General features: G+C 35.8%; 58 protein-coding genes and 1 pseudogene (1 of these 59 running past the window's edge). 20 read left to right on the forward strand and 39 right to left on the reverse strand.

The genetic code is table 11. From position 1 onward, the window contains the following. The 7 genes from AC1DS7_RS14085 to AC1DS7_RS14115 form a co-directional block, all read right to left on the reverse strand. The coding region (locus AC1DS7_RS14085) for a transposase (RefSeq protein ID WP_476999096.1) at positions 1-174 on the reverse strand (174 nt) is incomplete at its 3' end. Positions 175-275: 101 nt separating this feature from the next. After that, positions 276-704 (reverse strand): peroxide-responsive transcriptional repressor PerR, encoded by a 429-nt coding sequence (gene perR / locus AC1DS7_RS14090; RefSeq protein WP_000237831.1) that lies wholly within the window; start codon positions 702-704, stop codon positions 276-278. A gap of 301 nt (positions 705-1,005) precedes the next feature. After that, positions 1,006-1,461, reverse strand: coding sequence for a thioredoxin-dependent thiol peroxidase (gene bcp, locus AC1DS7_RS14095; protein WP_002029647.1), 456 nt, complete (start codon positions 1,459-1,461; stop codon positions 1,006-1,008). 44 nt (positions 1,462-1,505) lie between these two features. Beyond that, entirely contained in the window at positions 1,506-1,910 is a 405-nt protein-coding gene (locus AC1DS7_RS14100) for a potassium channel family protein (protein ID WP_002125072.1), read from the reverse strand. Between the two features lie 72 nt (positions 1,911-1,982). Further along, positions 1,983-2,768: an ABC transporter permease gene (locus AC1DS7_RS14105; protein ID WP_002125070.1), complete on the reverse strand. Its 786-nt coding sequence runs from the start codon at positions 2,766-2,768 to the stop codon at positions 1,983-1,985. 4 nt (positions 2,769-2,772) lie between these two features. Continuing rightward, a complete protein-coding gene (locus tag AC1DS7_RS14110; protein WP_002140292.1) occupies positions 2,773-3,564 on the reverse strand; it encodes an ABC transporter permease in 792 nt (263 codons plus the stop codon). Continuing rightward, a complete protein-coding gene (locus tag AC1DS7_RS14115; protein ID WP_002010347.1) occupies positions 3,557-4,570 on the reverse strand; it encodes an ABC transporter ATP-binding protein in 1,014 nt (337 codons plus the stop codon). The genes AC1DS7_RS14110 and AC1DS7_RS14115 overlap by 8 nt, the downstream gene beginning before the upstream one ends. Positions 4,571-4,697: 127 nt before the next feature. Between AC1DS7_RS14115 and hemL the strand changes: the two genes are divergently transcribed. The 3 genes from hemL to AC1DS7_RS14130 all read left to right on the forward strand — a co-directional run bounded on the left by hemL (position 4,698) and on the right by AC1DS7_RS14130 (position 12,145). Further along, positions 4,698-5,996 carry a glutamate-1-semialdehyde-2,1-aminomutase gene (hemL, locus tag AC1DS7_RS14120; protein ID WP_149190129.1) on the forward strand — a complete coding sequence of 433 codons (1,299 nt, stop codon included), beginning with the start codon at positions 4,698-4,700 and terminating at the stop codon, positions 5,994-5,996. A gap of 202 nt (positions 5,997-6,198) precedes the next feature. Then, positions 6,199-10,635, forward strand: coding sequence for a glutamate synthase-related protein (locus AC1DS7_RS14125; protein WP_476999063.1), 4,437 nt, complete (start codon positions 6,199-6,201; stop codon positions 10,633-10,635). A gap of 421 nt (positions 10,636-11,056) precedes the next feature. After that, the gene (locus AC1DS7_RS14130) at positions 11,057-12,145 is read left to right on the forward strand and encodes an aromatic acid exporter family protein (RefSeq protein WP_002063696.1); all 1,089 of its coding nucleotides are present in this window, start codon (positions 11,057-11,059) and stop codon (positions 12,143-12,145) included. A 13-nt stretch (positions 12,146-12,158) separates the two neighbouring features. Here AC1DS7_RS14130 and AC1DS7_RS14135 read toward each other — a convergent pair whose 3' ends face one another. The 4 genes from AC1DS7_RS14135 to AC1DS7_RS14150 all read right to left on the reverse strand — a co-directional run bounded on the left by AC1DS7_RS14135 (position 12,159) and on the right by AC1DS7_RS14150 (position 15,548). Continuing rightward, on the reverse strand, positions 12,159-13,919 hold the full coding sequence (locus tag AC1DS7_RS14135) for an ABC transporter ATP-binding protein (RefSeq protein ID WP_002091119.1): 1,761 nt from the start codon (positions 13,917-13,919) through the stop codon (positions 12,159-12,161). 54 nt (positions 13,920-13,973) lie between these two features. After that, positions 13,974-14,504, reverse strand: a complete 531-nt coding sequence (gene ntdP, locus AC1DS7_RS14140) for a nucleoside tri-diphosphate phosphatase (protein ID WP_000506630.1) — start codon at positions 14,502-14,504, stop codon at positions 13,974-13,976. A gap of 320 nt (positions 14,505-14,824) precedes the next feature. After that, a complete protein-coding gene (locus AC1DS7_RS14145) occupies positions 14,825-15,079 on the reverse strand; it encodes a YgaB family protein (protein ID WP_002010338.1) in 255 nt (84 codons plus the stop codon). A 187-nt stretch (positions 15,080-15,266) separates the two neighbouring features. Beyond that, positions 15,267-15,548, reverse strand: coding sequence for a gamma-type small acid-soluble spore protein (locus AC1DS7_RS14150; protein WP_002125062.1), 282 nt, complete (start codon positions 15,546-15,548; stop codon positions 15,267-15,269). A gap of 125 nt (positions 15,549-15,673) precedes the next feature. Between AC1DS7_RS14150 and AC1DS7_RS14155 the strand changes: the two genes are divergently transcribed. Then, positions 15,674-15,850, forward strand: coding sequence for a hypothetical protein (locus AC1DS7_RS14155; RefSeq protein ID WP_002091123.1), 177 nt, complete (start codon positions 15,674-15,676; stop codon positions 15,848-15,850). A gap of 240 nt (positions 15,851-16,090) precedes the next feature. On the opposite strand, the gene mutY is transcribed toward AC1DS7_RS14155, so the two are convergent. Further along, the gene (gene mutY, locus AC1DS7_RS14160) at positions 16,091-17,188 is read right to left on the reverse strand and encodes an A/G-specific adenine glycosylase (RefSeq protein ID WP_002091125.1); all 1,098 of its coding nucleotides are present in this window, start codon (positions 17,186-17,188) and stop codon (positions 16,091-16,093) included. Positions 17,189-17,337: 149 nt separating this feature from the next. On the opposite strand from mutY, the gene AC1DS7_RS14165 reads away from it, so the two are divergent. Next, complete coding sequence (locus tag AC1DS7_RS14165) at positions 17,338-18,318, forward strand: metal-dependent hydrolase (RefSeq protein WP_016103274.1); 981 nt, start codon at positions 17,338-17,340, stop codon at positions 18,316-18,318. Positions 18,319-18,342: 24 nt separating this feature from the next. On the opposite strand, the gene AC1DS7_RS14170 is transcribed toward AC1DS7_RS14165, so the two are convergent. Further along, positions 18,343-18,609 carry a YfhJ family protein gene (locus AC1DS7_RS14170; RefSeq protein ID WP_002010328.1) on the reverse strand — a complete coding sequence of 89 codons (267 nt, stop codon included), beginning with the start codon at positions 18,607-18,609 and terminating at the stop codon, positions 18,343-18,345. A 122-nt stretch (positions 18,610-18,731) separates the two neighbouring features. Here AC1DS7_RS14170 and AC1DS7_RS14175 point away from each other — a divergent pair, with 122 nt between their 5' ends. Then, positions 18,732-18,890, forward strand: a complete 159-nt coding sequence (locus AC1DS7_RS14175) for a small, acid-soluble spore protein K (protein ID WP_002010326.1) — start codon at positions 18,732-18,734, stop codon at positions 18,888-18,890. Positions 18,891-18,922: 32 nt separating this feature from the next. After that, a complete protein-coding gene (locus AC1DS7_RS14180) occupies positions 18,923-19,075 on the forward strand; it encodes a YpzG family protein (protein WP_002010325.1) in 153 nt (50 codons plus the stop codon). A gap of 64 nt (positions 19,076-19,139) precedes the next feature. On the opposite strand, the gene AC1DS7_RS14185 is transcribed toward AC1DS7_RS14180, so the two are convergent. Beyond that, positions 19,140-19,457, reverse strand: a complete 318-nt coding sequence (locus AC1DS7_RS14185; RefSeq protein ID WP_002010323.1) for a YfhH family protein — start codon at positions 19,455-19,457, stop codon at positions 19,140-19,142. Between the two features lie 9 nt (positions 19,458-19,466). Then, positions 19,467-20,279, reverse strand: a complete 813-nt coding sequence (gene recX, locus AC1DS7_RS14190; protein WP_002029629.1) for a recombination regulator RecX — start codon at positions 20,277-20,279, stop codon at positions 19,467-19,469. A gap of 81 nt (positions 20,280-20,360) precedes the next feature. Here recX and AC1DS7_RS14195 point away from each other — a divergent pair, with 81 nt between their 5' ends. The 4 genes from AC1DS7_RS14195 (at position 20,361) to AC1DS7_RS14210 (ending at position 23,572) form a co-directional block, all read left to right on the forward strand. Then, a complete protein-coding gene (locus AC1DS7_RS14195; RefSeq protein ID WP_476999064.1) occupies positions 20,361-21,266 on the forward strand; it encodes a TIGR01777 family oxidoreductase in 906 nt (301 codons plus the stop codon). 147 nt (positions 21,267-21,413) lie between these two features. Beyond that, positions 21,414-22,544, forward strand: coding sequence for an amidohydrolase (locus AC1DS7_RS14200; RefSeq protein ID WP_002010318.1), 1,131 nt, complete (start codon positions 21,414-21,416; stop codon positions 22,542-22,544). 240 nt (positions 22,545-22,784) lie between these two features. Continuing rightward, the gene (locus AC1DS7_RS14205) at positions 22,785-23,342 is read left to right on the forward strand and encodes a GNAT family N-acetyltransferase (protein ID WP_002091129.1); all 558 of its coding nucleotides are present in this window, start codon (positions 22,785-22,787) and stop codon (positions 23,340-23,342) included. 110 nt (positions 23,343-23,452) lie between these two features. Beyond that, positions 23,453-23,572, forward strand: coding sequence for a YfhE family protein (locus tag AC1DS7_RS14210; protein ID WP_002029627.1), 120 nt, complete (start codon positions 23,453-23,455; stop codon positions 23,570-23,572). Positions 23,573-24,022: 450 nt separating this feature from the next. Here AC1DS7_RS14210 and AC1DS7_RS14215 read toward each other — a convergent pair whose 3' ends face one another. From AC1DS7_RS14215 to nagE, 12 genes and pseudogenes are all read right to left on the reverse strand, one after another. After that, a complete protein-coding gene (locus AC1DS7_RS14215) occupies positions 24,023-25,189 on the reverse strand; it encodes a diglucosyl diacylglycerol synthase (RefSeq protein WP_002139554.1) in 1,167 nt (388 codons plus the stop codon). 411 nt (positions 25,190-25,600) lie between these two features. Then, positions 25,601-26,332 (reverse strand): pyruvate formate-lyase-activating protein, encoded by a 732-nt coding sequence (gene pflA, locus AC1DS7_RS14220; protein ID WP_002010313.1) that lies wholly within the window; start codon positions 26,330-26,332, stop codon positions 25,601-25,603. 69 nt (positions 26,333-26,401) lie between these two features. Further along, positions 26,402-28,651, reverse strand: a complete 2,250-nt coding sequence (pflB, locus tag AC1DS7_RS14225) for a formate C-acetyltransferase (protein ID WP_061674651.1) — start codon at positions 28,649-28,651, stop codon at positions 26,402-26,404. 152 nt (positions 28,652-28,803) lie between these two features. Further along, positions 28,804-29,023: pseudogene (locus tag AC1DS7_RS14230) on the reverse strand (hypothetical protein). Continuing rightward, a complete protein-coding gene (locus AC1DS7_RS14235; RefSeq protein WP_476999097.1) occupies positions 28,995-30,539 on the reverse strand; it encodes a glycosyltransferase family 2 protein in 1,545 nt (514 codons plus the stop codon). Before AC1DS7_RS14235 ends, AC1DS7_RS14230 begins: the two are co-directional and overlap by 29 nt. Further along, positions 30,532-31,497 carry an NAD-dependent epimerase/dehydratase family protein gene (locus AC1DS7_RS14240; protein ID WP_002140285.1) on the reverse strand — a complete coding sequence of 322 codons (966 nt, stop codon included), beginning with the start codon at positions 31,495-31,497 and terminating at the stop codon, positions 30,532-30,534. Before AC1DS7_RS14240 ends, AC1DS7_RS14235 begins: the two co-directional genes overlap by 8 nt. Further along, positions 31,494-32,738, reverse strand: coding sequence for a nucleotide sugar dehydrogenase (locus tag AC1DS7_RS14245; protein WP_215588707.1), 1,245 nt, complete (start codon positions 32,736-32,738; stop codon positions 31,494-31,496). Before AC1DS7_RS14245 ends, AC1DS7_RS14240 begins: the two co-directional genes overlap by 4 nt. Then, positions 32,728-34,275, reverse strand: coding sequence for a glycosyltransferase family 2 protein (locus AC1DS7_RS14250; RefSeq protein ID WP_476999065.1), 1,548 nt, complete (start codon positions 34,273-34,275; stop codon positions 32,728-32,730). The genes AC1DS7_RS14245 and AC1DS7_RS14250 overlap by 11 nt, the downstream gene beginning before the upstream one ends. A 13-nt stretch (positions 34,276-34,288) precedes the next feature. Next, on the reverse strand, positions 34,289-34,483 hold the full coding sequence (locus tag AC1DS7_RS14255) for an LSm family protein (RefSeq protein WP_002029614.1): 195 nt from the start codon (positions 34,481-34,483) through the stop codon (positions 34,289-34,291). Between the two features lie 16 nt (positions 34,484-34,499). After that, positions 34,500-34,901, reverse strand: a complete 402-nt coding sequence (locus AC1DS7_RS14260) for an LSm family protein (protein WP_002125041.1) — start codon at positions 34,899-34,901, stop codon at positions 34,500-34,502. A gap of 340 nt (positions 34,902-35,241) precedes the next feature. Next, positions 35,242-36,492 carry a serine hydrolase domain-containing protein gene (locus AC1DS7_RS14265; protein ID WP_002140279.1) on the reverse strand — a complete coding sequence of 417 codons (1,251 nt, stop codon included), beginning with the start codon at positions 36,490-36,492 and terminating at the stop codon, positions 35,242-35,244. A gap of 264 nt (positions 36,493-36,756) precedes the next feature. Next, on the reverse strand, positions 36,757-38,259 hold the full coding sequence (nagE, locus tag AC1DS7_RS14270; protein WP_003187209.1) for an N-acetylglucosamine-specific PTS transporter subunit IIBC: 1,503 nt from the start codon (positions 38,257-38,259) through the stop codon (positions 36,757-36,759). 324 nt (positions 38,260-38,583) lie between these two features. Between nagE and glsA the strand changes: the two genes are divergently transcribed. Further along, complete coding sequence (gene glsA / locus AC1DS7_RS14275) at positions 38,584-39,513, forward strand: glutaminase A (protein WP_002029606.1); 930 nt, start codon at positions 38,584-38,586, stop codon at positions 39,511-39,513. 172 nt (positions 39,514-39,685) lie between these two features. Then, entirely contained in the window at positions 39,686-40,030 is a 345-nt protein-coding gene (locus AC1DS7_RS14280) for a DUF3969 family protein (protein ID WP_016103267.1), read from the forward strand. A 162-nt stretch (positions 40,031-40,192) separates the two neighbouring features. Here the strand turns inward: AC1DS7_RS14280 and ytaF are convergent, their stop codons facing one another. After that, the gene (gene ytaF / locus AC1DS7_RS14285) at positions 40,193-40,804 is read right to left on the reverse strand and encodes a sporulation membrane protein YtaF (RefSeq protein WP_002029603.1); all 612 of its coding nucleotides are present in this window, start codon (positions 40,802-40,804) and stop codon (positions 40,193-40,195) included. 137 nt (positions 40,805-40,941) lie between these two features. Between ytaF and AC1DS7_RS14290 the strand changes: the two genes are divergently transcribed. Further along, positions 40,942-41,595: a helix-turn-helix domain-containing protein gene (locus AC1DS7_RS14290; RefSeq protein ID WP_002029602.1), complete on the forward strand. Its 654-nt coding sequence runs from the start codon at positions 40,942-40,944 to the stop codon at positions 41,593-41,595. Between the two features lie 97 nt (positions 41,596-41,692). On the opposite strand, the gene AC1DS7_RS14295 is transcribed toward AC1DS7_RS14290, so the two are convergent. From AC1DS7_RS14295 to AC1DS7_RS14305, 3 genes are all read right to left on the reverse strand, one after another. Continuing rightward, positions 41,693-43,015, reverse strand: coding sequence for an acetylornithine deacetylase (locus tag AC1DS7_RS14295; protein ID WP_476999066.1), 1,323 nt, complete (start codon positions 43,013-43,015; stop codon positions 41,693-41,695). Positions 43,016-43,062: 47 nt separating this feature from the next. Beyond that, positions 43,063-44,484: an amino acid permease gene (locus AC1DS7_RS14300; protein WP_476999067.1), complete on the reverse strand. Its 1,422-nt coding sequence runs from the start codon at positions 44,482-44,484 to the stop codon at positions 43,063-43,065. A gap of 105 nt (positions 44,485-44,589) precedes the next feature. Further along, the gene (locus tag AC1DS7_RS14305) at positions 44,590-44,844 is read right to left on the reverse strand and encodes a biotin/lipoyl attachment domain-containing protein (protein ID WP_002010281.1); all 255 of its coding nucleotides are present in this window, start codon (positions 44,842-44,844) and stop codon (positions 44,590-44,592) included. A gap of 301 nt (positions 44,845-45,145) precedes the next feature. Between AC1DS7_RS14305 and AC1DS7_RS14310 the strand changes: the two genes are divergently transcribed. Beyond that, a complete protein-coding gene (locus AC1DS7_RS14310; RefSeq protein ID WP_476999068.1) occupies positions 45,146-46,549 on the forward strand; it encodes a sigma-54 interaction domain-containing protein in 1,404 nt (467 codons plus the stop codon). A gap of 81 nt (positions 46,550-46,630) precedes the next feature. Next, positions 46,631-46,828: a hypothetical protein gene (locus AC1DS7_RS14315; RefSeq protein ID WP_002140273.1), complete on the forward strand. Its 198-nt coding sequence runs from the start codon at positions 46,631-46,633 to the stop codon at positions 46,826-46,828. Positions 46,829-46,879: 51 nt separating this feature from the next. Here the strand turns inward: AC1DS7_RS14315 and truA are convergent, their stop codons facing one another. From truA to AC1DS7_RS14345, 6 genes are all read right to left on the reverse strand, one after another. Continuing rightward, positions 46,880-47,617 (reverse strand): tRNA pseudouridine(38-40) synthase TruA, encoded by a 738-nt coding sequence (gene truA / locus AC1DS7_RS14320; RefSeq protein WP_002125027.1) that lies wholly within the window; start codon positions 47,615-47,617, stop codon positions 46,880-46,882. 83 nt (positions 47,618-47,700) lie between these two features. Beyond that, positions 47,701-49,080 (reverse strand): 23S rRNA (uracil(1939)-C(5))-methyltransferase RlmD, encoded by a 1,380-nt coding sequence (gene rlmD / locus AC1DS7_RS14325; protein WP_476999069.1) that lies wholly within the window; start codon positions 49,078-49,080, stop codon positions 47,701-47,703. A gap of 10 nt (positions 49,081-49,090) precedes the next feature. Further along, the gene (locus AC1DS7_RS14330) at positions 49,091-49,954 is read right to left on the reverse strand and encodes a DNA-3-methyladenine glycosylase family protein (RefSeq protein WP_002140272.1); all 864 of its coding nucleotides are present in this window, start codon (positions 49,952-49,954) and stop codon (positions 49,091-49,093) included. A gap of 59 nt (positions 49,955-50,013) precedes the next feature. Next, positions 50,014-50,796 (reverse strand): delta-lactam-biosynthetic de-N-acetylase, encoded by a 783-nt coding sequence (gene pdaA, locus AC1DS7_RS14335; RefSeq protein ID WP_002029593.1) that lies wholly within the window; start codon positions 50,794-50,796, stop codon positions 50,014-50,016. 126 nt (positions 50,797-50,922) lie between these two features. Next, positions 50,923-52,446, reverse strand: a complete 1,524-nt coding sequence (gene fumA / locus AC1DS7_RS14340; RefSeq protein ID WP_201309457.1) for a class I fumarate hydratase — start codon at positions 52,444-52,446, stop codon at positions 50,923-50,925. A 206-nt stretch (positions 52,447-52,652) separates the two neighbouring features. Then, positions 52,653-52,835: an SE1561 family protein gene (locus tag AC1DS7_RS14345; RefSeq protein ID WP_002010264.1), complete on the reverse strand. Its 183-nt coding sequence runs from the start codon at positions 52,833-52,835 to the stop codon at positions 52,653-52,655. Between the two features lie 213 nt (positions 52,836-53,048). Here AC1DS7_RS14345 and yfkAB point away from each other — a divergent pair, with 213 nt between their 5' ends. After that, complete coding sequence (gene yfkAB / locus AC1DS7_RS14350; RefSeq protein WP_002125019.1) at positions 53,049-54,176, forward strand: radical SAM/CxCxxxxC motif protein YfkAB; 1,128 nt, start codon at positions 53,049-53,051, stop codon at positions 54,174-54,176. A gap of 192 nt (positions 54,177-54,368) precedes the next feature. Here yfkAB and AC1DS7_RS14355 read toward each other — a convergent pair whose 3' ends face one another. Together AC1DS7_RS14355 and cax are read right to left on the reverse strand one after the other, a co-directional pair. Beyond that, complete coding sequence (locus tag AC1DS7_RS14355; RefSeq protein ID WP_002125017.1) at positions 54,369-55,166, reverse strand: YfkD famly protein; 798 nt, start codon at positions 55,164-55,166, stop codon at positions 54,369-54,371. Between the two features lie 81 nt (positions 55,167-55,247). After that, the gene (gene cax / locus AC1DS7_RS14360) at positions 55,248-56,303 is read right to left on the reverse strand and encodes a calcium/proton exchanger (protein WP_012260267.1); all 1,056 of its coding nucleotides are present in this window, start codon (positions 56,301-56,303) and stop codon (positions 55,248-55,250) included. 179 nt (positions 56,304-56,482) lie between these two features. Here cax and AC1DS7_RS14365 point away from each other — a divergent pair, with 179 nt between their 5' ends. The 3 genes from AC1DS7_RS14365 to AC1DS7_RS14375 all read left to right on the forward strand — a co-directional run. After that, the gene (locus tag AC1DS7_RS14365) at positions 56,483-56,899 is read left to right on the forward strand and encodes a pyridoxamine 5'-phosphate oxidase family protein (protein ID WP_476999070.1); all 417 of its coding nucleotides are present in this window, start codon (positions 56,483-56,485) and stop codon (positions 56,897-56,899) included. Between the two features lie 156 nt (positions 56,900-57,055). Next, on the forward strand, positions 57,056-57,202 hold the full coding sequence (locus AC1DS7_RS14370) for a BH0509 family protein (RefSeq protein ID WP_000817786.1): 147 nt from the start codon (positions 57,056-57,058) through the stop codon (positions 57,200-57,202). Positions 57,203-57,309: 107 nt separating this feature from the next. Next, positions 57,310-57,671, forward strand: partial view of an EamA family transporter gene (locus tag AC1DS7_RS14375; RefSeq protein WP_002029573.1) — the 5' portion only. Its footprint extends 67 nt past the window's final position; only the first 362 of its 429 coding nucleotides appear in the window; its start codon is at positions 57,310-57,312; its stop codon lies off the right edge, out of view.

Below are 57,671 nucleotides of genomic sequence, written 5' to 3' on the forward strand. Positions count from 1 at the left end.
TTCTTCTAGTCCTTTGATTCCTTCAGCTTCAAAGTGTTTCACCCAACGACTTACAACCGAGTGATGAATACCTAATTCTTTCGCAATGGTTTTATAGCTCATGCCTTCTTTTAAGTATAAATCTATAGCTTGTTTCTTAAATTCTACATCGTAAGTGACTCTAATTTTTCCCATGAAAAAATCCCCTCCATAGTAAACAGGTTAATGTGCTTTCTTTTTCCTGTCTACTATAAGGGGATCATATCAATTAAGTCACTCTCTTTCTTTATTATATATTACGCCTTATGACACTCTGGACAAACGCCATAAATTTCTAAGCGATGACTATTAATAACGAAGCCTGTCGTTTTTGCAGCTTCCTCTTCAAGCTGTTCCAATCCTCCATAAGGAAAATCAACAATCTTACCACATTTTTCGCAAATCACATGATAATGTTGACTTGTAACATAATCAAATCTACTTGAAGCATCCCCATAAGTTAATTCCTTTACAAGTCCAACTTCTTTAAACACACGTAAGTTATTATAGACAGTTGCAACACTCATATTTGGAAACTTACCTTCTAATGCTTTATAAATGTCATCCGCTGTTGGGTGCGTCATAGATTCCACAAGGTACTCTAAAATAGCATGACGCTGTGGAGTAATGCGTACACCCGTATTTTTCAGCATTTCTAGCGCTTCTTTTAATTCTTCTTTGACCACCGTCATGCACCCCGATTCTATACGGATTATTATTTTATAATTCTTATAAAGAGTGTACTCTTTTTCTTATAAATCGTCAATATTTCTACTATAAGTATGTGGTTTATTTTCGTATATAGCCTTATTCTTATGTATCTTCCCCCATTCCCTATACATTTACATAGAAAAAAGTGCGACATAATCGCACTTGGAATACTATCATCTGAGGAGGTATGCCCTACACTTTCACTTTATGTATCGCAAGAAAATATGTATAGACGCATGCCTTACATATGTATTTTTTCTCCTCATTAATATAGATTTATTTTATATAAGAAAGAACATCCTCAATATGCCCTTTCACTTTCACTTTACGCCACTCATTTACAAGCTCACCGTCTTTATTAATAAGGAATGTAGAACGCTCAATTCCCATGTACTCTTTTCCGAAGTTCTTTTTCAGCTTCCAAACATCGTACAATTCTGCTACTTTATGATCTTCGTCTACTAAAAGTACAAATGGAAGCTCATGCTTCTCAATGAATTTCATATGTCTATTTGCTGAATCTGGACTTACACCAAGTATAACCGTATCCTTCTCTTGAAATAATCCATATGCATCACGAAAATCACATGCTTCAGTTGTACATCCCGGAGTCATATCTTTCGGATAAAAATATAGGACTACATTTTTACCGCGAAAGTCAGCTAAGCGAATTTGTTCTCCGTTACTTCCTTCTAATGTAAATTCTGGTGCCATTTCTCCTACTGTAATCATTGTTATCACTCCTTCTCTTTTCTTTTACTATATCAAATGCGACCTTATTTTTCATTGTCTATTACAGATCTCATCACAAAGGCAAACGGTAATGTATATCCAATTAGCGCTTCTCCAATTGCAATCCATCTTCCGATTCCAATCGGAGCTATATCACCATATCCAACGGACAATAAAGTAACCGCGCTAAAATATAAACATATTTCAACGAGCTGAAAGGAATGAGCACTTAACCTATCCCCATCTTCTTTCAAAACTGCAAAACCCATTTCCTCTAGCACAACATAACTTAATCCAAACGCAATCAGTACCGTTGTATAAATCAAAAACAACGTAGCTAAATTGTACAGCGAAAAGAAACGATTGGAATTTGAATATGAACTCCATAATAATTGGACACTTCTCAAAATAGCGATTGCTGCAATTAATAGAATAAATCCCCATAACATGTCCTCCACCTCGTTTTATATGTATGAGGACTGTAGCTGATTTATCCCTTAGAAACGAACAAGCTTCTATAATTAATTTCCTGCACCACGATATCGTTTAACCCCTTGATTCCAGAGGGTAATTGCAATAGTAAAACAGATAACACCAACAATTGGAGTTGCGAAAGCATAGCTATTCCACTCTGTTTTTCTTAAAAAGTATGCTGCTGGATATACCCCAACAAATGCAAACGGTAAAACAAACGTTAAAACAAAGCGAATAACACGGTTATAAATATCAACAGGGTAGCGTCCATAATTCCCTATGTTATACATAAGCGGCATAATGGAACTTTTCGCATCCGACCAAAAGCCAAAACTTGCAAGCGTAACAAATATCCCTCCGTACACAAGTGCCCCTCCCCCTACCATGAGTAGGAATAAGAAGAAATCATACCAGTAAAAAGATAATTGCAGCTCCATTGCTGCATAACCCATCACAATAATCCCCGTAATAGCTCCAATTAAAGATTCAAGTTCCATTCTTTCTAATATAATTTGAAATAAACTATGAATCGGTCTCGTTAATATACGGTCCATTTCTCCTTTAATAATGTAACGATCATTAAAGTCCCATATATTAAAGAAAGCTGAAAAAATGGCAAACGGTACTAAAAAGAACCCATAAATAAAGATTACTTCTTCTCGGCTCCACCCTTTTAGTGCTTGGGTATGCCCAAACACAACGAGAATGAAGATTAAATTAACAGCTTGTAGTGATAAATCTGAAAGTAATCCGACGATAAAATCGCCACGATACTCCAATTTTGTTTTTATATATTGACTTGCATATTGCAAAAATAATTTTATATATATCATCTCGTCATCCCCCTTGTACGATTAGACGTTTTCTCGCCGTTTTCCACATCAGTACAATTGGAATAATAAGTATAATTGCCCAAATCACTTGAAATAATAAAGCTTCATATAACTTATTTCCTTGTATACCTTCAGAGAAAATCATACTCGGAATATAACTAATTGCTTGAAACGGTAAAAACACCATTGCTTTTTGGGCCCATAACGGATAAAAACTAATCGGTAATAATAAACCAGAAAATAAATCGATAACAACACGTTTCGCATACATAATTCCACTATTATTAAATAAGAAGAATGTAAGCATTCCTGTCATTAAGTTTATTTGTGTATTAATGATAAAACTAAATATTAAAGATAAGAAGAAATATAACCACGTTTGAAAATTTGTTGTAATTTGTAATGAAAATAATAACGTAACAATAACCATACCCGGAATTGAAAAGAAAGCAAAACGAAATATCCCTTCTCCAAGCCCTTGCATAACTTTCATACCTAAATAGTTATATGGACGAATTAGCTCTACCGCCACACGTCCTTCTTGAATTTCCATCGCAATTTCTCTATCTATATTATTGAAATAAAAAGCGCGTGCCATCCATGCGATCGCAATATACGTAGTCATTTGCGAAATAGATAAACTTTCAATATTCTCTTTCCCGCTATAAATTGCTTGCCATAAAAAATAATACGCACCAATGTTAATCGTATAAATTAAAATCCCGCTGTAATAATTTGTACGATAAGCAAGCATCATTAAAAAACGAATCCGAATCATTTCAATATACTTACCCATGCATAATACCTTCTTCATAAATGTTACGAATAATTTCCTCTGTAGACACTTCGTTAATTTTCAAATCTTTAATTTGAAAGGCTTGTACTACTTTAGAAATCAACATAGAAATGATAACTTCTTCATTCGGTATTTTTGCAACCCATGCGTTTTCTTCTTTCGCTTTTAACCAAACAACATGGCTATCTGGCATAACCATTGATAACTCCTGGTATGAAACTGGGGCAACAAACTGAAAATGTATTTCCTTCTCTACTCCCCACTGCGTACGAAGATTATCTAAAGATCCGTCATACATAATATTCCCTTCATCAAGCATGATGACGCGTTCACATAAAGCTTCAATATCAGTAATATCATGTGTCGTTAATAAAATTGTTGTTTTATAACGTTCATTCATCTCTTTTAAGAATTCTCGTATTTTCAATTTCACAAGAACATCTAGTCCAATTGTTGGCTCATCTAAAAATAATAACGGCGGATTATGAATTAACGCCGCTGCCAATTCACAACGCATTCTTTGACCAAGAGATAATTTCCGTACCGGTTTATCTAACAAAGGACCGATATCTAACGTTTCAATAACATGTTCCATATGTTCCTTATACTGAGCGTCTGATACACCGTACACTTTCTTCAATAAACGAAATGATTCTTGTACAGCAATATCCCACCAAAGCTGGGAACGCTGACCAAACACAACGCCGATTGTTCTTACAAATTCTTCTCTCTGTTTGTGTGGATTCATTCCATTCACCGTAATTTGTCCTGATGTCGGAGTCAAAATCCCTGTAAGCATTTTAATCGTCGTTGATTTACCAGCACCATTCTCACCAATATAACCAACCATTTCACCTTGCTTTACAGTAAAAGAAACATCATTTACTGCTGGTACTATTTTATAATTACGATTTAATAAATCGCGAAATGCACCCTTTAATCCCGGACGACTTGAATAGGCTGTAAATTCTTTACGTAACCCTTGTACCTCAATTACCGATTTCATAATCGGACCCCCTTCCTAAATGTCACAACGAATAGTTTACCCAACTGCTCCTTCTATCACAAACAATACGTCTTTTCAAAAAACATGTTAGAATAATACATAGATTTTTGTAAGGAGATGAATTGTAGTGAATTTCACAAAATCAGAAGCGTTACATAAAGAAGCTTTAGAACATATCGTTGGTGGTGTTAATAGTCCTTCCCGTTCTTTTAAAGCAGTTGGAGGCGGTTCTCCTGTTGCAATGGAACGCGGAAAAGGTGCTTATTTCTGGGATGTAGATGGAAATAAATATATCGACTATTTAGCAGCGTATGGCCCTATTATTACTGGGCATGCTCACCCACACGTGACAGAAGCAATTAAAACAGCGGCTGAAAACGGCGTACTATACGGTACTCCAACAGCATTAGAAGTAAAATTCGCAAAAATGTTAAAAGAAGCAATTCCCGCTTTAGATAAAGTCCGCTTCGTGAACTCTGGTACAGAATCCGTTATGACAACCATTCGTGTTGCTCGTGCTTACACTGGCCGCACAAAAATTATGAAATTCGCTGGTTGTTACCACGGTCATTCCGATTTAGTACTTGTAGCAGCCGGCTCGGGTCCTTCTACTCTTGGAATTCCTGATTCAGCGGGCGTGCCACAAAGTATCGCTCAAGAAGTTATTACTGTTCCATTTAATAATGTAGAAACTTTAAAAGAAGCGTTAGATAAATGGGGACATGAAGTAGCAGCTATCCTTGTAGAGCCAATCGTTGGAAACTTCGGTATTGTTGAGCCAAAACCTGGCTTCCTTGAAAAAGTTAATGAACTTGTTCACGAAGCTGGTGCACTAGTAATTTATGATGAAGTTATTACTGCTTTCCGCTTTATGTATGGCGGCGCTCAAGACTTACTTGGCGTAACCCCAGATTTAACAGCACTTGGTAAAGTTATCGGCGGCGGACTTCCAATTGGTGCTTACGGTGGTAAGAAAGAAATTATGGAACAAGTTGCACCGCTCGGCCCTGCATACCAAGCTGGTACAATGGCTGGGAACCCTGCTTCTATGGCATCAGGGATTGCCTGTCTAGAAGTACTTCAACAAGAAGGCGTATACGAGAAATTAGATGCACTTGGCGCAATGCTTGAAAAAGGAATTTTAGATCAAGCTACAAAACATAACATCGATATTACAGTAAACCGTCTAAAGGGTGCATTAACTGTATACTTCACAACAAATACAATTGAAGATTACGATGCAGCCAAAAATACAGATGGTGAAATGTTCGGTAGATTCTTCAAGCTGATGCTTCAAGAAGGTATTAATTTAGCACCTTCTAAATATGAAGCATGGTTCTTAACGACAGAACATACAAAAGAAGATATTGAATATACAATTGAAGCTGTTGGCAGAGCATTTTCTACCCTAGCGAACAATAAATAATCTCTTCATTACAAAAGGAAGAAAGAAAGCCCATCTTTCTTTTTTCCTTTTTTCTATTTCATAAATCCCTCATTAATAGTATAATTATTCATAATTATCTGTTTTATATTCTTTTATATCCTTACTATCCATGTATACAAGGCAGTTCACGCCTTAAATAGTAAGATTATTCAAAATTCATTTCCAGAGGGGGGATTGACGGATGCTCAACAAAAAAAATAAATGGACACCGTCTTTATTTCGGAATTATAAAAATGCAGAACACGATGCGTGTGGAATCGTTTCCGTTATGGAAAAACGAAGAATTCCTACAAAAGAAAACATCGATTTTTGTATACAATCGCTAGTCAAAATGAATCATAGAGCTGGTTTCATTAATGGCGAAGGAGATGGTATCGGAATTCATATCGACATGCCAAAAGCACTTTGGAATGAAAAACTGAAAAGTAGCGGATATAATCCAACGATTGTGGATCATCCCCACTTTATCGTTGGACATTTTTTTCTAAACAAAAAAGAAAACATTGCTGAGTTAAAAGATTACATTCGTACGCAACTAAACAATGAAAGCTTTACAATTGTTCTCGAAAATGATGATGTAATAAACTCAGATGCACTCGGTCCTCTTGGTAAACAAGAAGAACCTTTATTTTGGCAAATTGCCCTTATCGCCGAAAGTGAAGTTAAAAATATTGAACAAACATTATTTTCTGTAACAATAAAAATCGAAGAAAATGAAGCAATTCATGTTGCCTCATTAAGTCATGAACATGTTGTATATAAAGTTCTCGGTGCTGGCGATACACTCGTTGCTTATTACAATGATTTACAACACCCACTTATCGCTTCAACTATGACACTAGGACATAATCGCTATTCTACTAATACGTTATCTAATTTTTTTCGTGTACAACCATTTAGCATTCTCGGGCATAATGGCGAAATTAACACGATTGCAAAATTACGCGATCAAGCTGAAATGATTAATGTACCACTTACTGCCGGGGGCAGTGATTCCCAAGATTTAAACCGCACCTTAGAAACCCTTCTCGTTCAGTATAACTACAGTTTATTTGAAGCAATGGATATATTATTTCCACCAATTATTAATGAAATAAAACTTTACGAAACAAACTTACAAAACTTATACACTTATATACGTGAGGCTTGGGGGCATTTCGCACAAGGTCCAGCTGGTATTATTTCACGTTATAAAGATGAAGCTGTTTTCAGTGTCGATTCCCTTGGATTACGCCCAGTTTGGAAAGTAGAGACAGAGAGCTCCTATATTTTCTCTTCTGAACCTGGAGTTGTATCACCAACTGAATATGTAGCAGAGCCGAAACCACTCGCTCCTGGAGAAAAAGTTGGATTAAAATGGAATCAACAAGATGAGCTCGTTCTCTATGAATACGACAATTATCAAATTGAAGTATATAACCGTTTTAAGAAACGAATCGATGTTACCAATTATCATGTAAACTTATCTATCCCTGAAACGAAAGAAACTGAGGGATTATGTGATTCGGTTCAAGTTGAAACGAATCAATACGTCGCTTTTGGCTGGGATCGAGAACATATTCAGCTCCTTGAACAAATGGCGACAAAAGGCGTCGAACCAATTCGGTCACTTGGGCATGACTCACCACTTGCCGCACTTGATACAGATAGACGAAATATTGCTGATTTCATTAAGGAAAGTGTAGCCGTTGTTACAAATCCAGCAATCGATCGCGATCGAGAAGTTGAACACTTCTCCACACGTACTGTACTCGGAGAGCGTCCGGGTTTATTAGATAACTCTAAACAACCATTTGTAATCGAGATGCTTTCACCCATTATTTTAGAAGGGCATTTAGCTCAATCTATCGCGGCAGACTTACACACGATTACGTACGAACAACTTATACAGCTATTCATTACTCATAGCTCTGTCTCTACAATTTCTATTACATTTAGTCCATCAGAAACTCTACAAATCGCATTAAATCGAATTAGTTCCGAAGCGATAGCAGCCGTTAAAAATGGTGCTTCCCTACTATTATTAGATGATGCTAAATCTCATCAAAATGAACTGTTATGGATTGACCCACATTTAGTTACTGCTAAAGTACATCAAGCATTAACTGAAAATAAATTACGCCGGAAATGCTCTCTCGTTATACGTTCCGGTGCCCTTCGCTCCTTACACGATATCGTCACGCTATACGGATTAGGGGCAGATGGTATTAATCCATATTTATTGTTCGCAACGGTAAATGATGAAACAAAAGTACCAATTACTAATTTGTATACCGCACTTAATAAAGGACTAGAGAAAGTAATTTCAACGATTGGAATTCATGAATTACGCGGTTACGGTCGCCTCTTCTCCTCTATTGGATTACATGAGGAAATCGCAAATATATTACAAATTACAAACTTCTGCGGTTCAAATAATTTAGCTTTTTCACTTGAATCACTTGCTGAAGATGCAAAAATTCGAGCTGAGGATTTTAACAATCCAAAAGTTAGAATGCGAAAATCATTTCATATATTCCCGCGGATTTGGAAAGCAATTGGTGATGTTGCAAAAGGAAACTCTTATGATGATTACCGCGACAAGTTAAGTGAATTAGAAGAAAACACTCCCATCGCAATTAGGCACCTTGTTCAAACAAAACAAGCACAGCATGTAGTTCCGACTGAAGAAGTGTCCATCGGCATTCACAATCATGATTTACCATTTATTATTAGTTCTATGTCATTTGGTTCTCAAAATGAAATTGCCTTTCGCGCGTATGCAGAAGCTGCCGATCAGCTAAATATGATTAGTTTGAACGGTGAAGGCGGCGAAATTAAAGATATGATTGGTAAGTACCCACATACCCGCGGACAACAAGTTGCATCTGGCCGATTTGGAGTAAACGCTGAACTACTAAATTCATCAAATTTAATTGAAATTAAAATAGGTCAAGGAGCAAAGCCTGGTGAAGGTGGACATTTGCCTGGTTCAAAAGTGACTGCCAAAATTGCGGAAGCACGTAATGCTACAATTGGTTCAGATTTAATTTCACCTTCTAACAACCATGATATTTATTCAATTGAAGACTTGGCTCAAATGATTACAGAAATTAAAACGGCTAATCATCTTGCAAAAGTAGCTGTAAAAGTTCCTGTCGTTCCTAACATCGGAACAATTGCTGTCGGTATCGCAAAAGCTGGCGCTGACTTTATTAACATTAGTGGATTTGATGGCGGAACAGGTGCTGCGCGTATTCACGCATTGCAACATGTTGGTCTTCCTGTAGAGATTGGTGTTAAAGCTGCTCACAATGCGTTACTAGAAGCAAATATGAGACATAAAGTAGAGATTTGGGCAGATGGCGGTATTCGAAGTGTAAATGACGCCTTAAAAATCATGCTCCTCGGAGCAAACCGGATCGGATTTGGCACATTATCAATGATTGCAATTGGCTGTACAACTTGCCGTGGTTGTCATCTTGATACGTGCCACGTCGGAATTGCAACACAAATTGAATCTGAAGCTCAAGCGAAAGAACATGGACTGCGCCGTTTCGTTCCACGTGAATTAGAAAGCGCAGTTACAGGGCTATTAAGCTTATTCACTACTTTCGGTACAGAATTGAAACGTTTAACAGGGCAGCTCGGTTACACAAACTTACAAGATATTATCGGACGATCGGATTTATTAGAACAAACTCGAGGCAAGGACTTATTAGACTTACGTAATTTAATACAAACGATAGAAGATTCATCTGTGAAAATAACGGCATCTGTACAAGAAAAACAATTTGAAACAACAAATTCTCTCCAGTCAAAAGAATTAGTAAGCGTCGGCGTAGAGCAACGCGTAATGGGCGGTCTAGAATCCTGTTATCGTATTCGTAGCAAATTATATGAAAACACTCATCTTGAACCACTTACATTAAAGTATACAAACGGATCTGTTCCTGGAAACGGATTAGGCGCGTACAATAGCGAGAACTTATTTATACACGTAAATGGTGGCGCGCAAGATGGAATTGGAAAAACTTCATTTGGCGGTGGCATTTATATAACGAAAGCAAAAGGAACAGATGGAACATATTATAACGGTTCTGTCGGAAAAGGATTTGGATACGGTGCTCAAAAAGGTGCATTATACGTGCAAGGTAACGCTGATGCTCGTGCTGGCATTCGCCTTTCTGGAGCAGATATGATAATTGGAGGCAGAATTACAAAACCACTCCGCGAAAAAGAACAAGGAAATATCGGAGTATATTCTAATATAAAAGGATTTGCTTTTGAATATATGACAAATGGTCGCGCTCTTGTTTTAGGAGATCCTGGTCCATGGATTTGTGCCGGCATGACTGGTGGTGTTGTTTATTTACATCATGAGCCAAACTTAGGTTTAACAGAGCACGCTTTAAAAAGAAGAATTGCTAAAGGTGCAAATGTAACATTGCAGCCAATTAGTAAAAATGGTTTGCAAGATGTGAATGAATTATTATTAGACTACATTCGTGTATTAAATGAGCACGAACAATATGAAGAAGTCGCTTTGTTAACACCATTATTAGATGATATCCAGCTTCACTTCTATGAAATTATCCCGAAAAAAGAACAGGCGGATCCATCTATTTCAACTGAATGACATGTACAATATTTATTTTCATAAAGTGAAACTTTAATCAGTGGGGGTTTTGTTCATCCCCCACTGATTATTAGTTGAACCAATCGGGCGTTTACGAGCAGTTGATCTCCCACCTAACTTCTTTGCTCCAGTCGCATTTTGAGGTGGGAGTTTTACTGCCCGTTAATGCGGGATAAAAAAATTGACGAAGCGAGCATCGCATAGTAATCTAGAATAACAATTTGAAACCTGCTGAAATTCAGCAGGTTTTTTTATTAAAGAATAGATGTTTAAAGAGAATTTGGAGAAATTATAAATTGATTGTAATTTATTTATTAAACTTTTTAACGTCACTAAAATATCACTTGCTAACATATTGTAATGAATGTATAGTATCATGTTGTACATTCATTATGACAAGAGAAAGGATATCAATAAGGGTATGAAACTTGGTGCTCGCATTTTAAAAACGGGTATTGCCATTACATTAGCTTTATTTGCTTGTATTTTACTTCAATTACCGAGTCCTGTATTTGCGGGAATCTCAGCTATCTTTGCTGTTCAACCGTCTGTATACCGCTCGTATTTAACTGCTCTTGAGCAAATTCAAGCAAACGTAATTGGTGCTGTATTCGCTATCGTATTTGCTACTGCTTTTGGACATAATCCTTTTATTATTGGATTAACGTGTATATTAGTAATTGCTCTTACTTTACAATTACGCTTAGAAAAAACAATATCACTCGCTTTAGTAACAGTTATCGCCATTATGGAGTATCAAGGCGAAGATTTCTTTAATTTTGCCTTACTTCGATTCGCGACGATTATGATTGGAATTATTGCGGCTTCGCTTGTAAATTTAGTATTTATGCCGCCAAAATATGAAACAAAACTTTACCATCGCATCGTTGATAATACAGAGGAAATTGTTAAATGGATTCGTATGAACAGTAGGCAAGCTTCTGATTTTACAACGCTAAAAACCGATATTGATCGCATGAAAGAAAAAATGATTAAACTAAATCATTACTATTTGCTGTATAAAGAAGAAAGAAGCTATACGAAAAAAATACAATTCGCGAAAATTCGTAAGCTCGTTTTATTCAGACAAATGTTAGCGACAACAAGCCGCGCTTTAAGCACGTTAAAATCATTACATCGCACCGAAAATGAACTGCGCTATATGCCAGAAGAGTTTCAGGAATCTATTCAAAACGAACTTGATTCATTAACGCATTATCACGAACAAGTGTTATTAAAATTTATTGGTAAAGCAAAGAAACAACAATCTGTTGAGATGCTTGATGAAGTTGAAACCGGTAAACAAGAATTGATTGATATCTTTATGGATTATCAAAATAAGGACGATGAGGAAGCATATAAAATATGGTTACACCTCTTCCCTCTTATTTCTTCAATTATTAACTACAGTGAGGAAGTAGAGCATTTAGATTTACTTGTGGATAGCTTCTACACATACCATAAACCAGAAAGCGAACTCCAAATCGAAGATAAAAAAGAAGACGAATAAAAAACAGCTCCTTTTACGCTAAAGGAGCTGTTTCTGTTATATGCTGAAGTTGATATAGATTGTAATAAAATCCCCTCTTTTTCATTAACTCTTCATGAGAACCCTTTTCTTTTATTTCACCATCTTCAACATAAATAATTGTATCAACATGCGTAATCGTCGCTAATCGATGTGCAATAATAATTGTTGTCCGATCTGCAGCTAACGTTTGCAGTGCCTCTTGAATATATCGTTCATTTTCTAAATCTAAAGCGGAAGTTGCTTCATCTAATATAAGTAAAGACGGATTCTTTAGAAAAACCCGTGCGATTGCTACACGCTGTCTTTGTCCACCAGATAATTTCACACCACGTTCCCCAACGACAGTATCATAGCCCTCTGGCAACTCTGTAATAAAATTATGAATTTGTGCAGCTTTTGCAGCTGAAATCACTTCCGCCTCTGTAGCTTTCGGATTGCCATATAAAATATTAGCCCCGATTGTATCGCTAAATAATAAATTATCTTGTAGCACAATTCCAATATGACTACGTAAATTTCTCATATTATACTTTCTTACATCTATCCCGTCTATATAAACTGCACCTTCAGAAACATCGTAAAAACGCGGAATTAAACTAGCAAGAGATGACTTTCCTCCTCCGCTTGCCCCTACAAGCGCAACCTTCTCTCCCGGGCGCATAGTTAATGACAGATTATGCAATATTTCTTTTTCATCCGCATTATAACGAAAAGAAACATTATCAAATATAACTTCCCCATCTAGCCTTTTCGTTTGCACCGCATTTGGCACATTAACAATATCGTATTTTTCATCCAACAATTCAAACACTCGATCCATCGATGCGAAAGACTGTGTTAATGTTGTAGATGAATTAACAAGGCGACGAAGCGGACTATATAAACTATCCATATATCCAACAAAAGCAACCATCGTACCCAGTGTTAACGACCCTTGAATTACCTCATATGCCGCAAAACCAATAACAAGTAACGGCCCTAAATCCGTTAACGTATTCACTACCGAAAACGTTCTCGCCGTCCAACTCGTATGAGTTAGTGCTTTCGTTAAAAATTCATTATTTCTCTTTTCAAACTGTCCTCTTTCATACTCTTCTAATGCAAAACTACGTGTCACTTGCATCCCTTGAATACGTTCATGTAAATACCCTTGCATAGTTGCTAACGCTTGCGAGCGCTCTTTCGTCAATTTTCGAAGGCGCCCGAAAAAATATTTCACTGCAACTACATAAATAGGTAAGATTAATAAAGCAACAAAGGTTAATTTTATATTCATAGAAAACATAACGATAATGGCAATAACAATTGTTGCAGTATCTAACCAGACATTCATAAGACCAGTAATTACAAAGTCCTTCGTTTGTTCTACATCATGGATTACACGTGAAATAAGCTCCCCTGTTTTTGTGTTCGAATAATAACGTAAGCTCAATTTTTGCAAGTGCCCAAAAATGTATTTTCGTAAATCGTATAGTATTGTATTGGCAATGCGCTGCGCGAAATATTGACGATAATATTCTATCGGCGGTCTTACTACTGCAAAAATAAAAAAAGCAATCCCAATTGCGGTTATTAATTGAGACGTTTTTTCTTGAAGCGATCCCGTGCCTTGAATAACATCATCAATAATATACTTTAATAACCATGGCATAATAAGCGGGATACCGAACTTCACAAGACCAATAATAATTGTAATAGCAATAAGCCATCGATATGGTTTAACAAATTGTAAATATCTTTTTATACCTTGCACATAATCCCCCCTCTAATAGGACAAACCTGCCGGGAAATTCCCTGCAGGTTTGTTTTAATTTCTGTACATTAAATATCTTTCGTACCACATATCTACGAAATCCGGTGCGAATGGACCTTTTCTTTGATGAATCCACTGTGTTAAATGTGCTACATTTCGTTTTAAAATTGTATCAATAACAGGTGGATACTGCATGATTTGACTATGCTTTTCATACTCATCTTCATCCAAAAGTGTATATGTCATATCTGGATACACTTTAATGTCTAAGTCGTAATCAATATACTTTAATGCTTCAGAGTCATATGCAAAAGGAGAACTTAAATTACAATAATAATATACTCCTTCTTCTCTCAGCATTCCAATTACATTAAACCAATAATTAGCATGGAAGTAACAAATCGCAGGTTCGCGAGTAACCCATGTTCGACCATCTGATTCCGTAACTACTGTACGATCATTTGCTCCGATCACAAGGCTCTGCGTCCCTTTTAAAATTGTTGTCTCTTCCCACATTCTATGAATGGAGCCATTATGTTTATAACTATGTATTTGTACCTTTTCTCCTTCTTTGGGAAATCCCATATATGCTCCCTTCTTTCAACCGCAAATGCTTTTCTTAAGTTGTCTTAACTACCCCTTGAACTGCATTCACTTTTTTTCTATTATAACTTTTTTGTCAAAATTTTAAAACTAAAGCGATAGGACACTTGTTTTCATGAGGAATATAATGAAGTTTGTATTATTGAATACCACATCACTAACCCTTTTAACGAAGGAACATTTCCTATGAATTAGCAATACGTATTTTAGAAGATTAAACGAAGATATAACAAAAAGAAAAGCCCCCCTCACCTCTGTTTAAGAAAGGACTTTTCACCTAAAATCAACAACATATCTCACCCTTAATTTGAAATTATTTTTTCGGTTTCAAAAGATTGAATCACATTATTCGTTTGCTGTTCAAATTTTTCATGCAAAAGTTTTAATGCTATTTCTGTTCTGTATATTTCTTGACGGATAAAATGCAATTCTTTTTTATCGCACGTATCCCTTCCACTCATTTCAATTTGCTGATACTTCTCTAAATGTGATTGTAACTTTAAAAGCTCATCCATCGTTTCCAACTGCTCTCCTACCAACTTATCAAAGTCGTTCATCACTTACCCCCTTTTTGATTCATTCGCCATTTATAATTCCTATTACATATTTCTAATCGTGAACTTCTTTCTCCTTTGACTACATTTGTTGACTTATTAGAAGTTATGTCGTTCCCTTTATTTTCATTACAGTGACACGCACACAAAGAAAACACTTCTCTCGAATTGGAGAAGTGTTTTTCTTTCATTACTCGTTTGAACTAGAAGATTGTGATTGTTTTGCAGCTGATTGTGCATTTTGTTTTTTCACTGCATGCACATCTGTTTCAGTTGCAAACTCTGTACCATAACTAGCATTTGCACTTTGAGCAGCAGAAGCTTGTGCTTTCTGTGCCTCTGATTGTGCGTTCGCTTGTTTTACTGCTTGTACATTCGTTTCAGTTGCAAACTCTGTACCATAGCTAGCATTTGTACTTTGAATGCTAGCACCAGAAGTTGCCTTATTATAACCTTGTTGTTTTTTACTCATCTTTCTCACCTCCACAATCAATAATGTAACCAATTCACTTAGAAGTTATCCCTAATTTTCTTTTTAAAAATTCACGTATATATCTCTTATCACTCATTCAAACTACATATGATGGAGGTGGGAATATGTATACTGGACGTGATATGACTGAGCTAACTATGATTTCCAAAAATGAATGGAAAGAGGATGAATTAGCTTATTTTCATCATTCATTTCAGCAAATTATGCCTTATCTAAATGTAGAGGGACAAACGATTTATAAAGAAGTTGTGAAAGAAATCGAGTCACGGGGCGGATTATAAACGCGTGGATTTTCAACCTCAAAATACAAATTTATTTTCAATATAAAAAAACGTGTTCCAAAGTTCTGGAACACGTTTTTTATTATTTATCCCGCTATTTGCCGGGCAGTAAGACCCCACCTCAAAATGCAGCGAAAGCAAAGAAGTTAGGTTGGGGCCTTGCTGCCCATAAAAGCCCGATTGGTGAGGGCTAATAATCAGTGGGGGATGAAGAAAACCCCCACTGATTAAAGTTTCACTTTACTGCATTGTAATTTTCTCAACACACTTTTCGTAAATTGTACGATGTGATTTCGAGAAAGGTAACTGTTCAAACGCTTCTTTCGATACAAACTTTAATGTATCCGTTTCGACAATATTACCTGTTACTTTTCCGTAAAATATGAAGATATCCCAAGTACGATGTGTAAAAGTATGTTGTACATTCATCGCGTATTCATCAATAGAAACAGAGAGATCAAAGCTCTCCTTCATATAATCCGTAAGCTGTTGTTTTTGATTACGAATACCTTCACTTAGTTCAATATTCGGGAACTCCCACATATTAGCCAGTAATCCCGTACTTGGGCGTTTATTAATTACGTAACGGCCATCTTCAGTTTGAAGTACTCCCGCAACGAGCGGTACCATTGTAGGTGCTTTCGCTTTACTCTTCACTGGTAGTTCTTTTTGAACACCTTCAGCATACCCTCTGCAATGTTCACGTACAGGACAAAGTAAACAAGATGGATTTTTCGGTATACAAATTAATGCCCCTAATTCCATCAAACCTTGGTTAAAATAAGATGGATTTTCTATAGAAATAATTTCACGCACAATCTCTTCAAAAACTTTTCTCGTTTTCGGTTTTGCAATATCATCCCACACTGATAAAATACGAGATAATACGCGCATAACATTTCCATCAACCGCTGGCTCTGGTATGCCATATGCAATACTTAAAATGGCACCTTTTGTATATGGTCCCACTCCTTTTAATTTTTCAATTTTCTTTACATCGCTCGGTACTGTCCCGCCGTATACTTCTTTTACCTCTTTTACTGCAGCATGTAAATTTCGTGCTCTAGAATAATAACCTAAGCCTTCCCATGCTTTTAATACTTCTTCATCATCGGCAGTTGCTAGCGCTTCAAGCGTAGGAAACTTCCCCATAAAATTTGCGTAATATGGTTTTACAGCCTCTACCCTTGTTTGCTGTAACATAATTTCTGAAACCCAAACACGGTATGGATCTTTATTTTTTCGCCACGGTAAATCACGTTGTTCTTTTTCAAACCAACCAATTAAATCATTTTGAAACTGTTCTATGTTAAACTCATTTAATATTTCAAGTGTCAAACTTGATCCCCCTCATTTTTTTGCATATACGTACTATTATAAAGATTTTAGGAAAAAATTTAAGTAAGATGACATAGGAAATAGAAGGCAAAGGACTTGAGGTATCGAATAAAAAGAGTTACATTAATAAAAAACGGAGGTGGATTTCTATGGACACAGCCACTCACCTTGTTATGGGCGTTACTCTAGGCAGTTTGGCAACATTAGATCCAGCTATAGCACAAAGTGATATTGGGCCACAAGCAGTGATGCTTGCAACAATTGCCGGTTCCAATATTCCTGACATCGATACAGTTTTAAAATTGCGTAATAACGCTAAATATATAAGAAATCATCGCGGGATTACTCATTCCATCCCTGCAGTGATCCTTTGGTCACTCCTTATAAGTGGCATCTCTTTCGCCTTCTTTTCAGACGCTCCCTATCTGCATCTACTACTTTGGTCATTTATTGCCGTCTTTCTTCATGTCTTTGTGGATATTTTCAATGCCTATGGTACACAGGCATTAAGGCCCTTCACAAAAAAATGGGTAGCGCTCGGCATAATTAATACGTTTGATACTGTCATTTTCTTTATCCATATACTTGCTATCGCCTGTATGCTTGTCGGAGCACATAAAGGCTATACTGCTTTAGCAGCGTATATATTAATGTTTGTTTACTATATCGGCCGCATTATGATGCATCGAAATATTAAAAGTGTAGTATACAAACGTTTCAAAAATGTAGAGAAAGTAATTATTTCTCCTTCTTACAAATTTTATCATTATCATTTAGCCGTCGTTACAACTGAATCTTACTACGTAGCAAGATGGCACCGCGGTAACATCCTTGTATACGATAAATTTAATCGCGTACCGTTCCCGAATACCGCCATTATGCAAGCCGCTGTGCGAGATGAAAATATATCTGCTTTCTTATCTTTCTCGCCTGTATATCGCTGGGATATTTTCGATTATGATAACTATTATGAAGTTCGATTTATTGATTTGCGGTATCGAAGTAAAGATTATTATCCATTCGTCGCAATCGTTCAGCTCGATCAAAATTTAAATATTATTAGTTCATATACAGGATGGATTTTCAGCGAAGAGAAACTTCGAAAGAAACTGGAATTGCTTCCACATTAAAAAAAGCGACCTACGTCGCTTTTTTTAATGTTTCAAATGATCTTCTTGATTGATTAAATGGCTATACTTCGGATTATTTGTACGCATTTCATGAAGGCGCCCTCCATGATTATTAACCCATGTTCGTACCACTTGTTCAGTCATTTCCTCACCTTGGTAACGACCTGATTTAGCATAAGTTGTTCGGAAGTCTTCCCACAGTAATTCAACCCATGCACGAGCTTGGGCGTAAGAAAGGTTGTCATTTTTATCTAATAATTCTTTCGTTAATGTTTCATAAATATCATTCATGTTCTATTCTCCTTTTACCTATTTATTCCCTTAATTTCTAAAGGATAGTTTCTTCTATTTTGCACATTCTATAAGTGATACTTCTTAAAGGGGTATCGACTGATAGTGAGGGGGCGTTCTTAATGGGTAGACAAGCCGAATTTTGGTCTGAGTCAAAAAACAACAGCAAAATCGACGGTCAACCGAAAGCGAAATCACGCTTCGCTTCGAAACGACCTAACGGCACAATTAACACGCACCCACAAGAGCGTATGCGTGCTGCAAATCAGCAGGAAGAGTAGTACAAATTAAATTCCTACACGAGGTGATAAAGATGAGCTACCGTGACCATTTAGATCGTCGTTCTGAATTATTTAACCATACGTGGACTCGTCCAAAACATGCGAAAGCGCAAGTTAATGGACAGACGCAACAAACCCAGTCTCTCATTATACTGGCAAACGAATGTAAAAAACGCCAATTTTAGAATCTCCTATCTCCTTTAACGCCTACCAAAGATGAAAACCAGAGAGATATTCGCTCTCTGGTTTTTATTTTTCTTGTAGCAAGGAAATTGGTATTCCAATCTCTTCATTATCATGTTGCTTATATCCCCAAGCAAATACTCCATTGAAATACGTAATTTTAAATACCACACCAGGTTCTTCTACTAATTCATATGTCTCACCAATATGGAATTTATTTATATCTATCATATAAGCACGAGCCATAGCCATTTTTCTCATTAATACATCGAATTCATTTACAATTCCAAGTTGCTCAGCCTTTACTGCTTGCTCCTTCAAAACCCCAATTTCTTCCCTTAACTCATGTGGTGTCATTTCACTGTAGCGTTTTGGCGTACCCATCTTATTTCCTCATCCCTCTTCACGTTTCATTTGTAAAAATATATCTATCTCATCAATAGAGAATCCTTTTCGATATAACGCTTGCTTCACCTTATTTTCGAATGTCCAACCATCATACTTCTTATATTTCTCATAATATTTATTCCCATGATAGTGTAACGCTTCTTGTTGCTGTTCGTCATCTTTTTCGTCTTTCAATTCTTCCAAGCAAATTTGAATCACATCTCTAGAATATCCTTTACGAACAAGCATTTCATCTAACTTTAGCTTCATTTGTAAAAATGAATGCTTTTGATAAGATTTTTTCTTCTTTTCTATAAGAAACAAAGCATTCTCCATTTGCTTCTCCTTTGGATACTCTTGTAAACTATGTGTAATGATTAAATCCTGAACACCTTTACTTAATAGCCCTCTCCTAATAACAGTTGGACCTTTTTGATTCACATTACTTTGCGTTCGCACGTATGAAATAGCGTACTCTTTATCATTAATATATCGATCATGTAATAATTTCGAAACGACTTCAGAGATGATGGCCTGTCCCACTTCTTTTTTTCGTAAGAAATCTTCTATTTCTTGTTTTGTTCTCATTTGATAGGATAAATAGGAAATCGCTTGTAAATATGCTTTTTGTACCTCTTCATTGTACAAAATATTCCCTAACGCTACTTCATCAATTTCTAAGCCTTTTTGTAACCCATGTTTCATTAAGATTGATTGATTCACACTAAACCCGTACTCTTCGCCTTGACCTTTATCAATATAAATATTAAATCGTTCTTTCGATCGTTTTTGCACTTCTATTTTTGTAATGACAGTCATACTCTCACCTCTCTATTATTTTAACATAGTCAAGGAACGTTTTTTCTTTTCAAGAATATATATAATGAGGAGGAAATAATTGTGAAAATCGCAATTTCTGGTGGCTCTGGCTTTATAGGCAAATCCCTTTCTAGTTTTTTTATTCAAAAGGGATTTACTGTTTACATTCTTACTCGAAAAAAAATTGCTGAAACTTCACACACTAACCTTCAATACGTACAGTGGACACCGGATTTACAGACCTTCCCTCTCTCCTCTATCGATGTAGTTATTAATCTAGCTGGAGAATCTATTAATAGTAGATGGACAAAAAAACAAAAAGAATCAATTTTAAACAGTAGAATTCAAACAACAAAAGGACTCATTAAACAATTACAAACCCTTGAAACAAAGCCACACACATTTATTAATGCAAGTGCCATTGGATACTATGGGACATCTGAAACCGAATCTTTTACAGAACAGCAAGAGACTCCAGGAGATGACTTTTTAGCAAACACAGTATATTTGTGGGAGCAAGAAGCATCTAAAGCCCGCTCCATTGGAATAAGAACTGTCTACACAAGATTTGGAGTCGTATTGGGCGCAGATGGAGGAGCTCTTCCAAAAATGCTACTTCCCTATCAATTATATATCGGCGGTACACTTGGATTTGGAAACCAATGGTTATCATGGATTCATATAGACGATGTCGTTCGCATGATTGATTTCATCATTCACAAAAAAGAAATTGACGGACCTTCTAATATTACAGCGCCAACGCCAATACGGATGAAAGAGTTCGGTGAAATTATTGCCACTATAACTAGGCGACCTCATTGGCTACCTGTTCCTTCATTTGTACTTCGCGCTTTACTCGGTGAGGTGAGTATACTTGTATTAGAAGGGCAACATGTATTACCCAATAAAGCTATTAAACATGGATATCAATACACATTTCCAACAGTTAACCATGCATTACAAAATATCCTCTTGCATACAATGTAGTACTTTTAAAATACAGTTTTACGGGTAGTCTATCTCCTCCAAGACTTCTTACTTTTTAAACACCGGAGCATTACTACACGAAAAACCTTTCAGTTACTTTGTCTAAACCTATTCTACACATTACAAGGTGACGGAAATGAGGTCTCTATGAAAATATTGCTCAAACAAGCCATTGTATATCCTATTACATCCCAAAAGTTTCAAGGAGATGTACTCGTTATAGGAGAACGCATTGCCGCGGTCAAACCTCATATTGATACTACTCAGGATATGACCGTTATAGATGCACGAGCTCTTCATCTCTTGCCTGGATTTATTGATGTTCATACTCACCTTGGCCTCTACGATGAAGGTACTGGTTGGGCTGGTAATGATGCAAATGAAACATCCGAAGTTTCAACACCACATATCCGTTCTTTAGACGGGATTCATCCTTTTGATATTGCATTTCAAGACGCTGTACAAAATGGTGTTACGACTGTTCACGTGATGCCCGGAAGCCAAAACATTATCGGCGGTACTACTTGCGTAATAAAAACTGCTGGAACTTGTATTGATCATATGATTATTCAGGAACCTGCTGGTTTAAAAATTGCCTTTGGAGAAAATCCCAAAAAGTTCCATAGCAACGGCACAAAAGAATCAATAACACGTATGGGAATTATGGGGTTACTTCGTGAATCATTCTATGACGCACAACACTACGGGCATGAAGCTGATTTTCGAATGCTACCTATTTTAAAAGCACTCCGCCGAGAAATACCGGTACGTATCCACGCTCACCGCGCAGATGATATCACTTCAGCCTTACGCTTTGCGACAGAATTCAATCTTGATTTACGTATTGAACATTGTACAGAAGGACACTTTATTGTTGAAGAGCTTTCGAAACACAATTTAAAAGTTTCAGTTGGACCTACTCTTACGCGACGTTCGAAAATCGAACTTAAAAACAAAACGTGGGATACTTATCATATTTTATCGAAAAATGGAGTAGAAGTTTCTATTACAACCGACCACCCTTATACACCCATTCAATATTTAAATGTTTGCGCTGCCATTGCAGTAAGAGAAGGATTAGATGAGAAAACAGCGTTGGAAGGAATCACTATTTTCCCAGCTCGAAATTTACGTTTGGAGGATAGAATTGGAAGCATTGATGTTGGAAAAGATGCTGACCTCGTGTTATGGACACATCATCCTTTCCATTATTTAGCCAAGCCTGTACTCACTATGATTGACGGAAAAATAATTTACAAAAAAAATAAAAAAAACTAGTTTATTTTTTTGACTAGATACAGTATTATACGATTATAAACTGAATGAAACCATAATCAATTTGTGTCGTGATTATCATTTTCAAATTGATGAATGGGGAAGGCAAATGGTGCGCCACCAGCGTTAGAAACTGGTTCTAGTGGGTTCGATTCCCACCCCGAAATTTTTTAAAGATTGATATAAAAATTTCGAGGGTGGGTGCTTTTTCGTCATGCTACCCTCGTGTGAGGAGGAGTTAGTGTGTTGAAAAAACGCGACTTACACGACAGCCACGTTCTATACGAATTAATGGTGGATCCTGCTGTCTTCCCTTTTGTGCGTCAAAAGGCCTATTCTTATGAAGAATATTTATTTTTAACGAAACAAACAATCGAAGCCGAAGAGCGTGGAGAATTAATCTCACGCACAATTTTAGATGAATGGGGTAACCCCATCGGCACAATTACTTTATTTGATGTGCAAGAAAAAGCTGGATTCCTCGGAACTTGGCTTGGCAAACCATATCATGGTAAAGGATATAATAAATTGGCGAAAGATTCATTTTTTAGCGAACTTTTCTATGAATTAGATATTGAAACGATTTTTATGCGTATTCGTAAAATAAATATTCGGTCTATTAAAGCTGCCGAAAAACTACAATATGTAAATCTAGCAAACGAAACAAGAAAAGCCGTTTATGATGAAATTAACGCGCATGAAGAAGTATATAATTTATATGAAATTCCAAAAGATCAGTATACACTTGCAACAATGCGAGATACAACCTTCCAAGAAGCACACCAATTAAAAGAAGCGTAATCTAAAAATTCAGAAATAATAATTAATCATTACTAGTTTGACATATATGTATATCACCCCATGTCTTTGGAAACGATAGATAGTGACTTTAGGACACGAGGTGATTTGTAATGGATAAAAGGAAACGTGATAAAGCAAAAAACACATTATCTAGTACACAAGAAGTTCTCTATCAGCGAGAATTTCGAAAAGCAGATCGTGCAGCGGGCTATCGCTCAAAAAGTATTTAAAGTGAAACTGAATAATTAGAAGGTTTCCCCCCTAATTATTCAGTTTCATTACATAAGATTTTCCAATGAATTAGCAAAAAAGGTTCCTTATTTATAAGGAACCTTTTTTGTGGACAACCTTATCCACAAAAAACGTAGAATTGTGCATAAATTACAAAAGTATTTTACGAATTCATTTATTTAAATGAATTCGTAACGTGAGAATTGTGGATAATTTTCTAAAAATTGTGGATTATGTGGATATAGCTGTTAATATTCCGATTTTACTGTCTAATGAAGGCGTAATCCCTTGTGGATAAAGTGAAACTTTAATCAGTGGGAGTTTTGTTTATCCCCACTGATTATTAGCCCTCACCAATCGGGCTTTTGCGGGATAAGTTAATAATTCACGTTTATTTTTTTACAACAATAAAAAAAACCCTCTTTAAATGCTTAAAAGAGGGTTTCATATTAAGTAAAAGATTCGGCAAGAACTGGTGATTTAATAGGTATATGATTCGGCTCTGCATGATTTTCTGCCAAAATTGTATCCACAATATGACCAGCTGGCTCAGGACGATAAATACTTTTCATTGCTTCTTTCATCTGAAGAAGCTTCATATCATCTTGTAATAACGCCTCTGTTTTTGCAAAAACTTCACTATCATCACGAATTACAACTGCAGCCCCTTTTTTTTCAAAATACAACGCATTTTCATTCTCTTGTCCTGGGACAGGTTTATATAAAATGACAGGTACTTGTAATGCTGCTGCTTCGCTTAATGTAATACCACCTGGCTTCGTAATCATACAAGAAGTAACACGGAACAATTCATCAATGTTTTCAACATAACCAAATACTTTTAAAGCATCAGAACTTTGTTCCTGTAGTTCCATTAAATCCTGCTTTAAAGCTTCGTTTTTCCCACAAACGACAACTACTTGTAAGTTTGGTACTGACATAAATGACTGGCATAGCTCTTTTACACTCCCTAGCACACCATGAGCACCTGCTACAATTAGTAACATCTTTTTATCCTTACATAACTGATATTTATTATATATAATTGCTGGATTTATCTTTAGCTCAAAACTGCTACGAATCGGAATCCCTGTTTCAACAATTTGTTCTGCAGGTACACCGATATCAACCATCACTTTTTTCACATGATCGGTTGCTACAAAATAACGATCTACTTCTCGATGGATCCATATTTTATGCACGCAAAAATCCGTTAATACGTTATAAACAGGAATAGAAATACCTATTTGCTTTTTCAATTCTGGTACAGCGATGATTGGAAAGGTATTAATAACAATATCCGGTTTCTCCACCTGTAATAGCGTCTTCAAACGCTTTCTCCCAAAATTCGCATACCAAGATGCTATTTTTTTATCATAAATTTTCTCTACACCATAATAAAACAAACGATATAATTCTTTTCCTACCGTATAGCTTTTTAAATATAAATATTTTGTAATATCGGTTATAACTGGATGTGATTCTCCAAACAAGTCGCATACAATTACATCTTCGATTCCTTTTTGGCGAAATGTTTGTTCTAATGTTTTTGCCACTTGCACATGACCGTTACCGTAATGTGCAGTTAATATTAAAACCTTGGGGTTTTTTATCAAACAAATCCACTCCTAGCTTTTTGTTTCTCCATATTGCATATACGACAATAGGAAAAACATTTTCCTTAAAAACTACATACTCGGATTCTAATACTTTCCTGTTAGCTATGTATCTGTCGTGGATATGCAAAGCATATAAGATTGACCCCTTAATCCTATCTGTGCTCATATCTTTACATTATACTTTCCTATAAGAGCTTTCGCAATAACTTACAAATGTTCTATATTCCATAATACTCACTCTTTTACTTCTTAATTCTTTTTACTATTTTGATTTCCCTTTACAATTATGTAAATTTCTCCGCTTATTCTTTACAAAAATATGGATATTCCCTTTTCAGTATACTCTTTTCTAAATATATACTCTAGATTTTATTATGAAGAAACAAAAAGCCTAACCAAATGTTTAGGTTAGACTGCTTGTAAAATATGTTTTGCATGTTCAACATTTTCTTCTGTCGGTGGATTCACATCCGCAAGTGGATACTTATGTCCAAGTGCCTCCCATTTATAAACACCGAGCTTATGATATGGCAGCACTTCCACTTTCTTAACATTAGATAGACTTTGAATAAAGTTTGATAATTTTTGCAAATCCTCTTCACCATCGGTAACACCGGGAACCAATACATGTCTTACCCAAATTGGTTTCTTTCTATCCGATAAATAACGAGCAAATTGTAAAATGTGTTCATTTGGTTTCCCTGTTAATTTACGATGTTTCTTTGAATCAATATGCTTCAAATCCAATAAAACTAAATCTGTATACTCCATTAAAATATCTAGCTTATTTTGGAATTCTGGTTCTTCAGAATAACAACCGCCAGAAGAATCGATTGTTGTATGGATACCAGCTTCTTTGCACTTTTTAAACAACTGGGTTAAGAAGTCTAGCTGTAATAGTGGCTCTCCACCGCTAACTGTTATACCGCCTCCAGAAGCTTCAATAAATGGAAGGTAACATGTCACATCCTGCATCACTTCTTCAACTGTTATTTCTTTACCTTTACCGATTTCCCATGTATCAGCATTATGACAATATTGACAACGTAATAAACACCCTTGTGTAAATATGACATAACGAATCCCTGGGCCATCAACAGTACCACAAGACTCTACAGAATGTATTCTTCCTTTTACCATGTTACTTCCTCCTTTATTGAAACAGCCTCCCTCCGCTATATATTAAAAGCAGAGGGACACTTTTTTCACTTACATGCTTTCATGCATTGTACGGTTTATTACATCAATTTGTTGTTCACGAGTTAATTTAATAAAGTTAACAGCGTAACCAGATACACGAATTGTTAATTGTGGATATTTTTCAGGATGCTCCATTGCATCCATTAATGTTTCACGGTTAAATACGTTAATATTTAAGTGGTGTCCTTCTTTTATTGCATATCCATCAAGCATAGATACTAAGTTGCGTACTTGTACATCATCTTCTTTACCAAGTGCTTTTGGAATAATAGAGAATGTATTTGAAATACCATCTTGTGCATCTTCATATGGTAATTTAGCTACAGATAATAATGATGCTAATGCACCTTTTGTATCACGGCCATGCATTGGGTTTGCCCCCGGTGCAAATGGTTCTCCAGTACGACGTCCATCTGGAGTGTTACCAGTTTTCTTACCGTATACAACGTTAGATGTGATTGTTAAGATTGACATTGTATGAACAGAATTACGGTATGTTTTATGTTTGCGAATCTTGTTCATAAATGTTTTCACAAGATTTACTGCGATTTCATCTACACGATCATCATTGTTACCGTATTTAGGGAAATCTCCCTCAATTTCGAAATCAACTGCAATACCATTTTCATCACGAATTGGTTTTACTTGTGCATATTTAATTGCACTTAAAGAGTCTGCTACTACAGATAATCCAGCGATACCTGTTGCCATTGTACGAAGAACATTTGTATCGTGAAGTGCCATTTCAATACGTTCATAGCTATATTTATCGTGCATATAGTGAATTACATTTAATGTATTTAAGTATAGACCAGCTAACCATTCCATTGTCATATCGAATTTACGCATAACTTCTTCATAATCTAATACTTCAGAAGTAATTGGTGCGTATTCAGGACCAACTTGTGCTTTTGACTTTTCATCTTTACCACCGTTAACCGCATATAGTAATGCTTTCGCTAAGTTTGCACGTGCTCCAAAGAACTGCATTTGTTTACCAATTCTCATTGCTGATACACAACAAGCAATACCGTAGTCATCACCGTAGTCAGCACGCATAATGTCATCATTTTCGTATTGAATTGCTGATGTTTTAATAGACATTTTTGCACAGTAGTTTTTAAAGTTCTCTGGTAGTTGTTTAGACCAAAGAACTGTTAAGTTTGGTTCTGGTGCTGGTCCTAAATTATCTAATGTATGCAAGAAACGGAATGAGTTTTTTGTTACTAACGGACGACCGTCTAACGCCATACCACCGATAGATTCAGTTACCCAAGTTGGATCTCCAGAGAATAGTTCATTATAATCAGGTGTTCTTGCAAATTTCACAAGACGTAATTTCATAATGAAATGGTCAACAATTTCTTGTGCTTTTTCTTCTGTTAAAGTACCATTTGCTAAATCTCTTTCAATGTAAACATCTAAGAATGTAGAGGTACGTCCAAGGCTCATTGCTGCCCCGTTTTGCTCTTTAATTGCTGCAAGATAAGCAAAGTATAACCATTGGAAGGCCTCTTGTGCATTTGTAGCTGGCTTAGAAATATCGAATCCATGAGAAGCAGCCATCTGTTTTAACTCTTGAAGTGCACGCATTTGCTCAGATAATTCTTCACGTAAACGCATTGTATCTTCGCTCATTACACCGCCAGTTAAATTATAATCAGCTTTTTTCGCTTCAATTAAATGATCTATACCATATAGCGCTACGCGGCGATAGTCACCGATAATACGTCCACGTCCATACGCATCTGGAAGACCAGTAATAACACCTGATTTACGAGCCGCTTTCATTTCTGGTGTGTATGCATCAAATACACCTTGATTATGAGTTTTACGCCAGTCTCTGAAAATCTTGCTAAGTTCTTTATCCATTTCATATCCATACGCTTCACAAGCTTGTTCTGCCATACGAATACCACCATATGGTTGTAAAGAACGTTTAAATGGTTTATCAGTTTGGAAACCGACCACTTTTTCAATATCTTTATTTAAATATCCTGGTTCATGTGATGTAATAGAAGAAACAATTTTTGTATCCATATCAAGAACGCCACCGTTTTCACGTTCCTTTGTTGTTAAATCCATTACTTGATCCCAAAGTTTTTTCGTTTCTTCAGTTGCTTCCGCTAAGAAAGAGTCTTCTCCCTCGTAAACGTTTACATTATTTAAAATGAAATCGCGAACATCAATCTCTGCTTTCCATTTTTCACCTTTAAAGTTTTCCCACGCGCTTTTTACATTCTCTAATACTTGAGTCATCCTAATCTCCTCCATTTTTGATTAGTACAGGACTACGTTTTTTTATATAACAGCTTACACACTTAGAATACTACTTTTTTTCGGAAGTGGACGAAATAGTTGTGACATGTTTGTGAAATGTTGAGCACACTACTACATACATAGTGTTAACCTCACATAAAACTCTTTAGAATTAACCCTTTCTTTAATTGTATTTTTTTGGTATTCTTATATACGAGTCCTATTTTGTAATATAAGAACGATACCCATTGTAGATCTGTAATACTCTTATCTCCTAATCTGTTATAGTTTTTATAACAGAGCAAAAAAAGTGTACATACGTTGTACACTTTTTTTGTTACCACTATAAAACATCTCTTTTTCTATTTCCATCGTAAAATCCACCACGACTGTTTGTTAATGCAATTAATTGCTCTAATCCTTCTATATGATCACCAATAATTCGAAGGACAGCTGGAGGATGACCTATTTTTGCGAAATGTTCACTGGGACGAATACGGTTCATCTTATCAACATCAACACGACTTACACAAGCGATTTCAAAACCTGAAAGTACAGCTTTAACTTGTGCTACACAAGGTGACAATAATGATTTATACCCTATTTCCTTCAAACAAGTACGACTAAACGCATTAGGTACAGCAATAAGAGAGCCTACTCCTAAATCTTTTCTATCACAAGCTAAATTTAATGCATATTTAAATGCTGTTACAAGATGAAGTGGTACTCTCAAATCTAAATAATGATTTAAATCATTTAATGCGACATCCGTTCCATCTGCAATAGCCTTTGCAAAGGGATATAGCTCACTAGCTGGAATAACAAAATCACCGTCTATAAATAAAACAATTTCTCCTTTTGCAAAATAAGTTCCAAGCGAACGCCCCACATCGTTTCCAAGTGCTTCTTTATACACAATTGTTGTTGCTCCCTTGTCTTTTGCAATTGTTGCCGTTTTATCGGACGAACCATTTACAACAACGATGATTTCAAAAGGTTCAATTTTGCGAAGCTCTTCTATAACGTTTCCAATTGTTTTCTCTTCATTTTGCACAGGAATAATTACCGATAATTGCTCTCCTTTATACAAATTAGATGTAACGCCCCATCCTTGATAAAAATCTTCAAAATTTAGAGTATGATAGACACTCTCTCTTTTCCTATTTCCATCATAATATCCTCCGCGCCCATCGCTGCCTAATATCCGCTCTGCTACAGCTTCTATATGATCACCTATCATTCGTTTTTCAGATTGAGAAAGATCCGTGCCATATGCAGCATGCTCGAATGGACGAAATTTATTTGGCGTAATAACGTCAATTGCACAATGACGACTAATTCTCCATTTACTTTGTGCTAGGCGTAGATGAGCCACAATAGGATTAACAAAACATTCGTCTCCAATACTTTGCACAACTTCCTTCGTCAGCGCATGAGGTACAGATAATAAAGAATCAATTTTTAATTCTTCACGCTCTAACATTGCATTTAATATTTGGCGCCATACTGTCACGGAGTGCGGTTTTTGTTTCTTTAAAAATAATGCGTCCAAATTATTTAAAACGATGTCCGCCTGATCATGTAAAATCGGATTAAGGAATAATTGTAATTTTGAAGTTTGAATAGCAAAATCTCCATCTACAAACAGTAATACATCACCTATCGCATGTTTTGCACCAACTGCGCGTCCAACGTCGTTACCAAGTGACTCTTTATGCTGGATTACTGTACATCCTAAGCTCTCAGCAATCGCTTCTGTACCATCATTACAACCATTTGCTAATACAATAATCTCTACTGGATTCAATGTTTTTACCGATTGAACCACATCTGAAATCGTATCCACTTCATTACATACGGGAATAATAACTGATAACGACTTAGCCATTGTTTTCTTCACGAAACCATTTAATAGTTTCTTTCAATCCTTGTTCCCACGTTACTTTCGCTTGAAACTGAACGAGTTCTCTTAATTTCGTTACGTCTGGTCTTCTATTTGGAATCTCTTCAAATCCATGTGGATATACTTCCTCAAATGGCACGTGCACAATTTTGGAAATAGACTTCGTTAATTTTTTTATATCTTCCGCTACTACCCTTATATTTTTTTCATTCTCAGAACCTATATTAATAATTTCACCATTTACCTTCTCATCCATTGCACGAATTGTTGCCTCGACCGCATCACTTACATACGTAAAGCAGCGTGTCTGTTTTCCATCTCCATACACGAGAATATCGTCACCTTGCAAAGCCGCACGAATAAATCGTGGAATTACTCCTGCGTACGGACCATCTTTCGCTCTTGGACCATAAATATTAAAATAACGAACAATCGTTACAGGTAAACCTTCTAATGCGTACCCTAAACATAATGTTTCCTCTAACGTTTTACAAATTGCATAACTCCAACGTATTTTGGAAGTTGCACCGTATAAACGATCTCCTTCTTCAGAGAATGGCGGCTCTCCCTTTCCATATACTTCAGAAGTAGATGCAAATACTACTTTCTTCTTCCCTTTTAACGCTGCTTGTAAAATATTTCTCGTTCCATCGAAATTTGTTTCAATAAGCTCTACACTTTTTTCCATTGTAGTTTTGACTCCCAAAATTGCAGCTAAATGAAACACCACATCATGTTGATTCACTAATTCATAAATTGAATTTTTATCTAAAACGCTTATTGGAATAACCCGGAGCTCTTTCATTAACTCATTATGATATTTATTTTTTCCTTTATAGAAGTTATCCACAATAGTAACTTCATAACCTCTTTTCACCAACTCTTCAGCTAAATGCGAACCAATAAATCCTGCTCCACCTGTAATTAAACATTTTTCACTCATACACTCACCTTCTTTACGATTCCACGTGTATCTATTAATCGCTCAATCCCTTTAAAAAGATTCCAATCGATGCTAGAGTGATCCGTTACAATTAAAATACAATTTGCTTGTTTAATTCTTTGTTCATCTAATGGAACAGATTGATATAGTGTATCTCCAATTTTCGCTGTAGAAATATACGGATCATGATATTCTATCTTGTATCCTTCTTTTATTAATAATTGAATAATTGGCAACGCCGGTGATTCTCTCAAATCATTTACATCTTTCTTATATGCAATCCCTACTATTAAAACCGTTGCGGGTGATTGCACCACACCTTTTACTTTCCCGATTATTTTCGCTGGCATTTCTTCATTAATTACATGTGCTGCCTCAATTAATTGACTAATTGCTCCAGCCTTTCTTATTCTCCATTGAAAATATAAAGGATCTACCGGAATACAGTGTCCTCCTATTCCTGGTCCTGGCCAATACGGAGTAAATCCAAACGGTTTTGTAGATGCCGCTTCAAGCACCTCATAAAAATTAATATTCAAACTTTCACAAAGTATATTTAACTCATTTACTAATGAAATATTAACTAAGCGCTGAATGTTTTCAAATAGCTTACACATCTCCGCTACTTTCGGAGAACTAACTGGAACGACTACATCAAATATATTGCTATACAAATCCTGTACTTTTTGTTTACACTGCTCGGTTTGTCCACTAATAACTTTTGGAATTGTTTCAACTGAATACCGGCTATTCGCTGGATCAATTCGCTCTGGAGAATACCCAATATAATAATCTTCTCCTACCTTTTTACCTGTTTGAGAAATAATAGGAATGATAACTTCCTCCAGTGTACCTGGATATGTGGAGCTTTCAAAAATGAAGGTTTGTCCTTCTTGAAGGTGTTGTTGTATATAATGGGAGGCTGAAACGAGTGCACTTAAATCGGGTTCTTTATTCTCATTAATTGGCGTAGGCACAGTCACAATAACATACTCACTATTTTGGAACTCTGCAAAACCTTTATCTGGTGTATTTACTATTAATTTTCTCTCGTTCAATAAATTTTGTAATACGTTAGAAGAAACATCAGGAATATAACTTTCTCCTTTAATTATTGATTCTATCTTCCTATTATCTTTATCTAATCCAAGTACAGCATGTCCTCTTTCTGCAAAAAGGACCGCTAAAGGAAGGCCAACATATCCTAATCCAATAATGGTTACTTTACTACTAGCATTCATCTATATTCTCTTCTTCCCTTCTCAATTGTAGTATTATATCTCTATCCCTTTCTCCGTCTGTAAAACTCCCGCGCTCATTCGTATGTTGTAATAAATAAGCAATCGCCTCAAGCTGATCACCGAAAATACGATCGAATGCAGGAATTCTTCCATTTACAAACCCATGTTGCTCTGGACGTACTCGATTTGTTTTTATAACATCTACAAATTCCACTGCTGTAATAGAGCATTCTTCTAAAATAGCTTTCATTTGAGCTAATGGTGGAATGATAAGGGAATCATATCCAATTTTCTCTATTACCTTTTTATGCATAGCGTGTGGCACTGCCGTTAATGAGTTGTTCCATAAATCTGGTCGTTTCGCTACCAAATTCACGAAATATTTCCCCATACTAATTGGATCTGCCGGGTGAAACATATCTAACAAACATTGCAAATCATTTAACGCCACATCATTTCCGTCTTCAATAGCATGCAAAAATGGAATTAGCTTTTTTGCCGGAATAGCAAAATCACCATCAACAAATAAACAAATATCTGCCGTAGCATGCATAGCCCCTATCGCTCGTGCTACATTATGTCCAAGTGCCTTCGCGAATTCAACTACAATAACATTCTCTAGCTTTGCTTGTTTAATTGTCTCGGTATCTGCTCCATTCGCAACAACTATAATTTCATCTACACCTGCCTTTTTCACTTCCTGTATGACAGATCTTATAGTCATTTTTTCTTCTGATACGGGTATAATAGCACTGTATTTCGCTTTTTCCTTTTGTAATAAAACTGGTTTATACTTCCCTATAAACTCTCTATCCCTGTTTCCCTCCGAAAAACCGCCACGTTTACCATATGTTTCGATTACGTATTGCAAAGCACACAAATGATCACCCATAATACGACTAGTCGCCTTCGGATAAGGAGAACCAGGTGATGTACCCGTATGCACAGGACGAACCTTATTCGTGTGAATTACATCGACCGAAGCCATATCGGCAATATCTACTCCTCTAGACATCGCCATCGCTTGAAAGAGTGCTGGATCTGCTAAATTCCACCACCCAAGATTCTCAATAACATCTCGATTCATCGCATGTGGAATTGCGATTAAAGAACCAACAACAAGCTCTTTTTTATTCAAATAACGATTCAACATGAATTTTCCAACTGTCGTATAGTGTGGTCTCATCTTTAAATAAACAGACCATGTTAAATTATTCACAACAATTTGATGCCCTTGCTGAACTCCTTTCACGAAACGTTGTAGCTCTTTACTCTCAATAACGATGTCACCATCTAAAAACAATACAATTTCACCTTTTGCTTCTCTAGCTCCAATTGCCCTTCCTACATCATTACCAAGAGAATGTTTATAATAAATTACATGGCAACTATGCTGTAATGCGACTTCATTCGTTCCATCTGTCGATCCATTATCTACTACAATAATTTCATACGGCTTCAGCTTCTCCACTTCTACTAAAACTTGTGATAAAGTACTTGCTTCATTATGCGCTGGAATAACAACTGATATTCTCATACTTGTATCACTCTTACCCTTCCAAGCGAACATAAGCAATAATAGGAATACGCACAAGTACATCTTCAGGTGGTCCATAAGAAGGAGATGTACGAACACTTACTGCCCCGTCCGTAACAGATAAAAGAATACCTGCAACAATTTCGACCGCTGTCACAACTTGCACTAATTCACCAACATGGTTACGCAATTCATCAGTAAATAACATATATAAGTCTCCTTTCTTACACTTCTTTCATTGATATAATACTTGTAAATGGTAATAAAACTTCAGTTCCTATTCCTTCTTGCAGCGTTAAGAAATCGTCACCAACTGCTACAATAACACCTATTAACTGTCCAACTGTCACAGTAATTTCTACGTTTTTACCTAAATATTGCTTTGCAATTTCCTTAAAAGGTGATGTATTGCATTCTTTTAAAATGTTACAAATAATAGATTGAAATTGACTTGATTCTATAAACTCTTCCGTAGCTTGCTTAGAATTTCTTTGAATAAATCTCGCAAAGTTTTGTGAAAATAAAAGTCGTTCCACAGCAGGCAGTAACTTGTCATCTAAAAAATAGCCTAATTGTCTATTAAACAGTCTGGATAATTTATGCCAATATTTTCTGAACAGACACATATGCTTCTCCTCCTATTATTTTTAAAGTATAAAAATTTACATCCATACATCTTAATTTATACAAAGCAGACTTTTTTTGTGATAGGTAAGGCATACATTTTCTAAAAGAAATAATTGTTTCAGGGCATAAAAAAAGATCGATAGTTTCCCATCTATCTATATGTATATATTAATTTTCAATTGTCACAATGGCAGCTACACCGTAATACACAAAATTCGTTTCGCATTGCGTGCATGATGCTTATGTATACTCATAAACCTCCCATTTTCCATTTATTTCATCATCGAACCGCACATATATTTCCTCAATACAAAAAAGACTATCCAAAAGGATAGCCTCTTACACTTCAATATTCCGCAACATCGTATAAATGTCGTTATTCACTTTACCAAATGATTTAATGTTATTTTGAATGTTAGATAATAAAACCACATATACACTACCATTTTTACTAAAACCATTTAAGCAATTCCAACCTGGCATTACACCGTGATTTGAATAGCTTCCTGGATCTACATACCAGCCAAATCCATAATCCTTTTTCACGGCTGTAAACATTTGATTATAACTCTCTTTTGAAATTAATTTTCCAGAAAAGAGTGCTTCATTAAATAAATATAAATCATGCGCGCTCGTATATATATCACCACAACCATATAGTTGTGACATGCTTGGAATATTAGGTGTTGTCATATTGTTATTCACTATTTTATAACCCGTTGATGGGAATCTTGTTTGTTCCAACGCTGTACCGAAACCAGAATGTTTCATACCCGCAGTCGCAAAAATATGTTGTTTTATATATTCTTCGAGCGACTGTCCACTTACCTTCTCAGCAATGTAAGCAAGTATAGAGTAGTTCGAATCGGAATACTTCCATTTCTCTCCTGGACTCCCGATACGCTTTTGATTTCCTATCCGCTTTATCAGTTCTTCATGAGAAATATCCTCTTTTCCCTGCTCATATTCCGGAATGCCTGATGTATGTGTTAATAGATGTTTTAACTGAATGCTATTACCTTGAGGAAAGTCTGGAATATACTTTGCAACTGTATCCTCTACTTGTAACTTATTTTGATCTTTTAATTGCATAATAGCAGTCGCCACAAATGCTTTTGAAATAGAGCCAATATAAAAGGTCGTCTCTGAATTATTCGGCACTTGCTTCTCTTTATTAGCCATGCCGTATCCTTTATTCACAAGAACTTTCCCATTCTTCACAATAACAGCTGTCCCACTAAATCCCATGCTCTGTAAATATTGATCCAATTGAGCGTTTTCATTAATTTCTTGAGGCGGTCCCTCAGCAGGTTTCTCTATAACTTGCGCCTGTTTTATCTGTTCTTCCTGTTCTTTTTGTTTTCTTTGTTTTTCAGCTTCTTGCCTTTTCACTTCTTCTATCTTTTTTATCTCTTCTTGCTTCTTCATTTCTGCTGCTGCTTTTAAAGTTTCCTCTTTTTTATTATGCGCAACAATTTTTGTATACATGAAATATACAAGTGAAAATAGTAGGGCGAGAATGATTGTTCTTTTTATGTATACAATCGGACGACGTACTTTCCCATTAACAGTATTTTTTTCCTGATCCATGATTACCTTTTTCCCCTTATTTACCGATAATTTAATTCCTCTACACAAGACTTTCTCCAAATCATTTCAGTAGATTATAGACATTCCATTCTATATCATCCCTACTTTATCATGCGCTGAACATATTACCAACCTATATGTATAAAAAAGAAAAAGAAAATTTACAAAAGTAAGATTCCCTTTAAAATTTCAACATAATAAAAGAGGATATCCTGTAAAAGACTGGTGTTATCAATCTTTTTGGATATCCTCTTATCTAACTATTTATACGTGTTTTTTCATATCATCGGCAACAGATTCAACATTTGTACCTACGATAACTTGTACACTTGTGTTACTTAATTTCATAACGCCTTTTGCACCTGCGCGTTTTAATGCTGGTTCATTTACTAAACCTGCATCTTTCACTTGTAAGCGTAAACGCGTTGCACAGTTATCAATAACTGTTAAGTTTTCTTTTCCGCCTAAAGCTGCTACGTAAGTTTCACCAATTGAACCTGCAACTGGTGCATCACCCTCTTCAGCTAACTCATCGTCATCTTCACGACCAGGAGTTTTCAAGTCGAACTTCTTAATTAAGAAGTAGAATACTACGAAGTAAATTGCTGCGTAAATTAAACCGATTCCTGCTAGTAACACTGGTTTTGTTGCAATACCAAAGTTTAAGAAGTAATCAATTGCACCGGCACTAAATGTGAAACCATCGTGAATGCCAAGTGATGTTGTTACGAATAAAGATATACCTGTTAACACGGCATGAATACCATATAATAATGGTGATAAGAACATGAATGAGAATTCAATAGGTTCTGTAATACCAGTTAAGAATGAAGTTAATGCTAGGCCACCTAACATACCTGTAACCATTTTACGTTTTTCTGGTTTAGCAGCTGCAATCATTGCAAAACATGCTGCTGGTAAACCGAACATCATAACTGGGAAGAAACCAGTCATAAACATACCTGCTGTTTTATCCCCTGCAAGGAAGCGAGCGATATCACCATTTACAACATTACCTGCTGCATTTGTAAAGTCACCAAATACGAACCAGAAATATGTGTTCATTACATGGTGTAAACCAATTGGGATTAATAGACGGTTTAATAAACCAAATAGACCTGAACCAACTGCACCTAAATTAACAATTCCATGAGCTAATGCATCGATACCATTTTGAATTGCTGGCCAAATTTGTGCGAATAGAATTCCTAATATTAGCATTACAACCGATGTAACAATCGGAACGAAACGTTTTCCAGCAAAGAAACCTAACCATTCTGGAAGTTTAATTTTATGGAATTTATTATAAAGGAATCCTGCTATAACACCGACAATAATACCACCTAAAACTTTCATATCCACTTTAGTCGATAATTCGGCTGCCTTAGATACTTGTGTCATTGTATCTGCAAGCTTAGATGGATCTACATTTGCGCTATTTCCTATTAAATCTTGGACTTTACCTAATTTATCTTGTAATTCTGCAGTAGAATATCCCTTACTAAGTGCATCAATACTGTTTTTCATAACTAGATAACCAATTGCACCTGCAAGACCTGCTGCACCACTACCATCAACTGAAAGACCGATTGCAATACCAATTGCAAAAATAAGTGCTAAATTATCAAAAACCGCTGCGCCGGCCTGTGCCATAACAGGAATATTAAATACATCTGGTTGCCCTAAACGAAGCAATAATCCTGCTGCTGGTAGTACGGCGATTGGAAGCATTAACGCTTTACCAATACGTTGTAAAAACTGCAACATCTTAATTCCCCCTATCAAATTTATGAAATCGTTATCATTATAAGTACGCCTTAGAAAACGCTTTCTATTTACATAACCATAATAACATATAGTTGTATAGATGTGTAGTTTTTATTTCCGAACTTTTTATGGATAAATCTCCTATTTCCAAACTGTTATATAAAAGGAAAATTTTCCTTTTATAACACGGAATAATCGAAACTGAAGACTCACTATAGAACATTCAACTTTCGTTTTATCATTCCACTTTTTCATGTTATTATTTATTTCCGAGCATATCGGGAAAAGTAAACTTAGTTAATTCGAAATAGGAGCGTTGGTACTATGCAGTGCATTGAAACAAACAACTTACAGCAGTTGTTAGAACAAGTAAAACCATATACGAAAAAAGGAAAACTTGCTACTTATATCCCCGAACTAGGAAATGCAAATCCAAATGATCTAGGGATTGCCATTTTTCATAAAGAAACAGAATATATCCATGCTGGTAACTCACAAACACTATTTACTCTTCAAAGTATTTCTAAAGTAATTACACTTGCTCTTGCCCTTTTAGACCGTGGTGAAGAATATGTATTTTCTAAAGTTGGAATGGAACCAACTGGTGACCCATTTAATTCTATTATTAAGCTTGAAACAACAAGTTCTTCCAAGCCTCTTAATCCAATGATTAATGCGGGTGCATTAGCTATTACAAGTATGCTAGCTGGTAATGATAACGAGGAGAAGATGGAACGCATTCTTCAATTTGTGCGTGATATAACAGACAATCCTACTATTAGTTATTCTTCTAAAGTTGCCACTTCTGAATTAGAAACAGCTTACTTAAACCGTTCACTTTGTTACTATATGAAACAAAATGGCATCATCGATAACGATATTGAAGAACTTATGGATTTATATACGCGTCAATGTGCAATTGAGGTTAACTGTATCGACCTAGCACGTATTGGTTTAATCTTTGCAATGGATGGATATGATCCTTATAAAAAGAAACAGATCATCCCTAAACATATTACGAAAATTTGTAAAACATTTATGGTTACTTGCGGGATGTATAATGAATCTGGTGAATTTGCAATTCGTGTTGGAATCCCTGCAAAAAGTGGTGTAGCAGGCGGCATTTTCGGCTGCGTAAAAGGCGAAATGGGAATCGGTATTTTCGGACCAGCTTTAGATGCAAACGGAAATAGTATCGCTGGTTTTAAAATTCTTGAATTACTTTCTGCCCAAGAAGGTTGGAGTATGTTTTAATTTAGAAGTTATCCTGCTATATTGGCAGGATTTTTTATTTCACAAAAATCCGTTCTACTAGGCATCAACACACTTCAAAAAACAGTAATAAAAGTTCTCTTTATTATGCATATTTGCTCCCCCCTCCTGAATAATATAGTACAACCTAGCGCTGTATGTGGAGGTGTAAAAGATGAAACTCATATTTCAAATGGAGAAACAACCTGTTCTCGAAAAAACAATTCTTCTTTTCATATTGAGTATTGTAGAAAGTTTGAAACTAAAAGTTGTTTCACTCGATGAAGCTCACCGATACATATTCAATTTAGAAGTGCTTGAACTATTAATGGATCGGAACATCGATGATCAAGTACTAGAACTTATTCATTTCGGAATGGGACTTGAAGACATTTACCATGTACTTCCCGAAGAACTTGAGCATAGTATCGAAGAACTGAAATGGCTTTGTATTCAAGTTTTAAGTGAGTACAGTATGCATGATGAAGAATGTGCACAACTAATTGAAGATATACGCTAAAAAGCACCTATACAGGTGCTTTTACTTTTTTAAACCTTTTTACACCAAAAATTTGTATAATACTTACAATTTTTCATTACCGTGAAAAGATTTCACGTCGATATATGCAATTTTTTAGTGTATTTCCAAGGAAATACTCGAATACTGTTTTCCCTATCCTTCTTACAACAATTGATCAATTCCAATAAGAATTAATAACACACCTGCAATTATAGTTGCCCATTTCCCTAAGTATTCAGCTAAAAATCTTTTACCAACATACGTAAAACCACTAATACAAATAAAACTAAAAACTCCAGAAATACATGCCGTAAGCCAAAGATTTAAATTTGTTACTCCAGCATCAAATCCACCTGCAATATTGTTTATGGACAATGCAACTCCTAAAACAATTGCTTCAGAAAAACTAATTGTTTTAGAACCATCAAAATCTGCTTTTTCTGGATTACGTAAAACCCCCATAAGTACACTACTATCTTTAGATTCTACGGTATCTTTTTGACTCAAGAAAGGCTGACATAAAATAAACACCCCGATTATTCCTAAAACGACTGCTCCAATAATGTTTGCTGTGAACTCTGAAATAAATAATGCGATCCAATTCCCAAAAAATCCAGCTAGTAAAGTAAATAAAAATCCAAAAAATGCGATGATAAAATTGTTAAGCCACGAAATTCGAATTTTACGAATGCCATATGCAATCCCAACACCTGCATTATCTAAATTAGACGCAATCCCGATTAAAAAAATTGAAAATAAACCTGCCGTACTCATCGTACAGTCACCCCTTTTCTCACTTTTCGTTGCATATTATGAAAATGTTGAGCAACTGTGCCTGTCTGTTTCATATACTTGTAATAAATGCTCAACATTTTTTCAACGATAGACAATAGAAAAGGAGTGCCTACATTATGCCCAATGGAAATCCAAATGAGCGGCTCGGTAAATTAATAAAGAAACTGTTAAAGGAGCGCGCTCTATCTATGCGCCAACTAGGAACACTTACAAATATTGATCCTGCAACAATTTCAAGAATAATTAATGGCAAACAACAACCGAAGCAAAACCATTTACAAAAATTCGCAAACTGTCTACAAGTTCCACCGCAATTATTACTTGATGAAATGTACCCTAACTCTCCACACATAAATAAGGAAAAAGCAGATATGTACACATCTCTCGATACAATTCAACAAACATTACAATCCTCTAACCTATTCGACTTCGAATACACAACAACTCGTGTAAAACAAGAACTTGAAAATTACGAGCGCTATGCTCAAACTACTGAAGGCGAAAAACGTATTCACGAGAGTTTCAAAAGTAAAATAGAACAAATTGATAGTGCTGGTCCTTTCATTGAGCAATTAACAAATATGTACCAACAATTTTGTACAGAAACCATTTCAACCGAAGAGCGTGCAATTATTGGGGGTGCCTTACTATATTTCATTTTATCAACAGACATTATCCCCGATTATCTTTTTCCAATCGGCTATTTAGATGATGCGATTGCCGTTGAATTAGCTAAAGAGAAATTAATTGAAATAAAACGAAAAACATAGAAAAATAAAGAACTATTTCAGTTGTTTATGTTCAACTCTGAAATAGTTCACTAAAAAAGCGTACAAGTACATACCTGTACAATTTCAATATACTAATCTATTTTTTTGTATGACACCATTCATATATGAACGCTGTTATTACTTTTGTAAATTCAATTAACTGCTCAACTTCAACTTTCTCATTTATTGAATGAGCTTCTTCTAATGTACCTGGTCCGTAAATAACAGCTGGAATGTTAAACTCACTAAACCATCCGCCATCAGTTACCGTTGCTGACATATCTAAAATTGCATTTTTAGATAAAATAGATTCATGTACTGAACTTAGCGTTTTGACAGCAACATGTTCGCTATCTACTTCTAAAGAAGGAAAAATTTCGCCACGATCCACAATCATTGATTCTCCGCCCCACTTAAATTGTGGTGGGTTCTCTCTTAACCATGGATCTGCTGCTGCCACTTTTCCTAAATACTCTTCTATTTCTTCTATTATTTGTTCATGCGTTTCATTTGGATAAAAATGTACGGTTATCCACAATCGGCACTCATCCGCAATAAATGCCGCATGACGTCCTCCTTCAATAACAGCTGGATTAATTGTTGTTGTTCCAGATGGATAGCCTTCATATGTTTTCATGACTGCCCAATGACGCTCTAATTCTTGTAAGCTTTGGATAATCTTCATCATTTTCTCAATCGCACTCGCTCCAAATAGACGTCCTCCAGCATGGATCATTTGTCTACGTGTTGCATCATGAAACGTTTGCGGGCTTTTCACTGTAATCCATCCAGTAATTACGCCGCCCTGCCCTTGCATATGTAAATTACTTGTATCAACTACTACTGCAAAATCAGCATCATAACCACGCTTACAACATTGAAGTGTCCCTGCTTCTCCTACTTCTTCGCCAATTACCGATTGAAAAATTAAATCTCCAGGTAATTCAATCCCCACTTCTTCTAAAAGCTGAATAGCAAATAAGGCTCCAGCTAGTCCACCTTTCATATCTGCCGCGCCTCTCCCAACTAACCAACCATCTTTTATAAACGGCTCAAACGGCTTTGTTTCCCACGGTTCGTCCTTTGATACTTCTGCAACATCTATATGTCCATTAATAATGAGACTTTTATGTGACTCACTTGCTGTCCCCTTTTTCACTCCAACAACATTCGGATCATTTGGATATACATCCCACTTATCAATACTAAAATTTCGTTTTTTTAGAAACTCCGCAACAAATTCTTGCGCCTCATTTGTATTTCTTGCTGGTGGTGCTGGTGTTTCAAAACGAATTAAAGTTTTTGTAAGTTCTAGTAGCTCCTCTTTTCGTAAATCAATCTGTTCTAATAGCTGTGAAACTTCTTGATTCATTGCTAATTCCCCTTTGCATACGTAGTATGTTTCCAAATTTATTTTCACAAAAAAAGAGACTGTTTACAATCTTACAGTCTCCAAATTAATCACTATTATAAACTTTCTAATTCGGTTGTATTTGTCTTTTCAATATATTCTACTTTACTTCTCTTATTTCTAGTAGCACGATAAAACAGTAAACAAACAATCATAAATGGAATACCACAATATAATGCCATTCTTTGTTCTGGAATAAAAGCCATAGCTACAATTACTGTTAAATTTAATACTAAAGCAAGAATTGGAACAAATGGATACAGTGGTGTTTTAAATTTTAAGTCCTTAATATCCCCGCCTTGCTTCAAATATGTCCTTCTAGCCAATAAATTTGAAAGAGCAATAGATGCCCAAACTAATATTGCTCCGAACCCTGCAATTGAAAGAAGCCATAAATAAACTGTATCTTCCGCATAAATACCTGATAGTAATGAGAGACACCCTACAAACGTACTTACAATCAATGCATAAATAGGAACACCGTTTTTAGATAACTTACCAAAAATCGGGCTAATCATTCCTTGATTAGACATAGACCATAGCATACGGGAAGTTGCATATAATCCTGAATTCGCAACTGATAGTACAGCTGTAATAATAACAAAATTTATAATATCAGCCGCATAAGGAATACCAATTTTATCAAATACAACTACGAATGGACTTTCTATCACGCCTGCTTGCTGCCAAGGAAATAGTCCCGCAAGAATAAAAATAGATAGTACAAAGAAAATAAGTATGCGCCAAACTGTATTATTAATTGCCTTCGGGATAGTTTTCTCTGGATTTTCACTCTCACCAGCTGCAATACCAACTAGTTCTGTTCCTTGGAAGGAAAAATTAACTGCAATCATCGTAATTAAAATGGCTGATAATCCATTTGGGAACAATCCACCATAATCAGTAAAGCTAGAAAACATCGGCGCTGGTTCATTTCCTTTCATATCTAGAAAACCAAACATTGCTGCCCCGCCCAAAATGATAAATGCAATAATTGTAATTACTTTAATACTTGCAAACCAGAATTCAACCTCCGCAAAACTTCTTGAAGATAACGCATTAATAACAAAGAGCAATACGGCAAACACTACGCACCAAATCCATGATGATACATCTGGAAACCAACGTTTCATTAATATACTAACTGCAATTAATTCAATGCCTATCGTAGCCGTCCAGTTTAGCCATGACATCCATCCCACTACATAACCCGCTGCAGGTGAAATATGTTTTGTAGCATATGTTTGATACGATCCTGCATCAGGCATCGCAACCGCTAACTCTCCAAGACAGAGCATCGTTAAATACATAACAAATCCACCGACAAGATACGCTACAATCGCTCCTCCAGGTCCAGCTTCATGAATTGTATAACTGGATCCTAAAAAAAGCCCAGTACCAATAACCCCTCCGAGTGCAATCATAAATATGTGCCGACTTTTCAATTCTCTTTTTAATCCCTGGTTTTGATCCATCATATAAATCCCCCCTTTTCACTTTGCAAACCCATTTAATGTAAGCGTTTTTAAAATTCTTCATAGTAAAAATAATTATTTAAAAGAGCAAAATACATATTACTACTATTAATCACTACCTGTTATTAAAAGGTCATCCCTCACTGTTATTAATAGTTTTTGATCAGCGATAGCTTGTCCTTCTACCACTTCTAATGATTCGATATAACCACTGATTCCCACTTTAATTTCCACCTGCTGCTTATCTATTGTTTCAATTAACGCTAATTTTTCCCACTCATATACGTAAGAACTTTCAGTAACAAATAATTTCTCTACTTTCCCGTAACAAGGACTATACACGCCTTCTATAACCGTCTTCACTTTATAAATTCCTCCCTCTTATTAATTGAAACTGAAACGTTGCATACACTATAAAGATTCATAATCCCCCTACTCTTTAAATTTAGAGATCTTAACTACTATTCATGCAAAATACGTACCAACCTCAATACCTATGTAAAATTAGGATTTCTTACGAAAAAAATCTGCATAACCGCAAAAATTTTCTATCATTTGAAAATTTTTAAGAGAAAATAGCAAAAAAATTTTGCGATTTTATAAGAATTTTAATAAAATTATAAAAAGTCAGTCTTCATAGGGTATAACGAGGAGAAGATAATACATGCATACAGAAGAAATCAATTTTAAAAAGATTATTGAAATGAATGTGCTATACGAAACTTTACTCAATGAACTAGATATTGGGATCCATATTATTAATGAGGAAAGTAAAACGATTATCTATAACCGTAAAATGATGGAAATTGAATCAATGGATCGCTTAGATGTGCTAGATAAAAATCCTTTAGAAGTATTTGCATTTGAAGAAAATAAAAATAGTACTCTTATAGAGGCTTTAAAACTTGGAAAAACAAACAAAAATATAAAACAAACGTATTTTAACAATAAAGGACAAGAGATTACGACGATTAACGATACTTTTCCTATAATAGAAAATGGAAAAATTAAAGGCGCTATTGAAATTTCAAAAGAGATTAGTCATTTAAAACAAACAATGAAAACGAACCTTTCTCGAAAACAAAATACTAAGTTTACCTTTGATCACATAATTGGTGATTCTAGAGCTATTCAATCGGTCATTACAGAAGCAAAGAGAGTAATACGTACGCCATCCTCCATACTTATAATCGGGGAAACAGGGACCGGTAAAGAGCTATTTGCGCAAAGCATCCATAATGAAAGCCAGCGTTCAACAAAACCATTTATTTCGCAAAACTGTGCCGCTATACCAGAAACCTTAATGGAAAGTTTACTATTTGGTACAAATCGAGGTGCTTTTACAGGGGCAATAGATAAACCTGGTTTATTTGAAGAGGCAAATGGGGGAACTTTGTTATTAGATGAAATCAACTCATTAAGCCCAGCACTTCAAGCTAAATTATTGCGTGCTATACAAGAGAAAACAATACGAAGAATTGGGGGGGCGCAAGAAAAAGAAATTGATGTTCGTATTATAKCAACTATTAATGAAGATCCTCTTGAAGCCATAGCACACAATCGATTAAGACAAGACTTATATTACCGATTAAGCGTTGTTACTTTATGTCTTCCACCTTTACGGGAACGAAAAGAAGATATTGCATATCTTGTTCAACACTTTATTGAAAAATACAATATCCAATTTGATCTTAGCGTAAAAGATGTAGATTTAAACGTAAATAACTTCTTCTATAAATACGATTGGCCTGGTAATGTGAGAGAACTAGAACATATAATTGAAGGCTCCATGAACTTAATAGAAGATGAAGATATCATTACAGCGTTCCATATGCCAACGCACTTTCGCGAACTAGCAAAAAAGGAACTGAATATGCAGACTCTGCTAACTAGTCACAATACTGATACGCCACAAACTTTAAAACGTATAATCGAAGAAATGGAAAAGAAATATATCCATCAAATTCTTAAAGAAAATAAAGGTAATATCTCACAAGCCGCAAAATTTTTAGGATTGAGTAGACAAAACTTACAATATCGAATTAAAAAATTGCACTTGCACATATGAAATGAATCTTTCTCCAAGTGTAAAGAAACTGGTAAAATATGTTATAATAAACGTATAATATGCTAGAAAGGGGCAATGTATATGAGTAATGATAAGAAGTTGAAGTTATTACACTACTTAGGTCTTTTCCCTACCATTCTATGTATAATGCTATTCATTGATATGAGCAGCTTTCCTCATGCAAAGCTCTTAGGCACAATTAGCGGCTCCTTTGCAGCTATTATGCTTGCTGCTTTTTGGAATTTGAAGCTACGTATGAAGAAAGAGAAATCTTCTTAATTTCAGAGTGCAAAAAAATCGAGCCTTATCAGCTCGATTTTTTACTTATTATTAAAATTCAACATTCTCCAAATACAATCCACTCGCCTCAGCAAGACAATTAATTTGATTACGTTGTTTTTCCTCTAAAATGTTTGGAATTGCGTCCGCCTCTAATTGCCCTAATCCAACTTCAATTAATGCTCCAACAATTTTCCGCACCATGTTATGAAGGAATCCGTTACCACTTACTCTAATTTGTACAAATCCTGATTCTTCGGAAACATCAAGTGTATACACTTCTCGAACCATAGATTTTTTCTTAGACTTTGCATTTGAAAAGGCAGTGAAGTCATGTGAACCAACTAAATGTTTCGCAGCTTCTTTCATGCTTTTCACATTTAATTGTTTATTCACGTGCATGCTGTATTTACGCATAAATGGGTTCGTATGCTCTTCATTCCAAATTTTATAAAGATATGTTTTTGCTTTAGAATTGTAACGAGCATGGAAACGATCTGGTACTTCTTCTACACTCGTAATACTAATATCATTTGGTAAATATTGATTTAAATACTTTTTTACTTTATGTTCTACTAACTTCTCATCACTTTGAAAGTTAGCTACTTGATTCAAAGCGTGTACACCAGCATCCGTTCTACTACAGCCGATAATTTCAATTTCTTTTCCGACCATTTCAGATATTATACTTTCGATTTTCCCCTGAATCGTATTGTCATTATTACCAAGACGTTGCCACCCTTTATAACGCGCACCATCATATTGAATCGTCAATTTATAATTGTTCATTATATTCTCCTTACTTCCATTCGCTAAATAAAATATACCCTCACATAGCTCCTGCTTTGTGAGGGACATATCCTTATTGAATGTTACTTTCTAACAAGTTTCACTACATTTTCTACATGCGCAGTATGCGGGAACATATCAACTGGTTGTACATGCTCCACTTCATAGCTCTCCATTAATGTTTCCACATCACGTGCTAATGAGGACGGGTTACAAGACACGTAAACAACTTGTTTCGGTTTCACTTTTAAAATCGTTTCAAGTAATTTATCATCACAACCTGTACGCGGTGGGTCGACAACAATGACATCTGGACGCCAGCCTTCTTTTACCCACTTTGGTAACCATTGTTCCGCTTTACCAGCTTCATACTTTGCATTTGTGAATCCGTGGCGTTTTGCATTTTTCTTTGCATCTTCAATCGCTTCTGGAATTACATCCATACCACGTACTTCCGCTGCATCATTCGCAAGCCAAAGTCCAATCGTACCGACACCACAATACGCATCCACAATCTTCTCGTTTCCTGTTAAAGCAGCTGCTTTTTTCGCTTCATCGTATAAAACAACTGTTTGTTCTGGATTTAATTGGAAGAATGCGCGTGCTGATAATTCAAATGATAAATCACCTAGTGTTTCTTGAATTACTTCTTTTCCAGCTAATTTAAATGTTTTATCACCGAAAATAACAGATGTTTTACGCCAGTTTACGTTTTGCATAATTGATTTAACACTTGGCATTTGTTTTTGCACTTCTGCGATAAATTGATCTTTATTTGGTAATTCTTCTTTTGTTGTAATAAGTGTGACTTGCACTTCCCCTGTTTGAACTGCAGTACGTGTCACAATTGTGCGTACTAAACCTTTTTGTTTTTTCTCATTGTAAATAGAAACATTTAATTTTTCTAATATACGTCTTACAACTTTTGTCGCTTCATTCGTTGCTTTATGCTGAATCATGCAATGAGAAATATCAATTAACTGATGTGAGTTTTGCTTATATAACCCTGTAATAACCTTTTCGTCTTTACGCCCCACTTGCAATTGACTTTTATTACGATAATGCCATGGATTTTCCATACCAAGCGTCGGACGAATTTTCTCTTCCAGACTGTTATTCATGTACTTCTCAAATGCTTGTACAACGATATCACGCTTTTGATTTAATTGTTCTTTATAATCTAAATGCTGCAATTGACAGCCACCACACTCCTCATATACTGAACATGGTGCTTTCACACGATGTGGTGAGGATTTACGAACTTTTTTCACTTTCGCTTCAGCGAAGCCACGCTGAATTTTCGTTGCTTCAGCAACAACTTCTTCTCCTGGTAATGCCCCTGGAATGAAAACAACTTGTCTCTTAAAATAACCAACGCCTTCTCCGTTAATCCCAAGACGTTTAATTGTCACAGGAAACGTTTGACCAACTTCCAACTTACTCTCTTGTTGCTTTTGTATCATTATTACACCTCTACTCTATACTTTTCCATAAATATAACGCTGCATAACTGCAATATGGTTCACACTCTTGTTTCACTTTTTCTAAAAATGCATCATCAGGCTTATTATCTAATTGAAATACACCTTGCACTGCGCGCTGAATTCCAATGTCTGCTTTTGGAAACATATTTTTCCGACCAAGCCCAAACATTAAAAAGTTTTGCACTGTCCATGCTCCAATACCCCTTATTGGTAACAATTGTGCCGATACTTCTTCTTCTGTTTCGTTTTGTATCCTTGCTAAATCTAATTTACCGCCTACAATATGTTTTGCTAATCCTACTATATATTCGGCTTTTCGCTGACTAAACTTCTGCTCTCTCAATTCTTCTATTGAAATGTTTGCTACTCTTTCTGGTGTTGGGAAAAAGAAAACGCCGTTCTTCTCTGTCCCATATCGTTTTACAAATTGATCTGTTAGCACAGTAGCAAATTTCAAATTTATTTGTTGATGAATAATACAGCGAAGAAGACAAGCGAAATAATCAAATTCTAAAATAATTGGAGTATAAGCATATGTTTCAAATAGTGGACGTAATGATGTGTTTAAAAAATGATTTTGTATATTTTGAAACGGTTCATTCCAGTGAAAAATGGATCTCATTCGTTTCATTACTTTCTCTTGATCTCCTGCCTGACTAGAGATCCAAAACTGTGGATTTTGAACAGTACCAATCCCTTGCAAACGAACAACAATCTGTTCTTCGTCTATAAAAACCGGGACATAAATTACTTTCTCGTCTAATTGAATAACGTTTAACGGGTCGAAAGATAAACGCTTTAGTACTTCCTCAAAATGGTACGGATATTCTAACGTAACATGTTCGCTCCACATACGTTTCCCCATCCTTTTTACACATCATTATAGCATGAGAAAACCGCAAGCATACATGCTTACGGTTGATTGCTTTTTACTAAATCATCTAGGCTTTTAAAATGATACCCTTTCTCGCGCAAATCATCAATGATTTTCGCAAGTGCTTCTGCATTATCTTTTGATATTGCATGAAGTAACAAAACAGATCCTGGATGAATCATAGTCATTACATTATTATGAGCGTATTGCCATCCTCTTTGCTGATCTACTTTCCAATCAAGAAATGCAAGCGACCAAAACACGTTATAATATCCCATGTCTTTCGTAAGCGCTAGCGTTCTTTCACTAAACACGCCTCGCGGAGGGCGTACATATTTCACTTCTTTTTGCCCAGTAACTTTTTTAATCTCTTCCGTTACGCTCGTTAATTCTTCACGAAGTTTTGCATCATTTACTGTTGTAAAATCTGGATGACTCCAAGAATGATTACCAATAATATGTCCTTCATTTTTCATTCTTAATAATAAATCTTTTTGTGTTTTTATATAATGTCCCGTCACAAAGAAAGTTGCTGGTACTTTTTTCTCCTTCAGTACATCTAAAATCTTTCCTGTATATCCATTTTCGTATCCATTATCAAATGTTAAATAAATATCTTTTTTCTTCGTATCTCCTAAATAAAACCCACCATTTTTTTGTAGTAATTCTGTATATAGTTTCCCTGCATCTGGCACCGTTTCATTTTTAGGACGTGGGATTCCCCAGTTATGTGGTGTATTCGTATAAGCAAATGTTGAAACTGGAACAAGTGCCATCATAATTGAAAAAATGAGACCTATATATAACCATTTATATTTCATAAATAGTCTCCTTTCCATATATAATCGTACCTGTAGTTTCTGTTTCCCTGCTTTCTTTCATGCTGAACATGTTTTTCTATATATACCAAAAAAATGCACCTCGAATAATTCGAGATGCACTTCTCTTTACTTAAATACAGGTTCTTTAAAGCTCGCCAATTTTTCAAGTGATGTTTTATCAACATCAGCATGTAGACTTTTACCATGAGAATCCATCGTTACAACTGCTTTAAAACCATCGATACGTAAATGCCACATTGCCTCTGGGATACCGAATTGTAAGAAATCAACATCTTTCACTTCTTTAATACATTCAGCATAATATTGCGCTGCACCACCAATTGCATTTAAGTACACACCACCGTGTTCTTCTAAAGCTGCTAATGTTTTAGCACCCATACCACCTTTACCAATTACAGCACGAATACCGAACTTTTTCATAATATCGCCTTGATATGGCTCTTCACGAATACTTGTCGTTGGACCTGCCGCTTTAATTTGCCAATTATCATTTTCATCTTTCACTACAACTGGACCACAATGATAAATAATTTGTCCCTTTAAATCTACTGGACAATCGTTATCCATTAAATGTTTATGAATCGCATCACGTCCTGTATACATCATGCCGTTAATTGTAACAACATCACCAACACGAAGTTCACGAATTTGCTCTTCTGTAATTGGAGCTTGTAATACGATTTCACGCTCCTCTGCTTGTTCTTGCGCAGCATCTTGCTGAAGTGTATCTTCACCTTCCTGGTACAACCAATCCATAATTTCACCTGTTTCAGGATGAATTGTTACACCAAGACGACGATATGCCCAACAATTATACGCAACAGATACGTAGAAGCTCGCTGGCAAACGATTATATACTCCAACTTTGCAACCTAATAAAGTTGTTTCTCCGCCAAATCCCATCGTACCAATGCCAAGCTTATTCGCATTCTCTAATACGTACTCTTCAAGTTTGTGTAATTCTGGAACTGGATTTACATCATCTAATGTACGGAATAATTGATTTTTTGCTAATTCGTAACCTGATGTGCGGTCTCCCCCGATACCGACGCCGATTACTCCTGCGCTACACCCTTGACCTTGCGCTTGATATACTGCATGAAGAAGGCATTTACGAATTCCTTCTAAATCACGCCCAGCTCGTCCAAGTCCTTCTATTTCACAAGGCAGGCTATATTGAATATTTTTATTCTCACAACCGCCGCCCTTTAAAATTAAACGTGCATCAATGTAATCTTTTTCCCATTGTTCAAACTTAATAACAGGTGTACCTGGTCCTAAATTGTTTCCGCTATTGTCTCCAAAAAGAGAATCAACAGAGTTTGGACGAAGTTTACCATCTTTTGTCGCCCGCTCAAGCGCACTATAGATAGCTTCCTTCAGTTTTAATTGATTCACACCAACTGGTGTATAAATTTTAAACGTTGGCATCCCTGTATCTTGGCAAATTGGCGAGATATTATCATCTGCCATTTTAATGTTATTCGTAATTGTGCCAAGTGCCATCGCCGAACGAGTTCCTGCATTTTCTCGTTCTTTCGCTTGTTGAATTGCGCGACGAACATCTTTCGGTAAGTTCGTTGACGTTTCAACAATTAGTTGATACATGCTTTCTTGAAGCTTTTCCATTGTTACTTCCCCCTCAATTGTGAACGCTACCAAAACGTTATGAAATGAAAATTCCATTGTTATACTCTTCAGCTGTTTATTTATTTCACGCCATTAAAGGTTAAATGAAATTTTTCACAACTTGATTATACCTTTTTTTCTATATTCCTTCTATTATCCGTACAGAAAAAGGCTGCCAATTTTGTAGTGGCAGCCTTTTTAATATATTATTCGTCTTTTTTAAATTGCTCACATTTCAGTTCTAATTCATCTAACATTGCAAGAAGACGATCTACATCCTCTAATTCTACCTCTTCTGGTTCAATCGTATCAATTACTTCAATGAACATATTTAAACGTTCTTTCAAATATACTAGTTGTGAATCTTTACCTTGAATTGCTTTTCCCATGAAGGCACTCTCCTTTTAATTCGAGTTGCTTTTATTATACCGCAAAAATGATTGCTATGGGCATGTAATTTCATCAATTTCGTCACAGGAATTCATTATAATGTAAGCCCTCTCTCTTTTTTCACAAAAAAGTTTCACTTTATAAAAAGCACATATTCTTCTATTATAGAGAATGGACAAATTGTTATTTCAATAGTCAAAGGAGTATTTCATATGACGATATCACAAATAATGAAGCCGATTACTCCTTCTTACGATCCATGGGAAGCGTATATGGACCTTGAAGAGTACGGCAAACTACTATTAACAAACGTTGAGTTTACAACGACGACGTTATGCAATATGCGTTGCGAGCATTGCGCTGTTGGTTACACATTACAGCCGAAAGATCCAAACCCGCTTCCGATGGAGCTTTTATTAAAACGATTAGATGAGATTCCTCATTTACGTTCTTTAAGTATTACAGGCGGAGAACCTATGCTTTCAAAAAAATCCGTCGACAACTATGTAACACCACTCTTAAAATACGCCCATGAACGAGGCGTTCGCACTCAAATCAACTCAAACTTAACTATAGATTTAGCACGTTACGAACAAATTATTCCCTACTTAGATGTATTGCACATTTCACATAATTGGGGAACAATCGATGACTTCGTTGAAGGCGGATTTGCAATGATGGAGCGTAAGCCTACTTATGAACAGCGCGCTAAATTATTTGAAAGAATGATTACAAATAGTAAAGCCCTATCAGAGGCAGGTGTACTCGTATCAGCCGAAACTATGTTAAACAAACGAACTCTACCACATATTGAACATATTCACCGTCAAATCGTTGAAGAAATGGGCTGTAAACGTCATGAAGTTCACCCGATGTATCCGAGTGACTTCGCTAGCACACTTGAAATTTTAACAAAAGAAGAAATTCGAAATGCAGTTGAACATTTATTAGAGATCCGTGATGAAAATGTGTGGATGTTATTCGGAACATTACCTTTCTATGCATGTAGTGATAATGAACACGATTTAGCTACACTAAAGAAATTACATGAAAGTAAAAATGTAACTGTCCGCAATGATCCAGATGGTCGTTCTCGTTTGAACGTAAATATTTTTGATGGAAATATTATCGTGACCGACTTCGGTGATGTCCCGCTTCTAGGTAATGTACAAACAAATACACTACAAGAAGCTTACGACAAATGGTGTGACTCAAAAACAGCAAAATCATTAAGTTGCCATTGTCCTGCCGTGAAATGCCTTGGACCAAATGTTCTTGTAAAAAATAGCTACTATCCAAAAGAAGATTTCTTATCAAAAACATCAAACATTATGTTATAAAGTGAAACTTTAATCAGTGGGGGTTTTGTTCATCCCCCACTGATTATTAGCCCACACCAATCGGGAGTTTACGGGCAGCAGGGCCTCCCACCTAACTTCTTTGCTCCAGCCGAATTTTGAGGTGGGAGTTTTACTGCCCGCAAATAGCGGGATAAATAAAAAACGTCAGCTTATAGGCTGACGTTTTTTATTTCATTGTGCATGCGATGAAGAAACAAATTTAAAAAATAAATGATCATGAATTGGAATAGCGGCTCCGATTCCTTGTGATGTAATATTTTTCACGACAAGCTTTTTTTGATTCCCTTTTAACACAAGGTAGACTTCTCCAAATGTTACTTTTCCTTTTTCATTTACTGCTGGTGTATACGCATATAAATATCCAAGTTGACTTGGACTAATATTATAAACACGCTCATGTCCGGTACCATAACCAATGGTTGTTTTAAATGAAAGTGGCAATTGTACTTTTTCAAGCGCTTTTAGAAGCATCATTTTTTTCACATCTGTAGTATCTTTCATATCTGCTGTTAAATCACCTTCGATTGTCTTTTGGGTTTCTTGCTTATAGCGAAGTGGGTATAAGCGATCCCCTCCGCGATTATCATATACATTTCGATTTACTTGCTTATATTCCCAATTAATCGATGTGTCTATTGACTCATAATTTAATGCCCATTGCCCTAAATAAATTTTCGCTCGGTACCCTACTGCAAGCGGTGCATTCGAAATTGTCGTTTCATTAAACATTCGAATTAAATCTGGGTTTTCAATTTTGATATTTGCTGTTTTCAATAGTTCTTGCGCAAACTTACTTGGCTGTAAACGCGGTAAATCTTGTGCATCATTTGGAAATGTATTATCCTTTGAAATATTTAAAACAGATGAAGGCATTTTTACTTCTACCGTTGTCTTTGCAAAACTACTGTTAGGAAATAATAAAATAAACGAGACCATGGTTGAAAGACATATGCTGTATACTCGTTTCACCTGTCTGGCTCCTTCCTATGTAAAGGTATATAAATTACTGTATTTAGTGTTTTCCCTCTGAAGCATTGTTATCCCTATTTTTCATAATAAATAAAAACCAATTCCCATAATGACATACGCAGCTAATAAAGTGCCTCCTTCAAACCAGTTTGTATCCCCATCATTTGAAATAGCAATAGTTAAGAAAACAGCTGTAATCATGGAAACAAGCTCTGGTATTGTAAATACTAACGGCATCTTTTGTGCAAAAAACATCGAAAGAAGTACTAAAACAGGAGCAACAAACATGGCGATTTGTAATGTAGAACCTACTGCAATTTCTACTGCGATATTTACTTTATTTTTATATGCCATAATAATCGCAGATGCATGTTCTGCTGCATTACCAACAATTGCAACGATAATAACCCCTATAAATAACTCTGACCAGCCAAACGACTTTGCGACCGTTTCAAAAGTATGTACGAGTGCCTCTGACACATAAGCAACTGCAAGTGTTGCTATCGCTAAAACGAGTAGCGCTTTACCTTTCGACCACTCAGGCTCCTCCTCATGTACTTCTTCATCGCTCTTATGTTGATATACACCGCGGTGCGTAACTAACTTAAATAGCAATGCAGCCAGGTACATAATGATCATGATAATAGAAACACCAATACTTAATTGATACGTCTTTCCAGCATCCATCTTCATTGAAAAAATCTCTGGAATAACAAAGGCTACGACAACAGCAAATATTAATAAAGCTGAATTATGTCTTGCATCATAAACATTGAAACTTTGTCTTTTATACTTAAGGCCACCTATAAAGAAGGATAACCCTCCTACCAGTAATAAGTTTCCAAGTACAGAACCAGTTAAGGAAGCTAAAACAACTTCTGTTAATCCTGCCTGGAGTGCAAAAATTGAAATGATAAGTTCCACGGCATTACCGAAAGTTGCATTTAATAAACCACCTATCCGAGGCCCAGAAACAATTGCTAAACTTTCTGTCGCCCTCCCCATAAAACCAGCTAATGCAATAATAGTAATGCAGTATACAGCAAACATAATAGTTTGTGGCCAATGAAGTGTTTTTCCGATTACAGAAAGTGGTACACCTATAAGCGCTACTATGAGAAATATTTTATTAAACATGCTTTTCATCCTTCCATCGTATGTATTTCTCCTCGATATTATTATTATTCATCTCCTAACTTGTCCGATTTCATCACAATTACGTTTAAAAAATCGGATTGAAGAAAACAGTATGAAAGATATTTAAATTATCTTGTCCAGACAGAAAAAATTATGAATTATGAAAAGAGGCTAAAAATATGCACTTAAAAGAAAAAATCGCAACTATTATTCAAGGTCAACGCACTGGTGTATTATCTACTGTACGTAACGATAAGCCACATAGCGCCTTTATGATGTTTTTCCACGAAGATTTTGTACTATATGTTGCAACAGATCGAAATTCAAAAAAGATAACAGATATTGAAAAAAACCCCAATGTACATGTACTACTTGGACGTGAAGGAAAGAAATTAGATGAGAATTACATTGAAGTTGAAGGCATAGCTTCCATCGAAGAAGATCAAACATTAAAAAACAAATTTTGGACTAATAGCTTAAAACGCTGGTTACTCGGTGCGGAAGACCCTAATTACGTACTAATAAAAATCAATCCCGATACAATTTATTACATCGATAGTGCTGGTACGACCGAGCCCGAGTTTTTACGACTATAAAATAAAAACAAGCCCCCCTTAGGTGGGCTTGTTTTGTCGAAAGGTTCTTCTGAAAAAAACAATAAAACAGGTGGAACTTTCTAAAGATTCTGTTATATAATAGCAGTAACTTAAATAAACTGTATTAAAACAGATTGAGGGGAGAAATTAAAATTGATGAAAAGAGAAGAACGAAAAAACATGATTGAGTTTATTGAAAAGAAAAAAGGGATTGAACGTGACGAATTATTATTTATGACGGATGATGAAGTAGAGCATATTTATAATGTAACGTACTTTTTATATGAAGAAATAGCAGAGTAGTATAATAAACCCCCACCTTATTAAAAATATAGGGCGGGGGTTTATTTCGTTTTTATACATGAGAATGATTTTCATGTATAATAATGTAAGATTGGAGGAGTTTCACTATGAGTTCATGGCTATTATTCGCACTATTATCAGCAATTGCTGCTGCCCTCGTATCTATTTTCGGAAAGATTGGCTTAGATGGAATCGATGCCAACGTCGCAACAACGGTTCGCTCTATTATTATGGCATTATTTATGGTAGGAGTTATTATTATACAAGGTAAATTTCAAAATATCGGTGATGTCCTCCTAAATAAAAAAGCACTGCTATTTATCACATTAAGTGGAATCGCTGGTGCTTCGTCATGGCTATTTTATTTTCTTGCGTTAAAAACAGGAAAAGTTTCACAAGTAGCACCTATCGATAAATTAAGTGTAGTATTTTCCATTATTCTCGCGATGATTATATTAGGTGAAAAGTT

The organism is Bacillus sp. P4_E1 (assembly GCF_056401715.1).

Bases quoted from the DNA above. Each gene is read 5' to 3' on its own strand.
- AC1DS7_RS14210 (WP_002029627.1), top strand. From the start codon at position 23,453: ATGGATAAAAGGAAACGTGATAAAGCAAAAAACACATTATCTAGTACA.
- AC1DS7_RS14100 (WP_002125072.1), bottom strand. From the start codon at position 1,910: ATGTTATGGGGATTTATTCTATTAATTGCAGCAATCGCTATTTTGAGA.
- bcp (WP_002029647.1), bottom strand. From the start codon at position 1,461: ATGATTACAGTAGGAGAAATGGCACCAGAATTTACATTAGAAGGAAGT.
- pflA (WP_002010313.1), bottom strand. From the start codon at position 26,332: ATGGTAAAAGGAAGAATACATTCTGTAGAGTCTTGTGGTACTGTTGAT.
- AC1DS7_RS14235 (WP_476999097.1), bottom strand. From the start codon at position 30,539: ATGGCTAAGTCGTTATCAGTTATTATTCCCGTATGTAATGAAGTGGAT.
- glsA (WP_002029606.1), top strand. From the start codon at position 38,584: ATGCAGTGCATTGAAACAAACAACTTACAGCAGTTGTTAGAACAAGTA.
- AC1DS7_RS14240 (WP_002140285.1), bottom strand. From the start codon at position 31,497: ATGAGTGAAAAATGTTTAATTACAGGTGGAGCAGGATTTATTGGTTCG.
- AC1DS7_RS14145 (WP_002010338.1), bottom strand. From the start codon at position 15,079: ATGAACGACTTTGATAAGTTGGTAGGAGAGCAGTTGGAAACGATGGAT.
- pflB (WP_061674651.1), bottom strand. From the start codon at position 28,651: ATGACTCAAGTATTAGAGAATGTAAAAAGCGCGTGGGAAAACTTTAAA.
- AC1DS7_RS14315 (WP_002140273.1), top strand. From the start codon at position 46,631: ATGAGTAATGATAAGAAGTTGAAGTTATTACACTACTTAGGTCTTTTC.
- nagE (WP_003187209.1), bottom strand. From the start codon at position 38,259: ATGTTGCAGTTTTTACAACGTATTGGTAAAGCGTTAATGCTTCCAATC.
- AC1DS7_RS14370 (WP_000817786.1), top strand. From the start codon at position 57,056: ATGAAAAGAGAAGAACGAAAAAACATGATTGAGTTTATTGAAAAGAAA.
- AC1DS7_RS14200 (WP_002010318.1), top strand. From the start codon at position 21,414: ATGAAAATATTGCTCAAACAAGCCATTGTATATCCTATTACATCCCAA.
- AC1DS7_RS14115 (WP_002010347.1), bottom strand. From the start codon at position 4,570: ATGAAATCGGTAATTGAGGTACAAGGGTTACGTAAAGAATTTACAGCC.
- AC1DS7_RS14300 (WP_476999067.1), bottom strand. From the start codon at position 44,484: ATGATGGATCAAAACCAGGGATTAAAAAGAGAATTGAAAAGTCGGCAC.
- AC1DS7_RS14250 (WP_476999065.1), bottom strand. From the start codon at position 34,275: ATGAGAATATCAGTTGTTATTCCAGCGCATAATGAAGCAAGTACTTTA.
- AC1DS7_RS14165 (WP_016103274.1), top strand. From the start codon at position 17,338: ATGGACACAGCCACTCACCTTGTTATGGGCGTTACTCTAGGCAGTTTG.
- AC1DS7_RS14290 (WP_002029602.1), top strand. From the start codon at position 40,942: ATGCCCAATGGAAATCCAAATGAGCGGCTCGGTAAATTAATAAAGAAA.
- ytaF (WP_002029603.1), bottom strand. From the start codon at position 40,804: ATGAGTACGGCAGGTTTATTTTCAATTTTTTTAATCGGGATTGCGTCT.
- pdaA (WP_002029593.1), bottom strand. From the start codon at position 50,796: ATGAAATATAAATGGTTATATATAGGTCTCATTTTTTCAATTATGATG.
- AC1DS7_RS14170 (WP_002010328.1), bottom strand. From the start codon at position 18,609: ATGAATGATATTTATGAAACATTAACGAAAGAATTATTAGATAAAAAT.
- rlmD (WP_476999069.1), bottom strand. From the start codon at position 49,080: ATGATACAAAAGCAACAAGAGAGTAAGTTGGAAGTTGGTCAAACGTTT.
- AC1DS7_RS14155 (WP_002091123.1), top strand. From the start codon at position 15,674: ATGTATACTGGACGTGATATGACTGAGCTAACTATGATTTCCAAAAAT.
- AC1DS7_RS14110 (WP_002140292.1), bottom strand. From the start codon at position 3,564: ATGGGTAAGTATATTGAAATGATTCGGATTCGTTTTTTAATGATGCTT.
- AC1DS7_RS14185 (WP_002010323.1), bottom strand. From the start codon at position 19,457: ATGGGTACGCCAAAACGCTACAGTGAAATGACACCACATGAGTTAAGG.
- AC1DS7_RS14265 (WP_002140279.1), bottom strand. From the start codon at position 36,492: ATGGATCAGGAAAAAAATACTGTTAATGGGAAAGTACGTCGTCCGATT.
- AC1DS7_RS14150 (WP_002125062.1), bottom strand. From the start codon at position 15,548: ATGAGTAAAAAACAACAAGGTTATAATAAGGCAACTTCTGGTGCTAGC.
- cax (WP_012260267.1), bottom strand. From the start codon at position 56,303: ATGTTTAATAAAATATTTCTCATAGTAGCGCTTATAGGTGTACCACTT.
- AC1DS7_RS14345 (WP_002010264.1), bottom strand. From the start codon at position 52,835: ATGGGAAAAGCAATTCAAGGTAAAGATTCACAACTAGTATATTTGAAA.
- AC1DS7_RS14175 (WP_002010326.1), top strand. From the start codon at position 18,732: ATGGGTAGACAAGCCGAATTTTGGTCTGAGTCAAAAAACAACAGCAAA.
- AC1DS7_RS14260 (WP_002125041.1), bottom strand. From the start codon at position 34,901: ATGTGTCTGTTCAGAAAATATTGGCATAAATTATCCAGACTGTTTAAT.
- AC1DS7_RS14180 (WP_002010325.1), top strand. From the start codon at position 18,923: ATGAGCTACCGTGACCATTTAGATCGTCGTTCTGAATTATTTAACCAT.
- AC1DS7_RS14255 (WP_002029614.1), bottom strand. From the start codon at position 34,483: ATGTTATTTACTGATGAATTGCGTAACCATGTTGGTGAATTAGTGCAA.
- ntdP (WP_000506630.1), bottom strand. From the start codon at position 14,504: ATGGGATTTCCCAAAGAAGGAGAAAAGGTACAAATACATAGTTATAAA.
- AC1DS7_RS14330 (WP_002140272.1), bottom strand. From the start codon at position 49,954: ATGTGGAGCGAACATGTTACGTTAGAATATCCGTACCATTTTGAGGAA.
- recX (WP_002029629.1), bottom strand. From the start codon at position 20,279: ATGACTGTCATTACAAAAATAGAAGTGCAAAAACGATCGAAAGAACGA.
- fumA (WP_201309457.1), bottom strand. From the start codon at position 52,446: ATGGAAAAGCTTCAAGAAAGCATGTATCAACTAATTGTTGAAACGTCA.
- yfkAB (WP_002125019.1), top strand. From the start codon at position 53,049: ATGACGATATCACAAATAATGAAGCCGATTACTCCTTCTTACGATCCA.
- AC1DS7_RS14245 (WP_215588707.1), bottom strand. From the start codon at position 32,738: ATGAATGCTAGTAGTAAAGTAACCATTATTGGATTAGGATATGTTGGC.
- AC1DS7_RS14365 (WP_476999070.1), top strand. From the start codon at position 56,483: ATGCACTTAAAAGAAAAAATCGCAACTATTATTCAAGGTCAACGCACT.
- truA (WP_002125027.1), bottom strand. From the start codon at position 47,617: ATGAACAATTATAAATTGACGATTCAATATGATGGTGCGCGTTATAAA.
- AC1DS7_RS14125 (WP_476999063.1), top strand. From the start codon at position 6,199: ATGCTCAACAAAAAAAATAAATGGACACCGTCTTTATTTCGGAATTAT.
- AC1DS7_RS14130 (WP_002063696.1), top strand. From the start codon at position 11,057: ATGAAACTTGGTGCTCGCATTTTAAAAACGGGTATTGCCATTACATTA.
- AC1DS7_RS14280 (WP_016103267.1), top strand. From the start codon at position 39,686: ATGAAACTCATATTTCAAATGGAGAAACAACCTGTTCTCGAAAAAACA.
- AC1DS7_RS14105 (WP_002125070.1), bottom strand. From the start codon at position 2,768: ATGATATATATAAAATTATTTTTGCAATATGCAAGTCAATATATAAAA.